This window comes from Niabella agricola (assembly GCF_021538615.1).
Lineage (GTDB): Bacteria > Bacteroidota > Bacteroidia > Chitinophagales > Chitinophagaceae > Niabella > Niabella agricola.
This window is the reverse complement of sequence record NZ_JAJHIZ010000003.1, coordinates 2,940,573-2,998,243: the sequence shown is the minus strand read 5'-3', so window position 1 is coordinate 2,998,243 and position 57,671 is coordinate 2,940,573. Positions and strand designations below refer to the sequence as shown.

General features: G+C 46.9%; 50 protein-coding genes and 1 tRNA gene (1 of these 51 only partly in view). 22 read left to right on the top strand and 29 right to left on the bottom strand.

The window, feature by feature from the left end; translation table 11 throughout:
- The 4 genes in view from LL912_RS17970 to LL912_RS17955 are tightly spaced (at most 34 nt apart) and all read right to left on the bottom strand, a layout consistent with a single transcriptional unit that may run on beyond the window.
- Positions 1 to 257 carry the 5' portion of a TlpA family protein disulfide reductase gene (locus LL912_RS17970; protein ID WP_235554986.1) on the bottom strand. 817 nt of this gene lie to the left of the window's left edge, so the window shows 257 of its 1,074 coding nt (coding positions 1-257); its start codon is at positions 255 to 257; its stop codon lies beyond the left edge, outside the window.
- Positions 258 to 291: 34 nt separating this feature from the next.
- The gene (locus LL912_RS17965; protein WP_235554985.1) at positions 292 to 2,004 is read right to left on the bottom strand and encodes a TlpA family protein disulfide reductase; all 1,713 of its coding nucleotides are present in this window, start codon (positions 2,002 to 2,004) and stop codon (positions 292 to 294) included.
- A gap of 9 nt (positions 2,005 to 2,013) precedes the next feature.
- Positions 2,014 to 2,769: a LytR/AlgR family response regulator transcription factor gene (locus tag LL912_RS17960; protein ID WP_235554984.1), complete on the bottom strand. Its 756-nt coding sequence runs from the start codon at positions 2,767 to 2,769 to the stop codon at positions 2,014 to 2,016.
- The gene (locus tag LL912_RS17955; protein ID WP_235554983.1) at positions 2,766 to 4,493 is read right to left on the bottom strand and encodes a sensor histidine kinase; all 1,728 of its coding nucleotides are present in this window, start codon (positions 4,491 to 4,493) and stop codon (positions 2,766 to 2,768) included. The genes LL912_RS17960 and LL912_RS17955 overlap by 4 nt, the downstream gene beginning before the upstream one ends.
- A gap of 188 nt (positions 4,494 to 4,681) precedes the next feature.
- Between LL912_RS17955 and LL912_RS17950 the strand changes: the two genes are divergently transcribed.
- The 6 genes from LL912_RS17950 to LL912_RS17925 all read left to right on the top strand — a co-directional run bounded on the left by LL912_RS17950 (position 4,682) and on the right by LL912_RS17925 (position 13,271).
- Positions 4,682 to 6,007, top strand: a complete 1,326-nt coding sequence (locus tag LL912_RS17950; RefSeq protein WP_235554982.1) for a Gfo/Idh/MocA family protein — start codon at positions 4,682 to 4,684, stop codon at positions 6,005 to 6,007.
- Between the two features lie 108 nt (positions 6,008 to 6,115).
- Entirely contained in the window at positions 6,116 to 6,580 is a 465-nt protein-coding gene (locus tag LL912_RS17945) for a hypothetical protein (RefSeq protein ID WP_235554981.1), read from the top strand.
- 23 nt (positions 6,581 to 6,603) lie between these two features.
- Positions 6,604 to 7,317, top strand: coding sequence for a hypothetical protein (locus tag LL912_RS17940; protein WP_235554980.1), 714 nt, complete (start codon positions 6,604 to 6,606; stop codon positions 7,315 to 7,317).
- Between the two features lie 217 nt (positions 7,318 to 7,534).
- Positions 7,535 to 8,920: a dGTP triphosphohydrolase gene (gene dgt / locus LL912_RS17935; protein WP_235554979.1), complete on the top strand. Its 1,386-nt coding sequence runs from the start codon at positions 7,535 to 7,537 to the stop codon at positions 8,918 to 8,920.
- Between the two features lie 927 nt (positions 8,921 to 9,847).
- Positions 9,848 to 11,887, top strand: coding sequence for an RCC1 domain-containing protein (locus LL912_RS17930; RefSeq protein WP_235554978.1), 2,040 nt, complete (start codon positions 9,848 to 9,850; stop codon positions 11,885 to 11,887).
- A gap of 460 nt (positions 11,888 to 12,347) precedes the next feature.
- Positions 12,348 to 13,271 (top strand): NAD(P)/FAD-dependent oxidoreductase, encoded by a 924-nt coding sequence (locus LL912_RS17925; protein ID WP_235554977.1) that lies wholly within the window; start codon positions 12,348 to 12,350, stop codon positions 13,269 to 13,271.
- A 37-nt stretch (positions 13,272 to 13,308) separates the two neighbouring features.
- Here the strand turns inward: LL912_RS17925 and LL912_RS17920 are convergent, their stop codons facing one another.
- The 5 genes from LL912_RS17920 to LL912_RS17900 form a co-directional block, all read right to left on the bottom strand.
- On the bottom strand, positions 13,309 to 13,713 hold the full coding sequence (locus LL912_RS17920; protein ID WP_235554976.1) for a hypothetical protein: 405 nt from the start codon (positions 13,711 to 13,713) through the stop codon (positions 13,309 to 13,311).
- 27 nt (positions 13,714 to 13,740) lie between these two features.
- Positions 13,741 to 14,562: a ferritin-like domain-containing protein gene (locus LL912_RS17915; protein ID WP_235554975.1), complete on the bottom strand. Its 822-nt coding sequence runs from the start codon at positions 14,560 to 14,562 to the stop codon at positions 13,741 to 13,743.
- Between the two features lie 26 nt (positions 14,563 to 14,588).
- Entirely contained in the window at positions 14,589 to 15,308 is a 720-nt protein-coding gene (locus tag LL912_RS17910; RefSeq protein WP_235554974.1) for a ferritin-like domain-containing protein, read from the bottom strand.
- 231 nt (positions 15,309 to 15,539) lie between these two features.
- Positions 15,540 to 16,337, bottom strand: coding sequence for an anti-sigma factor (locus LL912_RS17905; protein WP_235554973.1), 798 nt, complete (start codon positions 16,335 to 16,337; stop codon positions 15,540 to 15,542).
- Between the two features lie 3 nt (positions 16,338 to 16,340).
- Positions 16,341 to 16,880: an RNA polymerase sigma factor gene (locus LL912_RS17900; RefSeq protein WP_235554972.1), complete on the bottom strand. Its 540-nt coding sequence runs from the start codon at positions 16,878 to 16,880 to the stop codon at positions 16,341 to 16,343.
- Between the two features lie 428 nt (positions 16,881 to 17,308).
- On the opposite strand from LL912_RS17900, the gene LL912_RS17895 reads away from it, so the two are divergent.
- Positions 17,309 to 17,381: transfer RNA gene (locus LL912_RS17895), tRNA-Thr, on the top strand.
- A 35-nt stretch (positions 17,382 to 17,416) separates the two neighbouring features.
- Here the strand turns inward: LL912_RS17895 and LL912_RS17890 are convergent.
- Genes LL912_RS17890 through LL912_RS17880 form a run of 3 tightly spaced genes read right to left on the bottom strand, consistent with a single transcriptional unit; the run spans position 17,417 to position 22,912 of the window.
- Positions 17,417 to 20,632, bottom strand: coding sequence for an error-prone DNA polymerase (locus tag LL912_RS17890; RefSeq protein WP_235554971.1), 3,216 nt, complete (start codon positions 20,630 to 20,632; stop codon positions 17,417 to 17,419).
- A gap of 11 nt (positions 20,633 to 20,643) precedes the next feature.
- Positions 20,644 to 22,140 carry a Y-family DNA polymerase gene (locus LL912_RS17885; RefSeq protein WP_235554970.1) on the bottom strand — a complete coding sequence of 499 codons (1,497 nt, stop codon included), beginning with the start codon at positions 22,138 to 22,140 and terminating at the stop codon, positions 20,644 to 20,646.
- A 1-nt stretch (position 22,141) separates the two neighbouring features.
- Positions 22,142 to 22,912, bottom strand: coding sequence for an ImuA family protein (locus LL912_RS17880; protein ID WP_235554969.1), 771 nt, complete (start codon positions 22,910 to 22,912; stop codon positions 22,142 to 22,144).
- A gap of 119 nt (positions 22,913 to 23,031) precedes the next feature.
- Here LL912_RS17880 and LL912_RS17875 point away from each other — a divergent pair, with 119 nt between their 5' ends.
- On the top strand, positions 23,032 to 23,364 hold the full coding sequence (locus LL912_RS17875) for a hypothetical protein (RefSeq protein WP_235554968.1): 333 nt from the start codon (positions 23,032 to 23,034) through the stop codon (positions 23,362 to 23,364).
- Positions 23,365 to 23,386: 22 nt separating this feature from the next.
- On the opposite strand, the gene LL912_RS17870 is transcribed toward LL912_RS17875, so the two are convergent.
- A complete protein-coding gene (locus LL912_RS17870; protein WP_235554967.1) occupies positions 23,387 to 23,719 on the bottom strand; it encodes a winged helix-turn-helix transcriptional regulator in 333 nt (110 codons plus the stop codon).
- Between the two features lie 88 nt (positions 23,720 to 23,807).
- Between LL912_RS17870 and LL912_RS17865 the strand changes: the two genes are divergently transcribed.
- The gene (locus LL912_RS17865) at positions 23,808 to 24,545 is read left to right on the top strand and encodes an SDR family oxidoreductase (protein WP_235554966.1); all 738 of its coding nucleotides are present in this window, start codon (positions 23,808 to 23,810) and stop codon (positions 24,543 to 24,545) included.
- A 26-nt stretch (positions 24,546 to 24,571) separates the two neighbouring features.
- On the opposite strand, the gene LL912_RS17860 is transcribed toward LL912_RS17865, so the two are convergent.
- Positions 24,572 to 25,438: a pirin family protein gene (locus tag LL912_RS17860; RefSeq protein ID WP_235554965.1), complete on the bottom strand. Its 867-nt coding sequence runs from the start codon at positions 25,436 to 25,438 to the stop codon at positions 24,572 to 24,574.
- Between the two features lie 16 nt (positions 25,439 to 25,454).
- Positions 25,455 to 26,003, bottom strand: coding sequence for a YceI family protein (locus tag LL912_RS17855; RefSeq protein ID WP_235554964.1), 549 nt, complete (start codon positions 26,001 to 26,003; stop codon positions 25,455 to 25,457).
- A gap of 124 nt (positions 26,004 to 26,127) precedes the next feature.
- On the opposite strand from LL912_RS17855, the gene LL912_RS17850 reads away from it, so the two are divergent.
- The 5 genes from LL912_RS17850 (at position 26,128) to LL912_RS17830 (ending at position 32,829) form a co-directional block, all read left to right on the top strand.
- Positions 26,128 to 26,505, top strand: coding sequence for a winged helix-turn-helix transcriptional regulator (locus LL912_RS17850; RefSeq protein WP_235554963.1), 378 nt, complete (start codon positions 26,128 to 26,130; stop codon positions 26,503 to 26,505).
- A 333-nt stretch (positions 26,506 to 26,838) separates the two neighbouring features.
- Positions 26,839 to 28,011 (top strand): serine hydrolase domain-containing protein, encoded by a 1,173-nt coding sequence (locus LL912_RS17845; protein ID WP_235554962.1) that lies wholly within the window; start codon positions 26,839 to 26,841, stop codon positions 28,009 to 28,011.
- 557 nt (positions 28,012 to 28,568) lie between these two features.
- On the top strand, positions 28,569 to 31,409 hold the full coding sequence (locus LL912_RS17840) for a ligand-binding sensor domain-containing protein (RefSeq protein ID WP_235554961.1): 2,841 nt from the start codon (positions 28,569 to 28,571) through the stop codon (positions 31,407 to 31,409).
- A gap of 17 nt (positions 31,410 to 31,426) precedes the next feature.
- A complete protein-coding gene (locus tag LL912_RS17835) occupies positions 31,427 to 32,083 on the top strand; it encodes a response regulator (RefSeq protein ID WP_235554959.1) in 657 nt (218 codons plus the stop codon).
- 302 nt (positions 32,084 to 32,385) lie between these two features.
- Complete coding sequence (locus tag LL912_RS17830) at positions 32,386 to 32,829, top strand: hypothetical protein (protein ID WP_235554958.1); 444 nt, start codon at positions 32,386 to 32,388, stop codon at positions 32,827 to 32,829.
- A gap of 124 nt (positions 32,830 to 32,953) precedes the next feature.
- Here the strand turns inward: LL912_RS17830 and LL912_RS17825 are convergent, their stop codons facing one another.
- A complete protein-coding gene (locus tag LL912_RS17825; RefSeq protein ID WP_235554956.1) occupies positions 32,954 to 33,397 on the bottom strand; it encodes a GNAT family N-acetyltransferase in 444 nt (147 codons plus the stop codon).
- Between the two features lie 206 nt (positions 33,398 to 33,603).
- On the opposite strand from LL912_RS17825, the gene LL912_RS17820 reads away from it, so the two are divergent.
- From LL912_RS17820 to LL912_RS17790, 7 genes are all read left to right on the top strand, one after another.
- Positions 33,604 to 33,993 (top strand): hypothetical protein, encoded by a 390-nt coding sequence (locus LL912_RS17820; RefSeq protein WP_235554954.1) that lies wholly within the window; start codon positions 33,604 to 33,606, stop codon positions 33,991 to 33,993.
- A gap of 388 nt (positions 33,994 to 34,381) precedes the next feature.
- Positions 34,382 to 34,720, top strand: coding sequence for a hypothetical protein (locus LL912_RS17815; RefSeq protein ID WP_235554953.1), 339 nt, complete (start codon positions 34,382 to 34,384; stop codon positions 34,718 to 34,720).
- Positions 34,721 to 34,825: 105 nt separating this feature from the next.
- Positions 34,826 to 35,812: a GTP 3',8-cyclase MoaA gene (gene moaA / locus LL912_RS17810; protein ID WP_235554952.1), complete on the top strand. Its 987-nt coding sequence runs from the start codon at positions 34,826 to 34,828 to the stop codon at positions 35,810 to 35,812.
- On the top strand, positions 35,739 to 37,013 hold the full coding sequence (locus tag LL912_RS17805) for a molybdopterin molybdotransferase MoeA (RefSeq protein ID WP_235554951.1): 1,275 nt from the start codon (positions 35,739 to 35,741) through the stop codon (positions 37,011 to 37,013). Before moaA ends, LL912_RS17805 begins: the two co-directional genes overlap by 74 nt.
- A 10-nt stretch (positions 37,014 to 37,023) precedes the next feature.
- A complete protein-coding gene (moaC, locus tag LL912_RS17800) occupies positions 37,024 to 37,500 on the top strand; it encodes a cyclic pyranopterin monophosphate synthase MoaC (RefSeq protein ID WP_235554950.1) in 477 nt (158 codons plus the stop codon).
- Positions 37,481 to 38,092, top strand: a complete 612-nt coding sequence (locus tag LL912_RS17795) for an NTP transferase domain-containing protein (RefSeq protein WP_235554949.1) — start codon at positions 37,481 to 37,483, stop codon at positions 38,090 to 38,092. The genes moaC and LL912_RS17795 overlap by 20 nt, the downstream gene beginning before the upstream one ends.
- A 3-nt stretch (positions 38,093 to 38,095) precedes the next feature.
- Positions 38,096 to 39,148: a HesA/MoeB/ThiF family protein gene (locus LL912_RS17790; RefSeq protein ID WP_235554948.1), complete on the top strand. Its 1,053-nt coding sequence runs from the start codon at positions 38,096 to 38,098 to the stop codon at positions 39,146 to 39,148.
- Between the two features lie 18 nt (positions 39,149 to 39,166).
- Here LL912_RS17790 and LL912_RS17785 read toward each other — a convergent pair whose 3' ends face one another.
- From LL912_RS17785 to LL912_RS17755, 7 genes are all read right to left on the bottom strand, one after another.
- Positions 39,167 to 40,084, bottom strand: a complete 918-nt coding sequence (locus LL912_RS17785; protein WP_235554947.1) for a bestrophin family protein — start codon at positions 40,082 to 40,084, stop codon at positions 39,167 to 39,169.
- Between the two features lie 61 nt (positions 40,085 to 40,145).
- Positions 40,146 to 42,554, bottom strand: coding sequence for an FdhF/YdeP family oxidoreductase (locus LL912_RS17780; RefSeq protein ID WP_235554946.1), 2,409 nt, complete (start codon positions 42,552 to 42,554; stop codon positions 40,146 to 40,148).
- A gap of 11 nt (positions 42,555 to 42,565) precedes the next feature.
- Positions 42,566 to 42,919 carry a DUF7009 family protein gene (locus LL912_RS17775; protein ID WP_235554945.1) on the bottom strand — a complete coding sequence of 118 codons (354 nt, stop codon included), beginning with the start codon at positions 42,917 to 42,919 and terminating at the stop codon, positions 42,566 to 42,568.
- Positions 42,903 to 43,772: a formate dehydrogenase accessory sulfurtransferase FdhD gene (gene fdhD, locus LL912_RS17770; RefSeq protein WP_235554944.1), complete on the bottom strand. Its 870-nt coding sequence runs from the start codon at positions 43,770 to 43,772 to the stop codon at positions 42,903 to 42,905. The genes LL912_RS17775 and fdhD overlap by 17 nt, the downstream gene beginning before the upstream one ends.
- Positions 43,773 to 43,959: 187 nt before the next feature.
- On the bottom strand, positions 43,960 to 44,376 hold the full coding sequence (locus LL912_RS17765; protein WP_235554942.1) for a molybdenum cofactor biosynthesis protein MoaE: 417 nt from the start codon (positions 44,374 to 44,376) through the stop codon (positions 43,960 to 43,962).
- Between the two features lie 13 nt (positions 44,377 to 44,389).
- Positions 44,390 to 44,632: a MoaD/ThiS family protein gene (locus tag LL912_RS17760; RefSeq protein WP_235554941.1), complete on the bottom strand. Its 243-nt coding sequence runs from the start codon at positions 44,630 to 44,632 to the stop codon at positions 44,390 to 44,392.
- A gap of 31 nt (positions 44,633 to 44,663) precedes the next feature.
- Positions 44,664 to 45,413, bottom strand: a complete 750-nt coding sequence (locus LL912_RS17755) for a sulfite exporter TauE/SafE family protein (protein ID WP_235556530.1) — start codon at positions 45,411 to 45,413, stop codon at positions 44,664 to 44,666.
- Between the two features lie 462 nt (positions 45,414 to 45,875).
- Between LL912_RS17755 and LL912_RS17750 the strand changes: the two genes are divergently transcribed.
- Positions 45,876 to 47,324: a S41 family peptidase gene (locus tag LL912_RS17750; protein WP_235554940.1), complete on the top strand. Its 1,449-nt coding sequence runs from the start codon at positions 45,876 to 45,878 to the stop codon at positions 47,322 to 47,324.
- 220 nt (positions 47,325 to 47,544) lie between these two features.
- On the opposite strand, the gene LL912_RS17745 is transcribed toward LL912_RS17750, so the two are convergent.
- The 6 genes from LL912_RS17745 to LL912_RS17720 all read right to left on the bottom strand — a co-directional run bounded on the left by LL912_RS17745 (position 47,545) and on the right by LL912_RS17720 (position 56,983).
- Complete coding sequence (locus tag LL912_RS17745) at positions 47,545 to 48,633, bottom strand: metallophosphoesterase (protein WP_235554938.1); 1,089 nt, start codon at positions 48,631 to 48,633, stop codon at positions 47,545 to 47,547.
- Between the two features lie 19 nt (positions 48,634 to 48,652).
- Complete coding sequence (locus tag LL912_RS17740; protein ID WP_235554937.1) at positions 48,653 to 49,648, bottom strand: DUF6528 family protein; 996 nt, start codon at positions 49,646 to 49,648, stop codon at positions 48,653 to 48,655.
- Between the two features lie 49 nt (positions 49,649 to 49,697).
- Positions 49,698 to 51,485, bottom strand: a complete 1,788-nt coding sequence (locus LL912_RS17735) for a RagB/SusD family nutrient uptake outer membrane protein (RefSeq protein ID WP_235554936.1) — start codon at positions 51,483 to 51,485, stop codon at positions 49,698 to 49,700.
- A 25-nt stretch (positions 51,486 to 51,510) separates the two neighbouring features.
- Positions 51,511 to 54,915, bottom strand: coding sequence for a TonB-dependent receptor (locus LL912_RS17730; RefSeq protein WP_235554935.1), 3,405 nt, complete (start codon positions 54,913 to 54,915; stop codon positions 51,511 to 51,513).
- Between the two features lie 237 nt (positions 54,916 to 55,152).
- A complete protein-coding gene (locus tag LL912_RS17725) occupies positions 55,153 to 56,289 on the bottom strand; it encodes a FecR family protein (RefSeq protein WP_235554934.1) in 1,137 nt (378 codons plus the stop codon).
- 67 nt (positions 56,290 to 56,356) lie between these two features.
- Complete coding sequence (locus LL912_RS17720; RefSeq protein ID WP_235554932.1) at positions 56,357 to 56,983, bottom strand: RNA polymerase sigma factor; 627 nt, start codon at positions 56,981 to 56,983, stop codon at positions 56,357 to 56,359.
- Positions 56,984 to 57,671 lie beyond the last annotated feature (688 nt).

Below are 57,671 nucleotides of genomic sequence, written 5' to 3'. Positions count from 1 at the left end.
GTATATACGCCTGCTTCCAGCCAAATGGCACTGGCGCCCGAGCTATCCGTTGCAATCAGGGCCACATGGGGTTCGCGAACAGTGCCGCTTACTTCAAAACTGCCGTCCGGTTTAATCCACGCATCGGGAAGTCCTGATATTTTAATTGTTTTACTTTTACTGAGCAGGTTTACGCTGCCGCGAATAACGATCTTTTGGCCAGCAGCCACAGCTCCGGTGAAAAAGACCAGGGTCATTATCAGAATTCGTTTTTTCATCCAACAGTCATTTATTTTAAATGATCAACAAGCATCATTTTGATCCGGTGGTCGCAGCCAGTTGTGCGCGTTTCAGTTCACTCATAAAAGCGATCTTATCTGCACTTACCGCTCCTTTTTGATCAATCACCACATAAGTAGGATACCCTCCGTTTGCATTTAATTTTTTCCGGAACGCATTTTCCAATTCTTCATTTATAAAAATATGGGTTCCTTTCGGTTTTAGTGTCCCGATCCGGTTTTTCCAGGTTTCTTCGTCGGAGCCGGATGTGGTGCACAAATAAATATACGCCACCGGAAGATCCTTGCTTTCCTCATGCAATTTTTTACTATTGATAATATCCGCGATGCAGGGGCCGCACCAGGTAGCCCAGATATCGATCACCAGCGCCTTGCCATTAAATTTCGATCTCAGGTTACTGATAAAACGGTCGATATGGTCAATGCTGTCCAGCCTGTAGAGCCAGGCCCCGAAAGAAAGATTTGCAACCGGTTTTCCGATAAAATAGCTATCGGAACTCAGCGCTCCCTGCGATTGGAATACCTGCTGTACCTCTTTTTGACTGGCAACAGACACATTCAGTTCGTTCTGCACCACGTGCTTTGTCCACTCCGTCTTCATGGAATTAAGCAAGCGGGGAAAAGCAGTGCTGAAATAGTCTTTACCCAATTCCATTAACGATAGCTTTAAAATATCGGTTTGTGGCTGAATGCTGTTTTTTTCCACACGCTGAACGAATTGCTCAAAGCTGGCGGTCTGCACCTCATTCTTTAGCAGCTGGTACCGGCGCAGATATAACTTTTTAAGGATGGCCGTTTTGTTTTCCATCGCAGCCGCCTCGTATTTTTTTATCGAGTCCAAAACCGCTTTTTGTTCGGGGGTATACGCGCTGTATTTTAAATAAAGCAGGTCTTGTAAACCAGGTAATGCTTTATCTTCCGTAAAGGCATAGTTCCGCGACAGGCTTCTGTAGAAACCCGCGCCATCATTACTCATAAAATAAGGCTTATGCGCAATAATTTTCTGGTAAAAATCGGCCGTTGAACTATCGCGTCTTTTTAAACCTACGATCGCCCAGCAATAAAACCGGGAATCGGTTTCATTCCTTATTGCCCACTCATATTCCGGCTGATCTTTTATATAGGCATTATCCAGCTGTTTCATTGCCGTATAGATCGAATCGGCGGTTACCAGGAACGAGGGCTGGGAAATGACGCTGTTCGCCGCATCCAGGCAAACCTGAACCAGCCGTGAGGACAACTGATCATTCTGACCCTTTTTATACAGGACCCTCCGGCACAGCGCTTCGTTAAGCGCAGCATCCGTTCCTTTAAATATCATGCCTTTTCCGTATATATACATCTCTTTCTGCAGTTCATCAGCATCAATAACCACTTCGAGGTCCGTATTTATTAAAACGCCGGTGTACAGGTACCCCTCAACACTTAACCATACCTGTTGATAGGGCAGGTTTTCGTTCAGTTTTATAAGCGCCTTTCCGTCATTATCGAGCGCGGTATAATAAGTTGCCTGTGTAGCTGCACCCAAATGAACAGCAGTATACTTTACTTTAGTTCCGTTTAAGGGTTTAGCGGCATGAAGGATGCGGATCCTGAGTTCCGGAATCTTTCTCGACCGGAGATAATGATCCATCTGTTCATCTTCAATGGGCAGTGGCCGAATATTGTTTTGAGCAAATAATGATACAGATATAACCAATACCGCTAAAGTAGTTAAGGTTTTCATGAGCATTGTTTATTTAAGGTGAATCAGCATTCTTGTTATCGCTTCTTTTTTACTTCTGGATACCGGTATCTGCTCTCCATTCTCTAATACCAGGTAACCGCCTTCGTCCTTTATCCAGCTTTTTATATAGGCTTTATTTACTAGGTGCGATTGGTGGCAGCGCAGAAAGCCAAAGTCTGCCAACAGTTCTTCATATTCATAAATCGGTTTGGAGACCATTATTTTTTCATTGCCGGATAAATAAAAGCTGGTATACACATTCGAGGACTCGCAGCGAATGATTTCCTTCGGATGCACAAACCGGGTTTCTTTACCGGCCGGCAGTGCCAGTTTATGGGTAGTCCGCTCTTCCCGGTTGCGGATCAGTTGCAACAGGTTTTCCAGTTCTCGGTTCTGCATCTTTTCGCTGATGCGTTGTGCAGCCTTCTGTACAGCCGCTTTCAGCTCATCAATATTCAGCGGCTTTAACAAATAGTCCACCGCCGAAAACTTAATAGCCTGTATGCCATACTGATCAAAGGCTGTGATCAGGATGATTTCAAAAGAATGCGTGGAAAGTTCCTGCAACATCTCGAACCCGTTCTTGCCCGGCATCTGTATATCCAGGAACACAAGGTCCGGTTTCAGGCTTCTGATCAGCGCAGCGCCGTCGTCCGCATGCATGGCAATGCCTGCGATATGCACCTGCGGGCAATATTGGTGCAGCAGCCCTTCCAGGTTATCAATATTATTCCGTTCGTCGTCTATGATTACCGCTTCTATCATAACAGCCAGTTTTTAAAATAAATGGTTATGGTTGTTCCCTTTTTTCCGCAATCAAACAAAAGCCGTATCTGTTGCTGGTTCAGGGTTTCGTTCAGCAGGGCGATCCGGTCCCGGGTCAGTTTCAGGCCAAAGCCTTCGGTGGTTTTTGCCGGATCAAAACCCTTTCCGTTATCCGTTACCGTTACCACCAAATCATTATCGCTTTCTTTGAAATCAACCTGCAACAATCCTTTTTCCTGCAGGCTTGCAATGCCGTGCTTTACCGCGTTCTCTGCCAGTGGCTGCAGTAACAGTGCGGGTACTTCCACTGCGTTACGGTCAATCGCATCATCCACGTTGATATGATACGCAAATCCAAAACGCAGCTGCTCCAGGTTCAGGTATTTTTGCAGTATAGCCGTCTCATGAGCGATGCTGATCAGTTCACGGTCGCTTCCCTTTAATGATTCCCGCATCAGGATACTGAATTCCGACAGGTACTGGTGGGCCGCCGCTGTGTCGTTTTTTGTAATCAATCCCTGTATCGAATTCAGCGCGTTAAAGACAAAATGCGGATTGAATTGCGACCGGATGGATTTTAATTCCGTAGATACCTGTTGCTTTTGCAAGGCCGCCGATTTCAGTTTTCTATGCTGCATCCGGTTGATATAAAGGATGATCAGAAACGCAAGCAGTATCATGATTGCGGCTCCCATAATTATTTTAAACCAAAGGGTTTGATACCAGGCGGGCAAAATGGTGAAGGGATAGGAGGAAACGCTTTGCCGTTGCACACTGTAACGTGTTAACAGACGGTATTGGCCGGGCTCCAGCTCTTTTAACCAGATAAAGTTCAGGTCAAAATCATTCGGCCTCCACCCCGAACTATCCCTTCCCTTAACAAGGTTATATTCTACAATTTCCTTTGATTTCACCTTATCTGCCAGGTAAAAAATAAGGCTGGTTTCATTGTTTTGAAACGTGTCTTTTTTAATCAGAAGCCGGGCCTGCCGTGCTTCAGCGCCATCTTCGATATTGGTGCCCGGATCCATCTGCCACTGTATTTTAAATGCGGTTAAAAAGGCATTCATATTTTGTTGGGTAAATACTCCTACTACTTCAGGTGTACGTTTCAGCCAATAAGCAGCGAGCCCTACCAGTATGCTGGAGTCATTCCGCTTTCTTACCTGGAATAATAAGGAGGTCCCGATATGCTCTTTGAACTGGCCTAAATATGCAACTTCTTTTATTTTGGGTTCATCCGGCACCACCCAAATCAAATCTGCAGCACAAAAGACTTTGCATTGGGTCCAGGGAACTCTTTCGGTTGTTTTATTTTCCAGAATCCGGTATTCAAACAGGTGTGCATTCTCCCTGTTAATGCCGCTTACGGTAACAATGATTCCCACAGAATCAAAAATCGGAACAGGATAAGCCCCTGAATAGCCCCTGAACGTTTCGTAAACCTTTGAGCTGTCCAGTTTATTTGCTTTTAATAAGGGGATCTTGGTCTGGGCGAATAATCCCTGCAATAAAATATTTGTTGAATAATACCCGATAATCCGCAGGTCCGGCCGTCCTTCCTTTCGCGCACGTTCATCTTTATTCCAAGCGTTCCGAAACTCAGTCCTTGCCTGTCGCCAGTTAAATGTATCCCTGAAATAAGGATGCCGTATATCCGTATCTTGTGCAATTCCTGTTTTAAGCACCCAGAACAATAAAGTAAAAAGCAATCCTTTTTTCATTCGCCTGAAAATCTTACAACAAAACAACAGCATTTTCCATAGTTTTTCGAATCCCGTTTTGAAAACAGTTCGAACAAATTTGAATAAAGCAGGATGGGCGGTGTGTTTGGAAATTTTTTCTGGCAACAGCCAATTATTGCAATCGATTACATTTTTTTGTATATTTGATCCTAAACAAACCGTTTGCCATGCATTCAAGAAGAAAATTTATTGCCCACTCCTCGGCATTGGCCCTGGGGGGGCTGGCCCTGCAATCGTTCAATACAAAGAACTTCTCCCGCATCCGCACAGCCGCAGCCGACCAGATCCGGATCGGCGCCATCGGTATCAATGGGATGGGCTGGGCCAACACGCTTTCCATGCTTAAAAACCCGGGCGTAACACTGGCCGCACTCTGCGATGTAGATAAAAATGTGCTGGATAACCGCATGCGCGAACTTTCCAAAATGAAAATCGATACGTCCAACATTAAAACCTATAACGACTACCGCTCATTGCTGGACCGTAAGGATATTGATGCGGTGATCATCGGCACACCGGATCACTGGCATGCCCTCATCATGATCCATGCCGTGCAGGCAGGCAAGGATGTATACGTGGAAAAACCGGTAGGCAATTCCATTGCCGAATGCCGGGCCATGGTAGCAGCGCAGGAAAAATACAATAAAGTGGTACAGGCAGGGCAATGGCAGCGCAGCCAGCAGCATTTCCGGGATGCGGTGGACTTTATCCGCTCAGGGCAGCTCGGAAACATCCGCACCGTGAAAGTATGGTGCTACCAGGGCTGGATGAAACCCGGGCCTAAAGTAGCCGACAGTGCAGCTCCGGACGGCGTGGATTATAAACTTTGGCTGGGACCGGCTAAAGCACGTCCCTTTAACTCCAGCCGGTTTCATTTTAATTTCCGCTGGTTCTGGGATTATGCCGGCGGGCTCATGACCGATTGGGGAGTGCACCTGATGGACTATGCCATTTTCGGGATGGATGCATCTGTTCCAAAAACGGTTTCTGCCCTGGGTGGTGATTTTGCCTACCCTGATCTTTATCAGGAAACACCGGATACCCTGGCGGCGCTTTACCAGTTTGACAATTTTAACCTGATCTGGGATCATGCCATGGGTATCGACAACGGGCTGTATGGAAAGGACCATGGCATTGCTTTTATCGGCAATAATGCCACCCTGGAACTGGATCGCGGCGGATGGGAGGTGCTGGAAGAAAAACGCAGCAGTAAAAAAGTAAGTGTATTGCGAAAAGGTCCGTCTGATAACGGGTTAGACAAGCATACGCAGAACTTTATCAATGTAGTGCACTCGCGGAAACTGGCTGACCTCAATTGCCCGATCCAAACCGGCGCACATATTGCCACCGTTTGCCAGATGGGAAATATTGCTTTCCGCAGCCAGGAGAAAGTTACCTGGGATAAAGCTACCAATAAGTTTACCAACAGTAAGCTGAATGCGTCCTATTTTATGGCACCTTATCATAACGGCTACCAGCTACCCAAAATATAGCGGCAGCTTAACCCCGGTTATTTTTTAGCCACCACACAGGGCGGATCTGTATATTTTTTTGGACAGCTCCGCCCTTTTTTATTCCTTTGAAAGGAATAAACGACACCGATGCTATTCATCAGACACCTTGCTCCATTTTGCCTTGCTGTTTTTTTTGTGCTGAACACGCACCATGCCCAGGCCCGCCTTAAAATTCCGTTCGGCAACAGGGAAGTACTGCAAACAGCCGCCGATCTGCCGGATACAGACGCCTATCTTTTGCCAGACAATAAACATTACCTGGACCTGGGTGTGCTGCATGAAGAATACAATATTGCCTACATCCTTCCGCTATGGATCACCAAAGAGCCCCGGCTGGTGGGCTACGACAAACAGCGTGCTACTTTTTATGAACTTACAGGTGAGCAGCTCCGCGAAATCTTAACGGAAAACAAGCTGGAAGAACAAAAGCTGCTGCGGCTGGGCTTTTATACCCGTTATGGCGGAAAACTGGTGGCCCTTGTGATTCTTTCGCTGATCATTTATGGATTCCTGCCCTCAAAACCTAAAGACGTAACCCCTCAACGCGTTTGATCTATTCACTAAAACAAAATACAATGTCAACAATCATCTACGTGGTTATTTTCTTCGTTGTTTTCTATGCTGTGGCCATTTTCTGGTGGAGATCCCAACGCAACAAATCGAAGAACGCCTTTGCAAACCTGGATCTCTCCCGCGAAGCCCGCAGCGCCCCGCAATATCAGGAGGAACTCATGAACGGCGACTATGCCTTCCTGAAAAAGCAGATGAACACCGCACCCATTGATGCATTTACCACGGCCGCCAGCGAATACTCGGCAACCGACCGTGCAAAAGATTTGGGCAAAGATGCACTGAAAAGTCTGGCCACGCTGGGAACCGTAAAATTTACTACGGTAACAACGCCTAAATATCTTGCCTTAAGCGGAGATGAGTTACACCTGTTTGATACCAACAAGGACGGGGACATCGACAAACACCTGGTATTTGACCGGCAACGGCTGCAGCAATCCGCAATCTCTGAAATACCGCTATCGGGCAGCTCCTGGAAGCATATAAAATATGGAGATTATGCACTGCGATCCTACAAACTGGAACTGCATACCGATCAGCAACCGGTTCATCTTATATTATACAGCGGTCTTGTAAATGTAAGCCCCAATAACGCCGCATTCCTGTCTATGAATGCCAACAAACAGGTACAGGAGTTTGTGGTTGGTAATTATTTTTTAAACAAACTAGGCGAACGATATCCACATTTAAAAGTGCCTTCCTATCTCCCTGTTGCCTGACATAGCAGATTCCACATTCTTATTTAAAAGCATGGCTGGTAGTCATGCTTTTTTTTTGCCAGTGTTTTTTATTCTGCTGAAACACCCGCTTAATATATTTCCTGCAATGCAGGATATGCGGTACAGAATGAGACAGGGTGCCGCCATATACGCCTCTAAAAAGTGACCGCCTCGGCAGTTCAGGAGGATTACCGCAACAAGACTTAAATTTGCGATTATGGCAATGACGTGGAATAATTGTTTTTCCTCCAAAAGATATGGGATTGATAAGGCAACAAGAGATACCCGGAGCGATTTTGAGCGCGACTGGGATCGCATCATTTTTTCCAGTCCTTTCAGAAGACTGCAGAATAAAACGCAGGTGTTTCCGCTACCTGAGGAAATTTTTGTGCACAACCGGCTTACCCATTCACTGGAAGTAGCCAGCGTTGGCCGTTCATTGGGAGGACTGATCGGTGAAAAGATTGCTACCCTAGCGGATGTGGAAAAGGACGTGGATGCGGCTACTTTTTATATAAGTGATCTGAAATATGTGATTGCGGCCGCCTGCCTGGCACATGATATGGGCAACCCTGCTTTCGGACATTCGGGGGAGGAGGCCATTTCCAAATACTTTAAAAAAAGAGACCGGTCTAACCAACCCGATGATATCACCTTTAAACAGTTATTCAGCCCAGCCGAATGGAAGGACCTCATCACCTTTGAAGGCAATGCCAATGCGCTCCGTATTCTTACCATGAAGCAGAATGGCCGCATGAAAGGCGGTTTCCGGCTTACTTACAGTACCCTTGGCTCCATCATCAAATATCCCTGTGCGTCGCTGGCGTCCGTAAAAGGCATTCTTCACCGTAAAAAATACGGATATTTCAAAATTGATGAAGACGTGTTCCTCGAAATAGCACAGGAACTGAATATGATCCGTGATGCCGATGCCGGTCCGGAGATCGGGTATCAGCGTCATCCTTTTGTGTTTATTGTTGAAGCCGCAGATGATATTTGTTATAATATCATCGATTTTGAAGATGCCCATCGCTTAGGCATCCTGAGCTATGATGAAGTGCGGGATTCATTTTTATCCATTATTGCTGCAGACCCCAAGGCAAATATGGACTCGGTTAAAAGAGTAGCGGATGATCTGAGCGGCGATCCCAATGAATCCATTGCTTACCTGAGGGCAAAATCTATCGGGGCGCTGATTTATAAGTGCACCGGGGTATTCTGGGAAAACAGGGATGCGATCCTGGCCGGAACTTTTGAAAAAAGCCTGATCGACGCTATTCCCGAACTGGAACGGCCCCTGAAAAAAATTGCAACGATCTCCCGGCAAAAGATCTACAACGCCCGTAAGGTGGTGGAGCTGGAGATCGCCGGTTTTCGAATCATGTCCGGGCTGGTGGAAGATTTTGTAACGGCAGCATTAACACCGGCTCCACTCCGGGAAAAAGAGCATCAGAAAATACTGGAGCTGCTGCCCACGCAATACACTTTTGATGAAGCCGGAAGCCCCTATACTAAAGTGATGCACATCCTTGATTTTATTTCAGGCATGACGGATTTATATGCATTGAAGCTATACCGCAAACTAAGGGGTATTGAAATGTAATTTAGTGCTCGGAACAATGCAGTCAGGTTTGCTTATATACCTGCAAACCGCAAGACCAATACGAACGAACGGTAATACCGGCAAGCTTACGGCACGCTTTAAAACAAGATGTGGTATTTAATCACTAAATGCATTTGCGATCATTCATACATAAACGCCTGTAACCAGCGCCCTGTCTGCATTTCAGCAGTTTTTACCATAACGCATTCTATCACTCTGTTTAACAGCCGATAAAAAATCACCCAATAATTAATCGGACTTATCGAATAAACAACGGCACTCATCGAATTCTTCAGCACCGGAATTACAATCCCTTTATTTTCGCACCCGATTAACATCAAACAGAAAATTTTAGCCTAAGACTGTTATGATAAACTACAGTTACCGGAATAACACAATCATGATTGTTTCAAAAACAATATGACAATAACCCCGGAACATTGCTAAAATAAATGCTTTGACGCAGGGACCCTACATCAGGACGCTGGTGTTCCTTATCCCTTTTTGATTTGTTATGGATGTCTTGCGGACGACCAATGCAGGCCGGTTGTAGCCCATAGATATCTGTCTGGCGTATACCCTCCAAACAAGCTTTGGATCCGGTATGGATCACAGCGCAACTATGAACAGGACCCCTATGCGATCGCCGTATCGCAGTACCGTACCCGAGCACGTTTAAATGGGTTAAAGGCAGGCGCTTGAAAACTTTTATCGCCTTTAATCAAACATAAGGCATTATCTGCCCTGAAGCAGGAACAATGGTTCTTTGTTACAGGAACAGGTGATGTGGCAATGGCTTTGCGCATACGCCAAATGCTATTGCAAACAGTTCATACGGACTGGCATGTACAATGCTGCCTGCATTGCGACCTGTTTTGCCCGTCATCAACCGGTATATACATTTTAAAAATAAAACTGAACTTGAAAATGACACGAAGAAAAATTACAGCAACAACACTATTAACACTTTTATGTGTATTGCTTTCGGGCTTCTATGGCGCTGTTGCAAAAGCACAGTGTACGAATTGCGGCAATGCTTACCTAAACGTTACAGATATCAGCTCCATCGAGTATGATAATATGATAAGCCTGTTTCACAGCACAATGACCAAGCAGGCAAGCGGCAAAGTATTGGTTTGGGGCGAACGTACCAAGAGCAATGGATCCGGCAGCAACCTGGTTCCGGCCGAGCTGAACAGCGCCAACTATTCAGGGCTTACCGGTGACATCTTAAAGATCGCCGCAGGTAGCAACAGTCAGAACAATGCACAGTTTGCCGTATTAACCACTACCGGTCTCTTTATCTGGGGCGACGAAGGCATTCTGGTAAGCAGCTCCTTTAAAAGCGGAACCAATTTTGCAAAAGTAAACAGCGGTCTGCCTGCCGGTGTAAACCCAACCGATGTTAAAATGTTGTTTGGTACCTATCAGACCCTGGCGCTGCTTACTTGTTCGGGCAATGTATGGGTACTGTCGCAAAACAGCGACATGCGCGGTGCCGGTAACAATGCCAGTTCATCCACTACCTGGTACCAGGTAACCGAATCCGGAAGCGGAAATCCCGTACTCAGCAATGTCGTTGCTGTAAGAGGCGCTCCCGGTGGTTTAATGGCTCAAAAAAGCGATGGCACCGTATGGACCTGGGGAAGGGAAGTTTATCTGGGCAACGCAGGCGACTATAACAACCGCAATCGCGCTACAAAAATGACGTTAACCTATTCCGGCAATACCTTCACTCCCAAAATGATTGGGATGACCGGCACCACCGGTAGAAGCAGCCATTATATCCTGGGTACCGATGGTTATATTTACAGCCTGGGAGATAACAGCTACCGCCAACTGGGTGACCGCAGCACTAGTGAAAGGAAGTCCTGGGTACGTGTAAAATCAGGCAACAGCACAGACCTTGGCAACATTGCCTGGATCAGCCCCAATGAGCATGACAACTACGGTGTAAGCGCAGTAAATGCCATAACTCAAAACGGCGTGGTTTGGGCCTGGGGCAGTAACGAACGGAATATGCTGGGACTGGGCGATGCCAGCAGCAATTATAATCCCACAACGCCTCCCGGCGGGCTCACAGGATCCGACCTGATCGTAGCTGTTGAAACCGGCGGACACACTTCCATGGTAGTTAAAAAATGCAGCGGCCGTTATGGTTACGTAGGACACCGCGTACATGGTAGCATGGCGGATGGTTCTGATGCAAACGAAAACGAAACCACTTATAATTTTTCTGCAACGGCGGTAATGGATATCTGTGGGGCCAGTTCCGGAGCTACCACTTTGTTCCCACCCCAGGGCACCGTACATATCGGTGACCAAATCCAGCTGGATTATGCACCAGCCGGCGGAACCTTTACAGTAACAGGTCCTGCAACTATTACACAAACCGGCTTATTGACCATTACCGGGAAAAATACCGGTATTAAGGTAACCTATACCGCCAGCGGAGATTGCGGTACCACGTCTTCTGAAATCACGATCAAGGCTGAAGATATCTTTTTACCGGCTACATTTGATAAAGTAAGTGCGAGCATCCGGGGGAACCAGCTCCTGGTAAGTTTTACTACACTTACAGAGCAGAACAACAGTCATTTTGAAATTGAAGCCTCAAAAGACGGCAAAACATTTGTGAAAATAGGCGCGTTAAAGAGCACTGCCATCAATGGAAGCTCCAATATGCCGATCAATTACAACTTTGATATGAGCCAGAGCGCCGCTACCGGCCTGTTGGGTATGTCTGTTGCAGTACTGGCTTTTGCGGCACTGCTGGTAAACCGCAGAAACAAATGGATGCTGATGGTTGCTGTAATGTTGGGCACGGGCATCTTTGGCGCTACCTCCTGTAAAAAGCAGGAAGCAACACCCATCGATAATAATACCAAGCTGTTCATCCGCATCAAACAGGTAGATAAGGATGGTGGATACAGCTATAGTAAGGTGATACAAGCCGTACAGGAATAATATACCGTTTACCGCCGGCACACAATCAGCCGGCCGCACACCAGAATTCACTCCTGTTGGAAACAAGCCCCCCGTGTAAGAAATTACCGGGGGGCTTGCTTTTCAAAAAACGGCAACTTTCCTTGTAACCTGCGGAATACCTTGCGCACATTGCGGTTAAGCTTTTTTAATGCAACGAACGTTAAGGATCCGCAAAGGACCAAAAAATTTTCAATGACTACAGTTCCGTTGTGATCCTTTCGGCTTTGCACATTGCGGTTCAATTTTAACCACAAGCTATGACAACATGCATTGCGTTCTTCCGGCGCTATTTCATTGCTATTCCGCCTCCTGTCAATTCATTTTATGCAACACAGTTGCATAAATAAAAAATAAATCCTAGCTTTGCCTTTTTAGAACGGGGGGGAGGGCTCGTGCGTGGAAAAGGCCCGTTCTGCAATCAACCGTTTAAATTGATTTTATGACAACAACGAACTTCTTTGATGTAATAATCATCGGCGGTAGCTATGCAGGTCTTTCTGCGGCAATGGCACTGGGCCGGTCTTTAAAGAACGTACTGATGCTGGACAGCGGAACGCCCTGTAATGCTGCTACGCCACATTCGCACAATTTTCTTACCCAGGATGGCCGGAGGCCGGCTGAAATAGCAGCGCTGGCCCGGCAACAGGTAGCGCAATACGGTACGGTACAGTTTCGCTCCGATCCCGCAACCGGGGTAAACAGGCCCGGACCTCATTTCACGGTATCAACGCTATCGGGCCAGGTGTTTCACAGCCGGAAACTGATCTTCGCAACCGGGATCAAAGACCTGCTTCCTGCTATAAAAGGCTTTTCCGATTGCTGGGGCAAATCGGTGATTCATTGTCCTTATTGCCATGGTTACGAATTCCGAAATCATAAAACGGGCATCCTTGCCAACGGCCCCATTGCAATACATCTGGCAACCCTGGTTCGTAACCTTACCAGCGACTTAACCATATTTACAAATGGAGCGCCGCAATTTACAGCGGAAGAAGAACAGCGGTTGCAGCAACGGAATATTGCCGTTGTGCAAACGGAAATCAGGGAACTGCAACAGTCAGGCGGTCAACTGCAGCAGGTGATCCTTTCAGATGGCGCGGCCATACCCTTAAAAGCTTTATATGCCCGCGTACCTTTTGAACAGCAAACACCCTTGCCGGCAGCACTGGGCTGTTCCTTTACAGAACAGGGGCATATCCTGGTAGACGGCATGCAAAAGACCTCGGTACCCGGAATCTTTGCCTGCGGCGATGCGGTATCACCCATGCGTTCTGTAGCCAGTGCCGTGGCAGGAGGGAATCTTGCAGGAGCGATGGCCAACCATGAGCTTTCGCAGGAAGATTTTATAGCACCGGTATCATAAAAAAAGAGGCGGCCGCCTCTTTTTTTTATTTCCGTTTTTAGTCGTTCACCCACAATGTCCAGTGCTGGTCAAACTTGTACCATTTACCATCGGAGCCCTGCCATTTCCATTCGGGAACTGCTTCCCATTTTTTACCGTCCGTACTCCACACGAGTTTCCCCTTGTAGATCTTCAGCCATTTCCCGTCCTTGTCCATCCAGGCGCCACCTTCAACAGCCGCCCATTGCTTCCCATCCGTACTCCACCAGAGTTTGGTCATCTTATCGATCTTATACCAATAGGTTGTTCCGTCCTTTACGCCCGGCCAGGACTGGTTCATTACTTTTTTCCATTCGGCCTTTTTTGAGCTGTATGCCGAAGAAGCTGCATTACCTGCATTCAGATCGTTGATCAATGCGCTGTTTAGCAGAAAACAGGCAGCAATCAGTATTACTTTTTTCATATTTCTGTTTTTAAAGTTTATAATACCTTATTGTTTGATAAATGGTTGCACAATAGCGATCACCTGGTCGTAAGTCAGCGGTTCATCAAAGCTTTCAGATGCTGCACTGGCGCTTACAAAGCCGGTGAGATCAATGCCCGCCTGGGTAGTAAGCTCCTCCCCGTTATAGCTCTTCTGTACTGCGTCATCAGTGATTCCTCCCGGGTTCTTCCCGGTGATCCAGGGTTTGATGGTGGCATCGTTGGTGCGCGCACGCCGCATCTGGCGTATATGTGATGCGTGCCGGGCCTCCACTGAATGGATATTCAGTGCCGCCGTGAGTACGGTATTATTGCTCATGAGTACACCTGCCTGTCCCTTGTAGGCGCGCACCCCTGTATCTTCAAAGGTTTGGGCCACCGCCAGCAATACATCATAGTTCGTAAATACCGTTGCAAAATGTCCGCCCGCGGTAAAATCAAAGGTGGGTTTAGACACCGGTGTTGCACCCAGTTGCTTGATCACTGCTGTTAAAAAAGCTACGTGTTGGTTCTCATGGTCGCGGATGGTGGTCAATGCGCTTGTGGGTGCTCCGGCCGGTATGATCCCCGAAGCCACGGCCTTGGTATAGAATTCTGCTTCCAGGTATTCCAGGGTAAGGGCATACTGTAACACGCCGGTTATATCTGCGGGAGCAGACTGGCTGTAAGCCTTATTCAAAAGTCCACCCAGGGCCAGTGGCACCGCTGCCAGCGCAAGCCTTCCCCCGATGCCGGCAAAATTGCGGATCGCCTTCCGGCGGGAGTCTATCCGGCCGTAGATATCCGGATCTATCTTTTCCATGTTGCTGAATAGTTGATACAGGTTCATACGATTTTGTTTTAAAAAATGAACGATCAGGATTTAGGTAAATTGCCTCCCCATAGTTTGGAGGTAAGGAACGACTGTGCGATCATTAATACATCGGCCGGCGCCTTTGCCTGGTCCATACCACTGGCGTCGATAATGGTATTGTCTGCAAATGAACCGTTGCTGATAAGATCGCGGATATAGGCTGCGTGACGGGCTTCAACGGAAACGATCTTTCCTGCCAATAATAAATAATTTTTATCGGCAATGAGTGCTCCGGCGCCATTATAGGCCGACACGCCCAGGTCTTCAAATGCTTTTGCAGTTGCCAGCACGGAATCCCTTTTACTAAAATCGATGCCGGAGAAATTTACATTTAGCGCAGGAATGGCGGCTGTACCAAGCGCTTTTTTAAAGAACTCACGGTGCGCCACCTCGTGATCCCGGATATCTGTAAGTAGCGCCGTTTCAGCGGCCGTAATTCCGGAATACGGCGATTGAGCAACCTTTGTATAAAAAGCCGCTTCCAGCTGTTCCAATGCATAGGCATAGTTGAGGATGCCGGTATCTCCTTTTCCAAGATCAATGCTGCCCGGAGGTACTGTGCTACCCATACCATCATCGTCCTTGTTGCAGGAAACAATAGCGGCAAGACTCAAACTGCCGATACCCAGTGCGGAAAGGAATTTCTTCCTGCTCACGGTTTTGTTATATGCCGCTTCTTCTCCTGGAAGTGCCGGCTGTAAACGGATAGAATCATTTTTCATATCTGTATATTTTAGATGTTGTGTGGAACGGTTGAATACAGATATATACGCATACTTTTAGCAACCGGATTGCGCAATACAACAATTTTTTTCCGGTTGCTGAATGGACGAGAACGGGTACCATAAAAAAAGAGCCGTATTGCTACAGCTCCTTTTCTGAATATATGTTACTTGAATATAACGTTCATAGATACGTACCCGGAAAGCATTTGGTTTTATACTGCCACAATTTTATCCGGGAACCTTTCCCATTGCCTGTAGCTGGTCAAGGGACGGGGTGGGATTGCCGCCCGCTTTTTCCAATGTAATGGCAAAGGCCTGTGCATTGTCAACAGGTTTTAGCAAACAGAAGGTGGCACAATCACCGATAACGCCGGCATCTACCGGTGTTCCGTTTACCAGGGCCCAAAGCTGGTATTGCTTATCGCGGGGAGGCACGGGCAGGCCCTTTATCATCAGGTGCACTTCTTTATTGGTCTTATTCCATATCACCACGGCTTTAGTAGAGGCCGTTTCTTTAATACCGGTTAATGCTATTTTCAATGAGGCCGGATCGGAAAAAAGCTGCAAGCCGGTATTCAGCTCTTCTGCCTTTGTGCGGAGTGTGCCATTCTGTGTATACAGCTGGCTGCGCTCCATTGCAAGATCTTTGTTTTCCCGTTCCAGTATTTTAACCCGTTGGTAGGCGTAAATATTGTACCCCACGCTGGCAATGATCAGTACCGCTGCAGCCGCTGCCAGCGGTTTTGAAAACCGAATTACTTTTTTGTTGCCAGCCGTATCAGCGGCAATGGCTGGTTGCTGACCGAAAGGTAGCTTTTTAAACAGTTGTTCTTTAACTCCGCCGTCCACAGGTACTGCATTTTTCCGGGCGGCCACTTCAAGTTCCTGTTCAAAGTCAAGAATTGCGGCATTCAACTCAGGATATAGAGCACGCATGCGCTCCAGCGTAGCCCGCTCTTCCGGATCCGCGAGGCCCAGCACGTAGCTTTCGACAATACCACTCTTTATGTATTCCTGAATATCCACTTTTTATTTAATAAATTTTCTTAGCTCAATCAACGCCGCCCGCAGCCTTGTTTTTACCGTACCAACCGGCATACCGGTTTCGGTGGCAATATCTCCATGGCTCATACCTTCAAAATACGCCAATTCAATCACCTGGCGGTGCTCCTCCCGGAGGTTTTTTACCGCATTTCTTAAGCCGATGGTGTCCATATTCCATCCGGATGTAGCGGGAATGGTATGTGCCTCCCTTGAAAGCTCCCTGTTCTGCTGTATATTTTTCCAATTCCGGCTGCGCAGCATGTCAATTGCGGTATTCCGCGCCACAGCAGAAAGCCACGTAAACAGGCGGCCTTTGGAAGCATCATATGCCTGAACCTGGTTCCATATTTTCACAAAACATTCCTGCAATACGTCCAGAGCATGCTGCTCGTCTGGCACAAAGCTACAGATGATCCCGTTCAATGAAGCGGCATAATGATCGTACAGGTAACCGAACGCTTCGGCATCCCGTTTTTTTAAAAGCATCACCAGCTCATCCTCACGGTATGTTTGTTCCTTATTCAAGTATTACAGGCATCAGAAATACAATATACGGAATAAACAGAAGGCCGGATTTCCGATTTTGAAAAAAAAGTGGTTTTTTCAGGCAGGTGGTAATCCTGCGGGCACCATGGTTAACCAAAAACCTGCGCAGGAAGATTTTGGTGAACGTGTAAAATGAAGCACATTAAAACGGCGGCAGAGGCGTGTTATTTTTTTCATATATAAAAACTTGTGAGCCCAAACAGCTGTTCTTCATTCTTTAATTTTACATTTTTTATTCGTTATTTTACATTTCCGGGATACGGGGGAGAAAATATAGCATAAGAACTATTAAATACAGAACGAACAAGTGAAGCACTTTCGATAAGAAAGAAGATTTCAGGCAGTAACAGGAACATTTACTTCTAAATTTAATATTTTGCATCAGACATTTTACCCCCGAAGGACAAGCCATCCTAGCTCAGTTGGTAGAGCAGCTGTTTCGTAAATAGCAGGTCGTGGGTTCGAGCCCCATGGTTGGCTCATAAAAACAGGAACCGTCCAAGGCCATCATCTGTTCATTTAAAATTCCTTGACGGGAACAACTCGCCCTGTACTGCTTTTTGCCCGATATCTTTTTTCTTTCCGGAGGGATCGGTTTCGCCCATATAGGAGGTTACGGGTAGCCGGAGGTCTTCCGTGCCCGGCGCGGCCATGTCCTGCAGGAGAACATTCATGTTGTAACAATGGCGCACCACCACATGGATCACTTCGCCTTCTTTCTGTATTTTTCCCGAAACCATCAGCAGTTTCGATTGTAAGATCTCCCGCCGGTATCTTTCAAATACTTTATGAAACACCACCAGGTTGGCAATGCCGGTTTCATCCTCAATCGTAATAAAGCAAACCCCGGTTGCGGTTTGTGGCCGCTGGCGCACCAGTACCAGGCCGGCGACCCGGACAAAAGTGCCATCCGGCCATTGTTCCAACATATGGGCAGGTGCAATATTCCGTTGCTGAAGCCGGGGGCGCGCAAAACTTACGGGATGCGCTTTCAGCGACAGGGAGGTACTGTTATAATCCTGGAGCACATGAGCCGCGGCACTCAGCAGCGGTAATTGAACCTCAGGTTCGGTAGTGCTTTCCGAGGGCTGCCCTTCAAACACACCGGAGGGTTTATCGGCCAGCGCTGCCACTTCCCAAAGCGCCTGCCGGCGGTCCAGCCCCAGGGAACGGAACGCGTCCGCATCAGCAAGATATTCCAGTGCTGTTTGGGAGATCCCTGCGTCCGATAACTGTACAATATTGCGGTAAGGTTGTTTTCTTTTTTCGATCAAGACCTGGATTTCTTCTTCCTTTAATCCCTTTACCTGCCGGAAGCCCAGGCGAACCGGGCAATACGCCCCGTTTTTTTCTTCAAGGATATTGTCCCAGCAGGAATGGTTTACATCGGCCGGCAATACTTCCACGCCGTGTTTACGGGCATCGATCACGATTTGTGCCGGACGGTAAAACCCCATGGGCTGACTGTTAAGCAACGCACAGCAAAACACATCGGGGTAATGGTACTTGATCCAGGAGGAAATGTACACCAGCAGGGCAAAACTGGCAGCATGGCTTTCCGGAAAACCATAGCTTCCAAATCCTTCCAGTTGTTTAAATACCCGCTCGGAAAACCCTCTTTCATATCCCTTTGCCACCATACCCTCCACCAGTTTGGTCCGCCATTTTGTTACCTGTCCCGGAGCCTTAAACGTGGCCATACTGCGGCGCAACCCATCTGCTTCAGCAGGTGTAAAATCTGCCGCAACAATGGCGATCTCCATGGCCTGTTCCTGGAAAAGGGGTACTCCTTTTGTACGTTTCAGTATTCTTCTTAGTTCTTCGGAAGGATACGTTTCTTCCTCCTCTCCATTGCGCCGGCGCAGATAGGGGTGCACCATATCGCCCTGTATGGGGCCCGGCCGTACAATGGCTACTTCAATCACCAGGTCATAAAAATTTTGAGGCCGCAACCTGGGCAGCATCGACATCTGGGCCCGGCTTTCGATCTGGAATACCCCGATGGTATCGGCCCGGCTGATCATTTCATACACTTCTTTTTCGCGCTGTGGCACCGTAGCCAGCGTCAATGCGCGTCCATGGTGGTTTTTGATCAGGTCAAATCCTTTGCGAATGCAGGTAAGCATGCCCAGGGCCAGCACATCCACTTTTAAAAATCCCAGGGCCTCTATGTCTTCCTTATTCCATTCGATACAGGTACGGTCTTCCATCCGTGCATTCAGGATCGGGCAGAGATCGGATAATTTATTCTGTGTGATCACAAAACCTCCGGTGTGCTGTCCCAGCTGCCGGGGAAAGCCGATATATTGCCGGGTAAGTTCCAGTGTTTTTAACAAATGCGGATCATGGGCCATAAACCCCCCGCTGGATCGTCCTTTTCCTTCAGCCCACGTCTGCGTAAACTCATATTCCGATTTCGCCAGGTGATCTACCGCGTCAGCCGATAATCCCATCACCTTCGCCACATCCCGTACGGCGCCCTTCCAGTGCACCTGTGTTACCGTAGCCACAATACCGGCCCGGTCGCGGCCATATTTCTCATAAATATATTGCATTACCTCCTCACGCCGCTCATGTTCAAAATCCACATCAATATCGGGTGGTTCATCCCGGTCATCCGACATAAACCGGGCAAAAAGTAATTTAATTTCCATTGGGTTCACCGAGGTAATACCCAAACAATAACAAACCACAGAATTGGCTGCAGAGCCCCGGCCCTGGCATAAAATTTCCCTGCTGCGTGCAAAGCGCACCAGATCATAAACAGTCAGGAAATAGGACGCATAGTTCCTGCGTTCGATAAATGCCAGTTCTTCTTTAATATTTTTTTCTACCGTACACAGTTCTGCTTCCGTAAACTTTTCCTCCGCACCTTTCCATGCCAGGAATTCCAGCTCCTGCTGCGGCGTACGCCCTTCTGTGGTAAGCTCCTCCGGATATACGTAGTTCAGCATATTCAGCGAGAACCGGCAGGCTTCCGCAATTTCCTGTGTACGGGCAATGGCATCCGGGTACAAACGGAACAGGCGCAGCATTTCCTTCTCTTCTTTTAAATGCCGTTCTGCATTCTGACAAAGCCGGTAGCCTACATTTTGTATGGTACATTTTTCACGGATACAGGTCAGTACGTCCTGCAATTCCCGTCTTGCTGCTTCGTGATAGTGCACATCATTAGTGGCCACCATGGGAACATTACATGCTTCTGCCAGTTGTGCCAGCCGGAACAGCATCTTCGCATCATTACCCTGGTAGGTACACACCGCTCCCAGGTACAACTGCTGGCCCAGCTCCCTTTTGTACTCCTTTACTGCATCCTTAAACGCCTGGTCCAGGTCAAAGGCTGCATTTAATTCCGGCGGAGGTACCACAATAAACTTCATACCCCTGGCATACCGGTATATATCGGCTTTATACAAGATACATTTTCCCTTTTCAGTACGCAGATTTCCTTCGGTTAATAAGGTCGATAGCCGGCTGTAGGCTTCTTTGCCGGTTGGATAAGCCAGCAAACCCGGACCATCCGCCAGATCCAGGCGGCAGGCAGGTATGATTCGGAGGGAAGTGTTTTTTGCCGCAACATAAGCACGTACAACCCCGGCCAGGGTATTTCGGTCCGTTATGGCAAGCGCCGTGTATCCCAACCGGATGGCTTCCTGCACCAGTTCCTCGGGGTGTGATCCGCCCTGCAAAAATGTAAAATTGGTGGTTACCTGTAATTCTGTGTAGCGCATGGGCACTTTCTTTATGCAAAAAATCCGTGCAGAAACCATTGTGGCTTTTCTGCGCCGTAATGGCCCGACCGGAACAGCCAGTATCGCGCGCCTTCTGCATCTTCTACCACATAATAATCGCGTACCTGGTTCTGTTCCAGCCACCACTCCTGTTCAATGCGTTCCGGGCCGTCGGCTTTTGCTATGTTATGAACCTTTCCGCGATACCGGAAAAGCATGGGTGGATAATCCGGTACCGGAGCCGCCACAGTTACCGGTTCCGGCCTGGGCAGCAGGTAAACGGGCCGCGGCCGGTCGCTACGCCAGGAAGTTTCGGCTTTCTCAAACAACCCGCCCGGCGTAACGGAACGTTCGGGCCAGTAATGCTCGGCCGGCAGGTAGCGTTTTATAGCGGTATCTCCCATCCGGCCGGCAATCCGGTCCAGCAAGCCCGCCAGTTCCGTACCGGTATCGCCCCCTCCCAACGTGCTCCAGATAGCTTCCTGCCGCCCCGAAAGCGCTTCCACTGCCGGGGCTTCCAGCGTAAATACCTCTATGCCCATACCCGGAGCGATCATCGTGATCTTCGGTTCAAACAACTTCAGCAGATGAACAGCATTGCGTACCGGCCGGTTGGTTCCAATAAAAATTTGTTGCACCCCGCCATCCACCAGATCAATCTTAAAAACAGCAGAACGCAATCCGCGACCGGCTCTCTGAAGACGATCACAAAGCCGCTGCAGCAATGTTTCCAGGGCTATATCAATGGCAACCCGTGTATGTACCGGCTCTGTGCAATGCAGCTGCTCCCGGAAAACGGCCGCCGGCTGCAAGGGTTCCGGCACTTCCGGTAAATGCCCCAACGCCTGCCCGATACGGGTTAGCAACTCCGGTCCGAAGCGCCTACGCAGTACCGTTGCAGGCAGATTAATAAAACTTCCGATATGGGAAAACCCCAGCTTCTGCAGCCGTTCCAATACAGGCAATTCCAGACGTAAAGCAGCAGGCGGTAAAGATCTCAGCGCTGCGTCCTGTTGTCCCGGAGCTACAATGGAATGCGCTGATTCAAAACGGGCAATGGCCCAGGCACCACCCACCGTATCCGCAATGCCACTTCCCGTCTGGAATCCCGAGGCTTTTAATTTACGGAGAATGTTATCCAGGTAAGACTGCTCTCCGCCCCAAAGATGCGGGCAACCGCTGATATCCAGCAATATGCCATCCGGGAGATCCACTGCAACCACCGGTGTAAACCGAAGACACCATTCTGCCAACCGGGTCAGTAACTTTTCTTCTGCTCCGGGCTTGTAATGAAACAACTTCAACTCCGGAAGCAGGGCCTTTGCATCGGCCACCACCATTCCCTGTACGATCCCTTTTTTTATTGCCGGCAGACTGGCTGCTTTTACCATCAGCCGGCCCCGTTGTGGTATAGCAATAATAAAAGGTGTATCCTTCAGTTCCGGCCGGAGACGCAATGCCCTGTCGGCAAGAAGGGCCGGAAACCATATTGATAAATACCGGTGCATGTTATCCTGCTTTTTTTATAATCACTTCCTGCCGGATCTTTTTTTCCGGCAGCACGTAAAAACCCTGTGGGGTCCATTGCACCTTCCATGTACCCGGGCGGCCATTGCGGATTTTGCACAGTTCCACGTTCCAGCATGGAAAGCCTACACCCGGCAGGCCCTCCGGAGGAGCGCTGGCCACAGGTTTGATCCGCCAGCGGGAAACACATGCCAGGTTTCCTGCAACCCGGCCGGTGCGGTGGTGAATAAACCCGGTTACCCGACTTTTTTCCACTGCCAGCTGCAACCGGCGGGATGCCGTAAAACCCAGCTCCTGCACTTCTCCTACTACTGCAGCAAGGGTTTCGCATTTAAGCCCTTCTTCAATAGCCCAGAGCGCCATCTTAGGATCCGGAGCTTCCACAAAAAGGACCTGGTCTGGCGTAATGCCAAAAATGCTTAAGGCGGGAGGAAAAATGTTCCGGTGCCTGCTCACCCAAAGGCAGGAACGGCTGCGCATAAGTGTACCCAGTATGCCGGCGATAAAACCAGTGGTAGCAGCCGCATCTTCCGGACAGCTGCTCATCAATTCATGTACAGCTCCTACGGGGAATGCGTGATGTGGAAACGACTGGTTAATAATACCCAGCCCTGTATCCTGCAACTCCGCATCCAGTGGCGCCCGCAGGCCCTGGAGTAACAGCAGTTCTTCCTGCAGCTGCTGAAAAATGTGGGTATGAAACAGCGCCTGTGCCATATAAACGGGCTGCTGGCAGCCACTGCTAAGGTACAATTATTTACTAATATATTTAGTAAATAATTGCTAAATTTTTTGCCTGCCGGTAAAAACCTCTTGTGGGGTAACAAATAAGGGCTGGTGGTGATATACTGGTAACAACAAACTTAAAAACAATGAAAAAAACGCTTACACTTTGCATGTTCCTGGTTTGTGCCCAGGCCAGCTTTGCCCAGATAAACAGCTCCCGGGTCGCTATAAGCTCCGGCATGCCATCGCGGCTTTCAATGAATGTTACTGTTGCCCGGCAGCAACGGTCTATGCAGGCCGATTCAACTGCGCATAATCCTCTATATGAAGGAGCCGGCTCCCCCGGACAAAACCCGATGTTTGAGAACAGGTTTCAACCGGCAAATCCTGACCCCGGACCCATGCTAAAGAGGAAGGACTCTATGCCAGCAGAAAAACCCTATAACGGATTAAGGGATGTGGTAAAAACGCAGGTATAGCATGCCTGCGACCGCAGGTGCTTTACTGCTGTTGCAGGATGGTTTTCCGGTGCTGTCGTCCCCAGCGAATCATTTCCTGTATAATCGATCCGAAAGTACGGCAGTAGGTGGTAGGTTCATATTCCACCAGCACCGGGGTATCGGCATAAACGGTTCTTTTCACCAGGTTATTCATTTCCATTTCCTTGAGCTCCTTTGACAGCATCCGGGTGGTGATGCCGGGGATACTGCGTTCAATTTCCCGGAAACGCCGGTGGCCATTGCAAAGCGCATTGATTACCGGTATCCGCCACTTTCCTCCGATAAAATAAAGTGTGTCCTGTAATGCTCTTAATTCTTCTGCCTGGTTACGCATAAATGATATGTGTTATCTGGTATACTCTATGATACTGATTACAAAAGTATACCATTTACGCGATAGCTTTGCTGAAAATTACACTTACATGTTACAGCACAAAAAAGCACTCATAACAGGAGGCAACAGTGGCATCGGGTATGCCACAGCAAAAGAATTGATTGCCCTGGGAGCAACCGTGATGATTACCGGGCGGCGCAAAACGGCTGTTGAACAGGCATCCGTCGAAACAGGCGCCCTTCCGTTCGTGGCCGATCAGGCAAACTTAGATGATACGGACCGGCTGTACCAGGCGGTGGAACAACAACTTGGTAAACTGGATATTCTGTTCATCAATGCAGGCATCACCGGAATGCGTGCGCCGATCGAATCGGTAACAGAAGCCAGCTTTGACCAGGTAATGAATATTAATTTCAAAGGTGCCTATTTCACACTGAGCCGGTTTATTCCTTTGCTGAACGACGGGGCCTCCGTAGTGATCCTGTCTTCAATTGTAGCCGCCATGCACCAACCGCTGAGCTCGGTATACCAGGCCAGCAAAGCGGCGCTGAACTCCATTGCCCGAACTGCGGCCGCGGAGCTGGCACCCCGGAAGATCCGGGTGAATATGATCAGTCCCGGACCCACCAGAACCGAGGTCCTGAGTAAATCCGGCGAAGATCCGCAAACGGTACAAACCATGTTTAACCAGCTGGCAGCTACCATTCCATTGAAACGAACCGGTACTCCTGAAGAAGTGGCAAAGCTTGTTGCCTATCTATGTGGCACACCGGCCGCGTTTATCACCGGATCAGAATTTATTATAGATGGTGGTATGACCCTGTAGTAACAGGGTCTGGCCGCCGACCACTGTTACAGCAGTATCCGCTGTTCCGCCGGAACTGTTGCAATATGCGGCATCCGGCCGGCGCGGTACCGGTGGTACAGCTCCGGGATCGCATCCGCACTGTCGGCAATAAAGGGACCGTGCGCCACAATCTTTTCATGTAACGGCGCACCCGCATAAAGCACCAGTCGCGCATCCTCTCCCTTGGCGGTAACTTTTAACGTACTTGGTCCGTCCTTTTCAAACAGGTCCAGCCATCCTACCTGCTCCTTGCGAAGGAGTGCTGCATCTGCACCGGCGGTAATAGCGCCCTTCAGCATATATACAAATGTGTTGTATGAAGCAGGAAGATCCAGCAGGGCTGTTGTACCTGCTTCCAGCGCAATATCGGCAACGATCAGTGGTACATAATGGCGTACCGGTGCGGTCAGTCCGTTCAGCGAACCGCTGTACAATCTGATCCGTACGCCATTTTTATCCAGTACCGGTACGTGTGCCAGCGGCAGGTCTTGAACCCTGGGTAGGGCATTCCTGTTTTTGCCGGGAAGATTCATCCAGAGCTGCAGCAGCCTTAACCGCATGGGCCGGTCGATGGTTTCAGTATGCACCACACCACTGCCGGCCGTCATCAGCTGAAAATCACCGGGCTGCATTTTATAGGTTTCATCACCAATTTCACCCTCCAGGAGCAGCGATACCGTTTCAAAGCCGGCATGCGGATGCGGGCCGCCCGCAGGTTGAAAATCTTTCTTATCCAGTACATCATCCATCAGCATGATAAAGGGATCGGAGGCGGTAAAATTGGTCCCAACCAGTTGCCGGGCCATATGCCCGGCACCCAGGAAACCCGGACGGGCGTCCGGACTTTCAATCCTTATGAGCCTTCTTTCCATACGCTTAACGATTTCTTTATGCAGGAGTGCCCACCGCCTGTTTTACCAGTTCCAGTTCACTCTGAATCTTCACTTCTTCACCCAATGCAATACCACCGGTTTCCAGTACAGAGTTGAAATTAATACCCCACAGGCTGCGTTCAATTTTCCCTGTTACGAAAAAACCCGCCCGCTCATTGCCCCAGGGATCTTTTGTTGTACCATTGTATTCTACCTTTAGCTGTACGGGGTGGGTAATACCTTTTAAGGTGAGATTGCCCTCCAAATCAAAGGTATCGGAGTCTTTACGTGTAATGCCGGTGGATACAAACTCCAGCTCGGGGTATTTTTCCGCTTCAAAAAAATCTGCATTACGAAGATGCGCATCCCGCTGCTCATTATTCGTCGATACGGAATCCATACGGGCAGTAAGTTTTACCTGAGCCTTGCTAAAATCGTCGTCAGGTGCAGCTACTTCTGCCTGAAAATCCCGGAAAGAACCGGTTACGTTGCTGATCATTAAATGCCGGATTTTAAAACCTAATTCACTGTGTGTACTGTCTGATAACCATTTTGTTTGTGTCATAACATATTTTTTGTTTAAGAGCACAAAGTTATTTCAACATACTTTCAAAAAGTAAGCACTTAACTAAAGGTAAGCACTATACAAGACGTAAGTGGGTATCTTTGCAGTTCTAAAACAACAGATCATGGCGAAATCAAATCGTTGCGATGTTCTCCTGTCTGCAGAAGCATGCAAGGCCAACTTAATGGCTGTAGGAGATGCGCTGTATGCCATCGGTGGCAAATGGAAACTCCGGATTATTGTAGCTTTAAAAACCGGCAGCAAGCGTTTTAATGAACTGCAGCGGTCTATTGAAGGCATTTCTGCCAAAGCGCTTGCAGCGGAACTGAAAGACCTCGAATTGAACGGGTTTGTGCATCGCCGGGTATTTACCGGCACGCCCGTAATTGTTAGTTATGCGCTGACTGAATACGCCGGCACACTGGGCGATGTACTGGATGCGCTTTCAGCCTGGGGCATGATGCACCGGGAGACCATTAAGAAAGGTATGCGCAAAAAATAAGGCAACCATCCGGGCCACGGCCCCACCGGGCAATCTTATGAAAAATGTATCCGCTGACACAGCACGCGGGTTTTTAGCTGCCACCCTTCTTCAATTAACAGACCGGTCATTCTTTTATTGATTAGTCCGGCCTTTTTTGCTGCGGCATAACCTCTGAACCCGTTGTATGCGGGACAACCAGAGCAGGCCTCAACCGGTCATTTCTCCATCTGATTAAATTAGAGCCTGCATTTGTTAAACCAAATTACGTATTGGTCAATTACCGGTACCGATCACCCCGGTGGTCCGCTACTTTTGATTCGTAAATATTCAGCAACCCTCAACACAAAAAAAATGAAAACAACAAACGCAAGAAGAGCATGGAAGTTCATGCTTTATGCAGCCCTCGGTCTGGCCATCAGCGCCGGTATGATTTCTTGTCACAAAACAGATCTGCCCATTAAAATGCCCGGCATGGTTTTTAAAACCGAGCTTTTTAAAAAGAACCTGCAGGAACAACTGGCCGGCGCCCGGGGCTACCAGTTTCTCGTAATGCAACACGGGAAGGTAGCCGAAAAAGCAGCGTACGGCCTCGGAAGCACGCCCGCTGCCGGCGATATGCAGGCCAACGTGGATGCCTATGTGAATATTGCAAGCATTACCAAAACACTTACGGCAATTACCACCATCAAACTTCTTGAAAAACGGCATCTGGGCATTCACACAAAAATAGGGATGTGGCTTCCTAAATCCTGGGCCCAGCATGAAGACATCAAAAACCTCACGTTTAAAGACCTGCTTACGCATAGCTCGGGCATACGCGGAAGCAATACCAGTTGGGACACGCTTAAAAAGGTTGTAAGCAGCCCGATAACCGCACCGCAAAAACCGGCTAGCTATTCCAATATTAACTTTGCCCTTTTCCGTGCAATGCTGCCCAAGATCAATAACCCCGTAGCATTCGGAAACCAGGAACTGGCGCTTTCCGAGCAAGACTTCGACTCCTGGATGAGCAAAGAATACATTGCCCTGGTGCAGGAATACGTTTTTGACAAAGCAGGCCTCGGCATCCGTAATTGCAAACCCGTTGAAGGCAATACCCTCCAGATGCTGAATGAAGCACCCGCGCGGCTGGAAGGCCTTTCACACGTTGACTGGACGGAGTTTTGCGGCGGTGGCGGATTTGTATTGACCACAACCGACCTGGCACGTATCATTACCTTCCTGGCGCATACGGAAGCACTGCTTTCAAAGCAGCAAAAGCAGATGATGGACAGCGAACGCCTGGGATGGAATGGGGTGTTTGCCGTAACCGGCGGTATAGCCTATGGACACGGAGGCGCTCTGTATGCAGACCGGAATGGCGTGGATGGCCCCCAGAACGGCGACCTTGGTTTACAAACCCTTATTATCAAAATGCCGGCAGGTGTGGAACTGGCGCTAAGCGTTAATTCGGTTGGTGACGGCTGGCGCAATATGTATACCATCGCAAAAGACGCCTATAATGCCTCCTGGGTTGAAGAATAATAAAACAACATCGGTGGAACAACCTACTTTATGAAAATACATCCCGTTTAAAAATTGCACATTGCGCCAGCCTCCAGGTTGGCGCAATTTCTTTCAGGCCTTATCCAGCGCGGCTTTACTCACCAACCGTTCAAACAACCCGGGTACCTTTTCCGGATGGCGGCTATTTTACTGGCAGATGTGTTCAGCATCCGATATCCTTTTATGAATAATCCCCCTTTCCGGGGGATCTGTTTTTATTTAAACGGAGTTACTTTTGGATATGAAATAGAATTTGATAGCGGCAACGCTCGCAGCGCCCTATCCGCTTAAAAAATACAACCGAAAATTTTCTCATGTAGATTTTGTTATCTGCAACGCAGGTGGTTTTCACTACCTGCCCTTTTTGTGGTATAAATATATCTAAAAATTAACAATTAAGTACGGGCTTTGTGGTTTATATTTATAAGGAATGGGCTCAAATGATAAAACTGCAGCAGCGCATCTGTTTCATTCTTTTCTTTTGCCTTGTTTTTCAAATAACACGAGCGCAACGGCTTCCCATTGAAAATTTTAATGTGGACAAGGGGTTGAGCCAGTCGCAGGTTACCAGTATTACGCAGGACGTACGGCATTATTTATGGATCGGCACCATTGCCGGGCTAAACCGCTTTGACGGAGCCCGTTTTAAAACCTTTACCAAAAAGGACGGCATCCTTTCCAATGTGATTATGGCGTTGTATAGTGCTTCCAACGGTGATGTATGGATCAGTACCACCAAAGGTTTATCTCGGTACGACGGATACCGGTTCGGGAACCTTAAAATGCCGGTGCCAAAAACGAGCCATGATTTCAGCGTCATTACAGAAGATGCCAGCGGGAATATTTATGCATATGATTTTTGGAACGGTCTGTTTGTCGTAAAAGGTAACACCATCACAAAAGTACCGTTGCCCCCGGGCGCAAAAAGCCCTACCTGCTCATACCGTGATCAGAAAAAAAAACTTTGGGTATATTTTTACCAGCAGGGTTTCTATGAACTGTTAAACGGAACCTGGACAAAAAAGATCGAACTACCCGGTTTAATGCCCCGGGAGTTTGTACGGTCAATGACGGAAAGCAACGGAATTTACTATGCCATTACCAATAAAGGCACGTTGTTAAAGATACAAGGCGAACATATCATACAGCGCAAACAATACAATGGTTCTTTCAAATCCATCAACATAGACGAAGAACATAACCTTTGGATTGCGGCAGCACATGGCGCTTTACTGATCGATAGCGGTACGTTGTTAGTAAAGGAGGTGCTGAATGCCCAAAACGGGCTTTCGGATAATATGGTCAATATTATTTTTAAAGACAATAACGGTAATTGCTGGTTTGGCACCGATGGCGATGGCCTGTTTAAATATTCTGGCGGCCCGTTCATAAGATATGACAAAAACAACGGTCTTATTGGCAATGTAGTAATGGGCTTTGCAAAAGATAAAAACGGGCAGCTGTTTACCGGTACCCGGGAGGGGGCCCTGCTAAAATACAATGCCGCGAAAAAAACCTTCCAGCCGATCGATCCGCTACAGAAAGCGATCCGCGGTGTGAACTGCCTGGGGTCGGATCCCGGGGGAAATATTTATGTAGGCACCATGGAAAACCGGCTGTTAAAGATCAGTAACGGTCGTGTTTCCGAAATCCTGCTGGAAAAGGATTACCGGCCCGGCATTTTTACGATTAAGTCCTATGGCAATAAGGTATGTGTACATACGACTATGGGTAGCTACTGGGTGGAGGGGACCCGGGTGCAAAAAATCGTTGGAGCTATCGGAGCGGTAAATTCCATTGCGCTCGGCAACAATGAAATATTAGCGGGCGGCAGCAAAGGTTGCTTTATTTTTGCTTCTACGGGTGCAGCAAGGCCTTTGCGTATTCCGGAATTAGAAGATGTAAATATTGCCTGCTTTGAGCAGGTAGGTAACTATATTGTTATCGGAAGTTTTGACGAAGGCCTTTTCTTTTGGGACCAGGCTCATAACAGGGTGCGCGTCTTCAACCGGGAGAGCGGCCTTGCAGATAATAATGTTTTTGCGATCATGAAAGATTCCGGGGGGAATTTATGGGTGGGCACCAGTTCGGGGGTGCAGCAACTGCAACTGGATACTGCAACAGGTCATATCCGCATACGGTTGTTTAACATCGCCGATGGCTATGAGCCTTCAGAAACCAACCTCAACGCAATGATTGAGGGCGATGATCATTCTATATGGATCGGCACCACAAAAGGTGTGTATATCTATAACCCTGTTGCCGACCGGAAAAGAACGGTTGGCATACCCGTTACTGTAATCGAATCGGTGGATTACCCGGGATGCAGCAATACTAAAAAAGAGGACCTTTCGGTATGGGAACATTTACCAAAGTACCCTAAAATAGCTTTTGCCAACAACAGCATCTCGTTTAATTTTAAAGGCATTTATCTGCGGGATCCGGCTTCGCTTCTGTATACCTATAAACTGGAAGGTTATGATACTGCGTTTTCGCGGCCGCAGCGCGAAACCTCCCTGAATTACATGGGCCTTCCGCCGGGGCGATATGTTTTTAAGGTACGTGCCGTAACTCATGAAGGTGTTGTCTCCGCTAATACTGTTGCGTATCCATTTACGATCATTACTCCCTATTACAAAACCACCTGGTTCATGGGCCTGCTGGTATTGAGCCTGGTTGGCATCGGCTGGGCAACACAACTCATTTATACCAATCAGCAACGGAAGCGCCGCAAAGAAATCCGTAAAATCCAGGAGCAGGAGCAACAAAAGATACGGGAACAAACGGCGGCCGATTTCCATGACGAACTGGGGAATAAATTAACCAGGATATCCATACTTGCTGATGTACTGCAGCATAAAACCGATCCGGCAGACGAAGAAAAAAACAAGATCATCCGGCAGATAAAATCGAATGCCCTCGGGCTTTACACCGGCACCAGGGAAATCATCTGGTCGCTCTCCAAAGAAAGTAATAACCTCAACGAAGTACTTCTGACCATCCGGCAGACAGGCATGGAACTTTTTAGCGACACTGCCGTTCAGTTTGTGTTTACCGGCCTTCCGGATACCGATGCCGCCATAAAAATCCCCCCGGGTTATAACCGTCATATTATAATGATATTTAAAGAGCTGCTGAGTAACAGTATGCGACATGCCGGGGCCACCCGGGTCATGATCGTATGCCGGAAGCTGGATCCGGACAAAATCGGCATTTACTTTACAGATAACGGCATCGGGTTTAATAAAGATCAGACCAGGGGACACGGGTTAAACAATATTCAGCAAAGAGCTGAAAAGATCGGGGGCCACATGCAGCTCCGGTCTGCCAGGCACGAAGGAACCAGCTGCAGTTTAATTTTTAGTTTAAAACAATAAAAGAAGCATCGCAGTTTATGAGCATCGGCAACCCATTTACATCAGATACTCCCGCAGTTATTAATATATGTATCATCGAAGATGACGAGGTCATTCGCAAGGGATATGTGAGCCTCTTGCAGTCGGACGAAGAATTTTTTACATCCGGGGAATATGCATCTGCTGAAGAAGCGTTGAAGCACCTGGAGGAAGAGCAGCCGGATGTAATCCTTTTAGATATCCAACTACCGGGTATCAAAGGAGTGGATGCGCTTCCTGCTATAAAAAAAATCCTTCCCCATGTACAGGTCATTATGCTTACGGTTCATGAAACCGAGGACCTTATTTTTACAGCATTAAAAAACGGTGCGTCGGGCTATCTGACAAAAAATACACCCTTCAATAAAATAAAAGACCATATCAGGGAAGTAATGAAGGGTGGGGGTGTTATGAGCGCCGGTATCGCCATGCAGGTGATGCGCCATTTTCAAAAAAACATAAACTCCCCGTTAACAAAAAGGGAAACAGAAATCCTGGAGTGTATTTCCGATGGAAAGAGCCGCTCGAAGATTGCGGCACAGTTATTCATTGATCTTGAAACGGTAAAATCGCATATCAAAAATATTTATCACAAGCTGGATGTCAACTCCCGCGATGAAGCCATTAAGGTTGCCCGGAAAGACCGGTATATTTAAATCATCCGGCGACCCTTTTTCCCTAAATATTTTTTATTTCTACGAACTACCTGCCGGTACCGGCTTGCAGGCGGAATCGCTTATTAATATGCAGGGGCCTAAACCGCATATAGCAGCGGAAAGACAGAGCGTTGACAACATTCCGGTTAAATGCGGCTTTGGACGACAAGCAGCTTTTAACATTTTCTACACACCCCGGCGATAAAAATCACGTTTAAAGGGGGAGTACTTTTTTTTAAGATGGTAATATTTTTATGACAGAAAGCGAAAGAATACAACTTTTAAAAAATAAAAATACAGCCATGAAACAGTTTACTTTTTTTATGCTCCTCTGCTGCCTGGGAACCGGGGTCTTTGCGTCAAATCCGGTTGTTGGAGAACGACCACTGCAGTCCTTTCACTCCCTGTTCAAAAACGTACAAAACGTAGTTTGGGCTTCCGGTAAGGACTACTGTGATGTTTCTTTCCAGACAGAAGGAAAGCTGATGAAAGCCCGGTTTGACAATGCCGGTAACCTTATTCAAACCATCCGCTATTACAAGGAAGAGAACCTCCCGGTATTTGTGCGGCAGCGGATCCATAAGCAATACAGCGGTTGCGAAATCTACGGAGTAACCGAGTTGTCAACCAAAGACGCACTTACATACACGTTTTCGCTTCGCAACAACCGGCATTTATTTGTAGTGATATCAGACCTGAACGGCGATGTGATTTCCTCAAAAAAATACATCCGGAGCGAATCATAACGTTTGCACTTGCATTAAAAGCCTCGGGAAAGAAGCGGCCTCCGCCTTCCAGGAACGGGAGACTGCTTCTTCGCCTGACGCAACTGAATATACTGTAGCGCTTGTATTTGAAGCCCCGGAGGCGCTACCGCCTTTTTACAAGGCTCCATTTTGCAATGGTCATTTCAAACCGGATTTCTCCCTTTCCGTGCGTACCGCATTCCTCCCAACCAGCCTTGCGGTAAAAGGCTTCCGCTCTGGTACCCGGCGCGGTACCCAGCCAAACAGTTTGAGCCGTTTGCATAAAATACCAATCCAGCATTACATCGTGCAATTGTTTTCCAACACCCTTTTTTTCAAATTCTGGGAGCACAAATAAGGCCCATATATTATACTCCCTCAGGTCTGCAATGGAAAACCCAACCACCCGGCCACTCATTTCATAAACCCATCCCTTTCCTCTTTGTGTAATAAATTCCTCGCAATCCATATCCGTTACAAGACCCGGATCGGAAAGTGTATTTTCTTTCACGGCATTCCGAACCCGCTGTATTTGTGGTATATCGTTTATGCAGGCTTCCCTGATCATAATCATCAATGGTTTTATATCTCCGTTGAACGCTATTTTTATTGTAATGTATTCAAATAATTGTTAAGAACAATATCCTGCTTTATATCCGTCAACATAAATATCTCTTGCCCGGATAAAGTCGCCGGAAAAAGACCGGTGCCACAACCACTCCGCCAGGTTTGGCCATCCCGCAAATCCTTTTTAATTTTAGTAAAAACATTGTTGTGATGCCCGAAAAAAACCAGACCACCCGGATTACGGCGGCATTTTTGGACTATGAAAAGTTTAAGGCCGACATTACGCGAATGGAGAATGAGGTAGCGCAGTTAAGAGCAAACAGGGATCGGTTGCTGCAGCCTGCAGCCTCCGAACTTACCGATCTTGTTGCTCAGAAGATCGTTGATTACGATGAGCAGATCATCCGGGAAGAAAGCGCCATTAACCAATATGAGTTTGAAATGGAGAAGGTTGTCACCTTCCTTGAATCTGTCTTTGCCAGGATTGGGGTCGATAAAGCAATCCGTGTAGTAAGCCTGGGCCATGAAGCCTTCCATATTTACCGCAACGATAAGAACCTGTTTTCAAGGGAAAAAGAGCTAAAGGCGTTCTTGTAAAAACGGCACGTGATTGAAAAAGAACTAAACTAACACAGTGTAACACAATAACTTAAGACCAAAAAGAAGGACTGATGATTGCAGAACCAGGAACAAAAATTTGCTTCCTTTATTTTCTTATCGCTACTGCCGCTTAACTATGACTTCCGCTATATTGCATTTTTCATTTATCTCATTTTAATCCCCCCCAAAAATTATGTTGGGCTAACCATACAATGATCCCAGGGCCAGCGTATGTATGGCCCCGGTTAGTAACGCTGATCAGGAAAATAGTATTGAATATTATGCCGCAACAAGCCCGAAGGCTTCCCAATGGCTAATGTATATTAAATTGAGCCGGACACCGGCAGGTGAACCAAAACTGCCGGATAAAACAACAACATAAAAAATGAAACATTTCGCATGGCCGCTCGTATTTTTATTACTATTATGTGCTAACCCGTTGCCTTCGCCTCCCCGCGCGGCGAAAACGATTCCGGATCTGGCAATTATGAATCATAAAGGCATGCCAGGAGGCCTGCTGAAACATGCCAAAAGCGTCTTAATAAAAGATTTACCAGAAAAAGTAGCCCTAAACAGAAAAGACCCTAAATTATACAGCTCTTATTATTTTACCTTTGCAGCAAGTGATGGTTATAGAGTAGTTTACCCAGGGAACGAAATTTTTAATTCCCCGATCGGGAATAACTTATATATGGTTACATCCATACAAAATGAATTCCTGTAACAAATACGTAGCAGGATCCTGGTGGTAACCACTACAGATTTTAAACCGGCCGAAGATTTATAAATCTTAGTAAATAATAGTGAGCAGCGTTTTATAAAAGCAGTTATGATAACAGATAGTTACGGTCGTATTATTAATTATCTGCGGCTAGCCGTTACAGATCGTTGCAACCTGCGTTGTACGTATTGTATGCCTCAAGACGGGTTAGACTGGCTTCCGCGCAAGGAATTGATGACTTATGAAGAAATGCTGCGTATTTGTTCATTGTTCGTAAAAATGGGGGTGGAAAAGATACGCATTACGGGCGGTGAGCCTTTTATAAGGAAAGACCTGATGGTTTTCCTGGAGCACCTTTCGGCTACCAGCGGCTTAAAAGAACTTACCCTTACGACAAACGGGCTACTTACTGCGCCTCTGGTTCCGGAATTGAAACGCATCGGTATTCAATCCGTAAATCTCAGTCTCGACACGTTGGATGAACAGCGTTTCCGGAAAATAAGCCGCCGGGATGGACTGGGTCAGGTGATAAAAACACTGGAAACCCTTCTCGCATTTGGTATTGCCGTAAAAATAAACACTGTGGTAATGGAAGATCATAATATTGAAGACATCATTCCCCTGGTGCAGCTTACAAAAACACAGCCCGTCTCCGTTCGTTTTATTGAAGAAATGCCGTTTAACGGGGGCACACATACGATCTCCCTGAAATGGGATCACCAGCACATCCTGCAATTTATCCGGGAACATTTTCCGGATATTCAAAAAACTCCGGATACCCCACACGCCACTTCCTCCAATTACCATATTCCGGGATATGAAGGAAATATAGGCATTATTGCGGCTTACAGCCGTAGTTTTTGCGGCTCCTGTAACCGGATACGCATCACACCTACAGGAATTGTAAGAACCTGCCTGTACGACGCGGGCAAATTAAATGTGAAAGATCTGCTGCGTAAGGGAAGTACGGACGAGGATTTAGAAATTATGATCAGAGCGGTGCTGTTAAAAAAGCCTGCTGATGGCTGGGATGCACAGCGTTTGCTGTCCGGGCAAAAATCAGCACACCAGTCAATGGCAACAATTGGAGGATAGTATTATGGACCCTATAACCGTAGCGCAGGCAGATAAAATCATTCAATCGCAAATCGGGAATTACGGCACTGAAGAAGTGGGATATGATTCGGCATTGGGGCGAATACTCGCGGAGAATATAGTTTGCGACCGGGATTTGCCGCCGTTTAACAGGGCAACCGTTGATGGCATTACCATAGATTTCAATGCATATGCTGAAGGCGTACGCTCTTTTAAAATAAAAGCCGTACAGGCTGCAGGCGAACCTCCGGTTCCCATCTCAGCAAAGGACGAATGTATTGAAATAATGACCGGCGCGGCACTGGATCATAGTGTAAATACGGTGATCCGCTACGAAGATATCGATATTGTCAATGGTACTGCAACCATAAAAAATATAGAGATCATTAAGGGCCAGCAAATACACCTGCAGGGCAGGGACAAAAAAAGGGGCGACCAGATTGCTAATGCAGATTGCATTATTACACCCGCGTTACTGGGGCTTTTGGCCGCTGTAGGTAAAACAAACGTTCTGGTAAAGAAAGTTCCGCGTATAAAAATCATTACCACCGGCGATGAAATGATCGAAGCAGAAAAAGCACCTACGCCCTACCAGCTGCGGCGCTCCAACGGAATAGTAATCAAATCCGTACTGGAAAAGCATCATGTAACGGCTGATGTAGCGCACCTGGCTGATGATGCTGAACTGATAAAAAAAGAATTGGCCCGCTGCCTGAATGATTATGATGTACTGCTGATGAGCGGTGGCGTATCAATGGGAAAATTTGATTATGTTCCCCGGGTCTTAAACGCGTTGGGCGTGGAAGCATTATTTTACAAAGTACTGCAACGGCCGGGAAAGCCTTTCTGGTTTGGCTCCTACAAAAGACAAAAGCCGGTTTTTGCATTTCCGGGTAACCCTGTTTCCGTGTTTATGTGTCTGCATCGTTATTTTATTCCCTGGCTGAACGCTTCCCTGGGAATCACAGACCGGCCACAGTATGCAGTACTGCAAACCGACATTCGCTTTGCACCGGCCCTTCAATACTTTGTTCAGGTGCAGCTCCGGAGTAATACAGATGGGCGTCTGATGGCTACGGTGCATGATACCAATGGATCCGGGGACTTCAGCCACCTGACCGATACAGATGCGTTTATGGAATTACCGTTGGATCAACATGAATTCAAGCAGGGCACCTGCTATAGAATCTGGAACTACTAAAATACTCCCCATGCCTGGTTTTACACATTTAAATAACGAAGGTCAGCCTACTGTGGTAAATGTAAGCAAAAAGAACATCACGCACAGAAAGGCAACAGCGCAAGCAATTGTTGCATTACCCGAACCCGTTTTCCAGGAACTTCAAAAAGATGGTTTCACTACCAAAAAAGGCACGGTATTTCAAATAGCAATTATTGCGGGCATTATGGCAGCCAAGAAAACGGGCGAACTGATTCCCCTATGCCATCCGCTGGGGTTGGATCATTGCGATATTCACATTGAGGTGAACAATCAGCAGGAAATTGTGATTCATTGCACTGCTGCTGTTGAAGCAAAAACCGGTGTGGAAATGGAAGCCTTAACGGGTGCAACCGTAGCCGCGCTTACTATTTACGATATGTGCAAGGCGCTTAGCCACGATATTTTAATAAGAGGTATCCAACTAATGGAAAAAACCGGAGGTAAAAATGATTTTAAACGTGCATAAACTACCGGCATTAAATGGGCTGGTACTGGCGGGTGGAAAAAGCCGCAGAATGGGTACGGCTAAGGACCTGATACAATGGCATGGTAAAGAGCAGCGCTATTATACGGCCGACCTGCTGCACCATTGTTGTGACGAGGTTTTTATCTCCTGCCGGCAGGAACAGGAAAAAGAAATCAACACTGCCTATAAAGCTTTGCCGGACAGTTTTTTGAACATGGGACCACTGGGAGGCATCCTTTCCGCGTTTCGCTCTCAGCCGGATAAAGCCTGGCTGGTGGTGGCCTGTGACCTCCCGTTAGTCAACAAAAAGACACTGGAGCACTTAATTAAAAACAGAGCCGATACAAAAATTGCCACTGCTTACGAAAGTCCGGTTGATGGCTTACCCGAACCACTAATCACCATTTGGGAGCCGGCCAGTTATCCGGTATTGTTGAACTTCCTGGGACAGGGTATTACCTGTCCGAGAAAAGTATTAATACAAAACAAGGCTTTACTATTGAAGCCTTTGCAACCCGAAACGCTCATGAATGTGAATACTCCTGAAGAAGCCGTTACAGTAAAAGAAATGATAGACAATGGAAAGCAATAAGCCATGACACACGATCATTTTGAACGCTATCATTGTCAGATAGCCTTACCTGGTTTTGGTAAAAATGTACAACGGCTCCTGCAAAATGCCCGGGTATTGATTGTAGGCGCTGGCGGCCTGGGCTGTCCTGCAGCCCAATACCTTGCCGCAGCAGGCATTGGGACCATTGGCATCGCCGATGATGATGTGGTATCTGTAAGCAATCTGCACCGCCAGGTATTGTACACGCCTCAGGATGTAGGTTTACCTAAGGTGGAAATTGCATCAAAAAAATTACAGCAGCAAAACCCGGGTATTGTCGTCATTCCATACAATGTGCGTGTTACCTCAATGAACGTGATGGACCTTATTGCCGGCTTCGACCTGGTCATTGAAGGCGCCGACAATTTTGAAACAAAATATTTGCTGAACGATGCCTGCGTGCTTTCAGGAAAACCATTGGTATATGGCGCTATCTATCAATACGAGGGGCAGGTAAGTGTGTGGAACGTATTGCAGGAAGATGGAAGCCGGTCTCCCAATTACCGGGATGTTTTTCCCAATGCAGCAACAGCAGAAGTGCCTAATTGCGCGGAAGGCGGCGTTATCCCCACACTGGCCGGCATGGTAGGCTGCATGCAGGCGAATGAAGCCATTAAATTTTTTTCGGCAAAAGAAAAACTATTAACCGGAAAACTGTGGATCCTGAATGTGCAGGAGCATAGCTCCTATACGGTACGGCTTAAAAAGCAAACCGCCGTTCAAATTACTGGACTGCCACCAACTATTTCAACCATTGATTTTGACAGTGTGCAAAAAATGGCCGCGTACCAGTTCATTGATGTACGTTCTGAAACGGAACACCAGGATTTTAATATCGGGGGAAAAAACATCCCGTTGGAAATACTTGCCAACAATCCCGAAGTACTTTCCTCCTCCATGCCTGTTGTTTTTTATTGCGCCTCCGGAAGGCGTAGTGCGGCAGCTGCAAGGATCATTTTAAACCGGTTTCCACAGGCAACCGTGTATTCTTTAGAAGGCGGCTTGCAAGCGTTGAAAAAAACCTCATCCGTGTAACCGGCTCCGCTTCCAAAATCAATCTATAAATATATCCTGCTTTTTAGCGGTTGCAGCTGTATGCCTTCCTGCCAATTCCAACAATGTGGTTTCGATCATCTCACACATATTGCTAAGGGCCAGATCATTAGTGTCTGTACCAAAAGGCTCTTCTATTTCATCAGCGATGGCCTCAAAAGCCACAAAAGTATACGCAATAAAGACCACTATAAAGGGCGTGAACCAGCGAAGACTGTCCACCAAACCGAAGGGTAATAAAAAGCAATAAATATAAACAGTGCGATGGAGCAATACCCGGTAACTGTACGGAATAGGGGTGGAAGCAATTCTTTCACAGCCACCAATCACATCCGCAATTTTATCAATATTCGCATCAAAGCGCGCCTGCTGAATGGAATCTATATTATTTTCAAGCTTTGCTTTTTGTACCCACTCGCCCAACAACCTGGTTATTACGATGGGCTTATACTGCTCCTGTTCAACCAGTTTAAATTGCTTTTCGCTTAACCGTTTCCGGAGATCTTCCGTTGGATCGGTGCCTCTCAGCTGATGCTTTAAGGCATAGGTACAGGCGGTAAGCAACGCTACAAATGTGATAACGGAGGCATCTGCAATCTTTGTATTTACCAGCGTTAACGCCTGGCGAACCAGCGAGCGGGTGATGTTTAGCTGTGCGCCCCATAGTTTACGGCCCTCCCAAAAGCGCTCATAACTGGCATTATTGCGGAATCCCAGGAACAAAGCCAGCACAAATCCGAACAAAGTAAGCGGGGCGGGGTTCAGCGGCACTTTGTAGGAAAGAATATGCCCATGCAGGTATACAATTACAAATGAAAGTAAAAACAGCGCCAGCAGGCGGGGCAATACCTTAGGAAGCACGGAGCCCCGCCACACAAAGAGCATTCTGAACCAATGTTCTTTTTTTCTGATGATCATAAGAATTATTACACCTCGTTAAATTGAACGCGAAACATAAAAAAGTACAGGCTTACACCTGCTATCGTTGTAATTGGCCCCGATAAAGCATTTCGTCTACCTTTTTATATACCTCCGGGCTATGCTTCCTGATTTTTATTCTTACGTATTTTGATGCGGGCATATTGCTTTCTTTTACCACGTTGTTTACTGATATCAGCACATTTGTTTCCGGGAAATAGGTAACCGTATTTTTTTCAGGGATGGGATAGGCTACGATAATGAAGAGGGGCGCAACGCGTTCGATTCCATCATCATAATTAAACAGGTCTACCTTATCCCCATCCTTAAAGCCGGCATGGTCGATGTCTTTTTGATTCATAAATACTACGCGCCGCTCATTGTGGATCCCGCGGTAGCGGTCATCCAAACCATAAATGGTTGTGTTAAACTGATCATGAGTGCGGGTGGTAGCCATCATGTATTCATCATCCGCCAGGCGGTTATCAGGCAGTTCCGTAAGGGTAAATGGCGCCCGATAGTTGTATTGTTTTGCAAACCGTTGTTCATCACGGGCTGCGTTGGGTAAATAAAACCCGCCTTTTTCCCGTACGCGCCTGTTGTAATCTTTAAAACCCGGGATGCATTGTTCAATATCATCCCTTACGGCATCATAACTGTCATGATAACGCTGCCAGTTCACTACCGACCGACTGCCTAAAGTAGCCATTGCCATACGGCAAACAATCTGGGTTTCGTTAACAAGGTTGTCCGATACCGGTTCCAGTATGCCCTTTGAATGCTGTACCACACCCATTGAATTTTCTGTGGAAATCATTTGCACTTCCCCATTGACAATATCTTTATCGCTCCGGCCGTAAGTAGGTAAAATGAGCGCTTCCTTCCCGTGAACTAAATGTCCCCGGTTTAATTTTGTAGAAACGCAGACCAGTAAATGAAGTTTCCGGAGCGCATTAGCCGTATAAGTCGTATCAGGTGTTGCAGACAAAAAGTTTCCACCCATACAAAAAAGCACTTTTACCTTTTCTTCGTGCATGGCTTTAATGGCCCTTACGACATCATAGCCGTGCCGGCGCGGCACTTTAAATCCGTAAAATTTTTCAAGGCGGTCTAACTGTTCATCCGTTGGTTTCTCATCAATCAGCATCGTTCTGTTGCCCTGCACGTTACTATGGCCTCTTACCGGGCACACCCCGCCGCCGGGTATGCCGATGCAGCCTTTCAGCAGCAAAATATTCAGGATTTCCCGGATCATGCCCACCCCGTTGGGTTGCTGGGTAAGGCCCATACCCCAGCAAACTATAATACGTTTTTTAAAGGCCATCATCTGGGCCGCTTCGTAAATTGCCGCAGGTGTAAGTCCGGCTTCAGCAGCAAGAGCATCAAGCGTATATTTTTCAAACTGCTGGGTAAATGCATCAAAGCCGGTCGTTTTTTCCCGGATAAAATCATGGTCGAACACCGCTCCCGGAGATGTTTTTTCAAAATCAAGCAGCAGTAATTCGATGGCTTTTAAAAGGGCCATATCCCCATTGATCTTTACCGGCAAATACAGATCGGCAAGCTTCCCGCCATGACCTAAAACGCCGGATACCTCCTGGGGATTCCGGAAGCCCATTAATCCCGCTTCCGGCAAAGGATTGACCGCGATAATCTTCGCCCCGTTTTTCTTTCCTTTTGCAAGCGCGCTCATCATTCTCGGCGCGTTGGTTCCGGGGTTTTGGCCTATAATGATAATAATATCCGTATCATAAAAATCCTCCAGCTTTACCGTTCCTTTACCAATACCGATGGTGGGACGCAAGGCAGAGCCGGATGTTTCATGACACATATTGGAACAATCGGGCATATTGTTCGTGCCAAACGCTTTTGCAAAAAGCTGGTAAACAAAGGACGCTTCGTTACTGGTTCTGCCGGATGTGTAGAATGCCGCAGCATCCGGAGTGTTCAACGCATTCAGCTGTGTTGCAATTTTTTTAAACGCATCCTCCCAGCTTATCGGTTGATAGTGTGTTGCTCCTTCCGGCAGGTATAGGGGTTCCGTCAGCCGCCCCAGCTTACCGATCCGGTAATCATCCAGCTTTGCAAGATCCATTACTGAATTTTTTTTAAAAAAGTCCGCTGTAAGTCTTTTTGTTGTGGCCTCTTCCGCCAGGGCCTTCGCACCGTTTTCACAGTACTCCGCTACGGGCGAGCGCTCATCATCAGGATCAGGCCATGCACAACTGGGACAGTCAAATCCCTTGAACTGATTCATTTTCAGCAAGGCCACGTTTCCCCTGAAAAACGTTTTTTCTTCAATAAGGTCTTTCATGGCTGCCATTACAGCAGGTATCCCAGCCGCCCAGGTCTTTAAAGGGGTTAATTTAAGGTTTAATAATTTGTATGGATTCTCTGCATCCGGTTCCGACTTCAGCATCGTTTCTATTTCCTTTTTGTGCAGGGAGCCGATATTGTAATCTGCTTTCATAAAAACAGTTTTTACTGACAGTTTAAAGAAGGGTTTGGATAGTTGTCGCTTTGATCTTCTGTAGTATTGTCAATGCATACAAAATCCTTTTCAACAAGTAGTTTTACAGCTCCGGACTGCGCTTCATAACCTATTCTTTCCGTATTTACCAACTCATGAATCATAGCTTTGGGCAGCTTTAACACAATTTGGTTTTCGACAAATGCAGCATCCATTTCATTTTCATCGGTACGTTCTATGGAATAGCTAAACAAACCGGTTTTAAACTGGGTAACGCTTTTCACAAAGCCTTTCTGTCCCAAATCGGCAACTTCTGATTTGGTGAGGCGAAATCTTATGGAATTATCTTTAATCCTGATCTTCATTTAAATGAGCTATTTGTAAAAAACTGCTTTGATGATAAATATTGAACCGGTCTTTTTTCAGAAACCCTAAAAGTGTAATATCCGATTCACGGGCTAATGTTACTGCAAGGGTGGAAGGAGCGCCGATTGCTGCTACGATTGAAATTCCGGCCATGGCCGCTTTTTGAATCAATTCAAAACTTGCCCTGCCACTCAGCAGCAATATACCGTTTTGCAGGGGAAGCTGGTGATTCGTAAATGCGTAACCCACTAATTTATCCAGTGCGTTGTGGCGCCCCACATCTTCTCTTAAAAATAAGAGTTCGCCGTTAATAGAGAAGAGCCCCGAGGCATGAATACCTCCTGTAGCAGAGAATTCATCTTGTGTTGCCCTTAGTTTTTCGGGCAGCGAATAAAAAATATCGGGCGCAACGGTCACAAGGCCCCTGTTCAAATTCCGGAAAGGACGACTAACCGTGCTGATCGATTCAATGGAAGTTTTACCACAAACCCCGCAGCTGGATGTGGTATAAAAATTACGGTCCGATCGCGATAATTGGGGTACAACCTCCTCTTTTAATGTAACCAGTAGTACATTTTCATCCAGATAACCAACATGTTGAACCTGCTCTATTGATCCAATAATACCCTCGGTAAAAAGAAATCCCAGGGCAAGATCAACATCCTTCCCCGGCGTTCGCATGGTTACAGAAATGGTGGCCCGCTCCTGTTTTTTTTGAATGCTGTAGCTGATTTTTATTTCGAGCGGTTCTTCAACAGACAACGTGTCGATATAAGAACGGGTGATGCTGCCATCCACTTTTTTGACGGGCATTTTTTTTACAGACGCTGGTTCCAACCCGTTCATTTTCATATCTTATATTTTGGGGTGACATCCACCACTATAAAATTAAAAAAAAATACCTGATGGGATGACAGACAAATTCGAAAGAAAAAAGCGGCTGCCCGGTAGTTATTATTATTGATATCACTGTCACTATTTTCAATAGCAATAATTGTTTTTCGTAATAGCTTCGCAGATGACGTTACCCGAAATTCATTCAGGCATGCGCCGCAACCCATTCCTCCCCGTCTTCGAAAACTTCTTTTTTCCAAATCGGTACCTTTTGTTTCAGTGTATCAATAGCATACCGGCAGGCGTCAAACGCAGCTTCCCGATGGGGCGCATTGACCGCTATAATGACTGCAATATCGCCTACTCCCAACACTCCCGTACGATGGTGTATGCATACATTTTTTACAGCAAACAGCCGTATTGCATTTTCTGCAATTTTCTGCATCTCTTTTAATGCCATGGGTTCATAGCATTCGTATTCCAGACGTGTAACGGTTTTCTCCTTTGTTTTATTTCTTACGATTCCTGTAAACGTTACCAATCCTCCACAGGTGTCATCCGCGGTTGCGTCCATACAGGCTAAAACATTCAATGTTGTGCCAGAAATTTTTATTTCGATCATAATCCGTCAATTTTTAACCGCCGCTCACAGGGGGTATAATCGCAATTTCGTCTCCCTGATTCAGCACCTCGGTATCATTTGCATATTCCTCATTTTTTGCTACCAAGTACGACCGCAGTTTTTTTAGGTCAGGATAGGTCGATTCTAAGCGATGTTTGAAATCGGCCACCGTGATGGAATCTTCCAATTCTATGTTCAAAAATGGAGCTTTGAAAAACTCTTTTACAATTCCAAAAGCCAGTATTCGCATTTTCATTTTTAAAATTACAAAGAATACCGGTTTGTTACTATAAATGTTTCACCAACACTTCTATGCCTGCAAAAAAAACTAATAAGGCTGTTAGCCGTTTTATAATTAAGGGGTCAAACCTCACCGACATTCTTGATCCAGCCTGCCCGCCGATAAATACTGCAAGGCCTAATAAAATAATTCTTGTATGGTTCATATTACCTGGAAGCTGCGTTAGCTGGCCCGCAATTCCCGAAGCAGAATTCACCAGTATAAAAACGCTTGCTGCGGCAGCAATCTTTTTAGGCGCATCCCATTTCATTAAATTCAAAACCGGCGAAAGAAATATACCGCCGCCTATTCCTACCAGGCCAGACAGGAAACCAATTGCCCCACCCAATGCACTATTTTTTAGAATGGATTGATTCCCGGAGCGTTCCGTCACCGGAAGAGAACGGTCCCTCGTTTTTGTCCATAGCAAAATGGCTGCAACAACCAGGCTGCACCCCAGGATAATAAAATAAATGTTTTGGCTGATCCGCAAAATGGCTCCCAAATACGCCAACGGTATGCTTAAAACAACCAGTGGCACTATTTTTTTCCAGTCTACCTGGTGGCTTTTTATATAAATAAAAACCCCGCCACAAACAACAATGATATTACAAATAAGTGCAATAAGCCTCAGTTCTTTAAAAGGAAGGCCATATAGCGCCAGCACAGCCAGGTAACTTGAGCCGCCCCCAAATCCTACGGAGGCATAAATAAATGCAATGAAAGCGAAAAAAATCACCAATTCCCAATGTGGCATCATTTACAAATTATAGGCTAAAAATAGCCATAAAAAATAGCCCTATGAGGATATGTATCCATTTATATTTTTCAACCGGATTTCGCTTCATCCAACCAATTACCGGTTTACAGCCTGCCAGCGGTTCATTAAAATATGCAGCGAAGAAGAAATGGAAACAGGACCGGAGGCCGGATACAGCAGGAGCTCCGTTTTCAACCTTATAAGAAGACCGGACCGGTCCTTATGTTTCTGCAGGACCAGGCATATTGTTTTGGGAATTTTACTGCCGTTTCCTTTCGCCAAAAATTTCAAAGAATTGATGCTCTCCGATAACAGGCGCGGGTAAAGATATCAGATCACTCCGTTACAAATTCACAAAAAAAATAATCAATAAAAGAATGGCCAATCCTGTCTTTCCGGTAATCATTTTCTCTCGCCGCAAATATTCTTAGGCAAATCTATGTTCGTATATTTGGTAGTATGAGAACCTCCTGCTTTCTTTTGTTGCTGCTACTCAGCAACCTTAACTCCAGCGCTCAAAACTGCTCCTGTGTAACAACTTTTGATCGTGTTGTTTCCTACGTGGAAAGGAATTATGCCGGCTCAAAAGATAAAATTAATTCACAAACAAAGCGCTCATACATTTTCCACACCGCAACCTACCGGCGTATGGCGCGTCAGGTAAAGAAAGATGCCGGGTGCCTTTATGCCATTAACCAGTGGCTGGAATTTTTTAAAGATCATCATATTGCATTGTCTCCTGGTACAAATGCCGACTCGACATCCCTGCAGAAAGCTATTGCTTCAACAGAAACCATTGCACTTCCACCGCCTGCTATTGCGGCAATGCGTGCCCAAAAGGGTAATGCAGGGATCGAGGGTATTTATGCCAACGATAATTATGAGGTGGCCGTAGTGAAAAATGACAATGGATTCCGCTCGTATGCCGCCATTATTCTCAGTTCCAAAGTAAAGGAATGGCAACCGGGCCAGGTAAAATTTGAACTGGTTAAAAAAAGCGGCAATGAATTCGGCGCCATCTGGTATTACAAGGATCATCATCCTGAATTTGGCACCGTCCGTTTCGATGAGGAGAATGGCCTGTTAAAGGAGGGTTGGAATAAGCTGGGGTATAAGCCATCGCCGGTGGTCCACAAACCGCTGTTTGAAGAAGAGCTGACCGCTCCGGTCTATTTCAAAAAACTGGATGCTATCGCCTGTTACCTGCGTATTAAAAGTTTTGATATTGATCTGTACAAAATGATCGATTCGGTCGTGAACACGAATTTGCCTGTTATCACTTCCACCCCGCAGCTGATTATTGATCTGCGTTACAACGGCGGGGGCGGTGATCGCTCTTACAGAACGCTGCGTCCGCTGATCTACACCCAACCGGTAAAGACGACCGGCGTGGATCTTTGGGTAACGCCGGATAATATCGCCGCCAATGAACGGTTATTTGCTGCCAATGAAAATATTCCTAAAGATTATATTGCACAATACAGGGCTAAAGTAAAAGAGGTTCCACAGGGAAGCAGTGGTTACGTGAATGTGTATAACGACAGAACGGATACGCTAACCAACACACCCCATTTTCCCGAGAAAGTGGCGATCCTCATTAATAACCGTTGCGGCAGCACTACGGAACAGTTCCTGCTGGAAGCAAGACAAAGCAAAAAAGTGGTTCTCATGGGTGAACATACCCAGGGCGTACTGGACTATGCCAATATGCGCGACAAAGATTTTTCCTGTCCGGCTTTTACACTGGGTTACGCCACCACGCGTTCCCGGCGGCTGAACGAAGGCCAGGGCATCGACAACAAAGGTATTGAACCCCATATCCAGCTTGACTTCTCTGGTAGTTCCTGGTTAAACGAGGTCCGGGAGAAACTGCAACAGCAGGCGCTTTCAAACCCGGCTACCCGGTAGACAATCCTGTTTAGGCATCCGGAAAGCCCTTAAAATAAACAGGCGGCCAATACGACGTACTGCCTGCCCTACGGATACCGGTGGCAGCACCATTTATGATCGGGCATCCTTTTACTAATGCGTATTTGATCTTAGTACCCATCGCCCTATTGAAGAAACAAGACGCCTTTCCCAGCGATTAAGACCGCTTCTTGTTAATGCGCTACCTAACGCTTCGGCTTTAATAAATCATCTCATATTCATCGTAATCTGCGCTGCGCCATGCATGGGGCCGCATGGCTGGCGAAATAAAAAAATAAGGGGAGAAGGTCCGGACTTTAACCTTCCGTTGCTGCGGTATAAACTCTAATATCCGCAACCAGCCATCACCTCCATTGCCATGCCAGCCTCCTCCTTCGCGCTGTGCGTTAAACAACATCTGATGCACGGGTCTACCATCAGCGTTCCGGTCAACCCGGTAACCTACCTGATCACGATGCGCATCGCTATTGGCGATATGCCCTGAAAAGACAAACTGTACCTGCGGACTTCGAGAAACGAACTGCTCCCAGATCACTTTGCCGTAATTTGCATTTTTCAGTGGATATTTTTCCATATGCGTACGATTGCCGTCCGAATTAAGATAGCTGTGCGTGAGGACCACACCAATGTGATCCCTGTATTCAGGCACATGGGCCAGGCTGTCGGCCCACTTTAATACTTCAATGCGTGGGGCAAACTCCAGTGAAAAAATCAAAAATGGCCGGCCTGACGGATCATTCCAGGTATAGGCTGCATTTTCCAATGTCTTTTCCCCCTCTGCATTCGGAAACATGGCCGCAATCAGTTTTTCATTCAGCGGGTTCACCTGTGGAGGGAAATAACTGTTGAACTGGGAATACCTGTTTTCCGAACTTTTGGTTCCATAATCATGATTTCCGGTGCAAAGTATATACGGCACTTTGTTATTGAGCTTATAGAATGCGCCGGAAATGAACCGCCATTGCGCAAAGCTCGACTGATCACCGTTGATGCTATCCGGAACGACTATATTATTTTGCTCTACAAGATCTCCCGTGCATAATACCATCTGGATATTGAGCTTTTGTTTCTCATCAACAATCCAATCGATCATATTACTGAAAAGCGCCTGGTTACGGGCAAATTTGGTATAGGTCTGCGGGTCGGGCAACAGTACCCAGGTATAGGCCGCGCCATCGCTGAGCGCCGGAACCCGCAATTGGTCCAGGGACGCGGCCTGTGCAAAGGAATACCCGTTATAAAAAAGAAATAAAAAAATTAAAAGGTTGTTTTTTATATAAAACTTCATTTTCTATCGGATTTGATAATTATTGATAGGCGCTCCACCACACGCGCGCCTTGTAAAAGCAGGCGCCTTTGATCGTACGTGTGTAGGCCGGATAGTCGTACCGGACAGTATTTGTATTCCAGCCGTCGGTACATGTTGAAGCCATTGTCAGTACAACCTGACCTGAAGGTTGGTTGCCTATGGATTTAACTTCGCTGTTGTATGATCCGACCGGTGTGAATGTTTTTGTAGTTTTATTAAAGGTGTACACCCCTTTTGAAGTAGTGAGCCATAGCCGGTTTTTATCACCATAGAACGCAAAAAGATCATGTCCACCAGTTGTTGGCAGAGAAAACCGGCACCCCGCTTTTTCATTAATGACGGGTGCCGCTGCAGTGCCGCCAATCTCTAAACCTGTTAATACGTCGCTGCCCAATGCCCAGAGAATTTTTTCTGCCGGATCCCACAATACGCCATGTGCACTGGATAATGTAAAGTTGACGTACTTTACGGAAGCGGGGCCCTGCGAGGAGGTGTAGACCCGGACGCTGTTTCCATTGGACGCAGCTATCGCAACATTACCATCAGGTAATAACTCGATAGCATGCGGATTGTTTGCAGCAGGTCCCGGACGTCCGACATCGATCGCCCATAATTTTTTGTTGCCTGCAGGATACGGTACCAGGCCGCAGAATCCCCGCGAATCTGCTATAGCCACCACCTGTCCACCAAAAAATGTACTGCTGCGGAGTTTTACATCTGAAGGCGCACCCCAGCCTACATCGCCCGGGAAACCATTGGATGCATCCGGGAACCAGGACCAAACCCGTGCAGCACTATTGTTCCAATCGCTCACCTTTGAATCAAAAACCATTACCTGGCCGGCGCCCTGGTTCACAATAGCTACCGGCCAATCATTTGAAGCGCCCCTTTCGTCCGACGAAGCATTTGGAGCCGTTCTTTGCGAGCATGCGGCTAGCAGGGCGATGATGCCCAAGGGCCACTGCGGCAAGAAAAAAAGGCCTAAAATTTTCATATGTTGCATGCTTCGGAATCCTTGTTATGTATGCAAAAAAATAAGTATGCTACCATCCCGGATTCTGCTTTAACTTCGAATTAAGTGTTAGTTCATTGGTTGGGATCGGCAGCAGGTAATCGCGCCCCACATTAAAACGATAGCCATTGTTCATGACACTATAGGGCTTAAACGGATCGATATACCCATCTGCATTGACAGGCAGTGTTGCGAGGGCCGAATTAAATTGGGCGCTTGCTCCGGGGTAATTTTCCCACTGTTTCTTATACGCCCCCAACGGACGTTTCCCTACAATTTTTTCATCAGCAACCGCCCATCTGAAAAGATCGTCTACGCGGTACCATTCCGCAGCTAACTCCACCTTCCTTTCCCTGCGTATTTCATTCAATACCGGAGACAATGAAGGAAACTCCTGGTTTGGATCCGTTGCAATATTTGCCAATTGCAAAAGTCCGGCCGACATTCCCACCCGGAGGCGCAATGCGTTAATTGTTTTATCAATATCGCTTTGAGTAAGGGCACCTAATTCGGCCTTTGCCTCGGCATGAATCAATAATACTTCTGCAAAACGGAAATGCACATAGCCCTGGGTACTTTGTGCAGCATTGTTTTCTGCAAAATCGCCAGTATGTCCTTTGTATACCTGGTACCCTGTTGATGTATTATTTGCACCGTTGACTTCAATTGTCGGCGTCGTAAAATATTGCCCGGTTGCATACCATTTTACATGCTTGTTATCATCTACATTAATGGTTTGGTTCAATCGCGGGTCCCTGTTCTTAACAACGTCTTTCAATGTACGGTCTCCTGCATATAGCGGGCTCAGTGCAATGGGCTTGCCATCCAGGCACAGGTAGGACTCCACCATATCCTTGGATAACCCTATACCCGAACCATTGATGGAGTAGCGCGTCCAGGTATGTGTCACCTGGTCTGCAACAGAATACTTGCGCCAGAACAATACTTCCTTGCTGGAAGCATAATCTTTTTGGTTAAAGAGCAGCCAGTATCCATTTTCGACACCGATGTTATCTAAGCGGGGATACCCGTTTTTTTCACCCATCGCCATTAAATCTCCGGAGGCAGTGGCTGCAGCTGTCAAAAATTTCGTTCCGTCTGAACCATCCACCTTAAAAGGCGTATTTTTCAGGCCGTGATATTTTTCCCATGTTCCTTCGTATAACGCAACCCGTGCTTTAAGCGCTAACGCAACCTCCTTTGTAATGCGTCCGGTCCAGCTTCCTCCCGCTCTTTCTGGAAGATAACTTATGGCATTATCAAGATCCTGCAGGATCGAATCGACAACCTGGTTACGGGGCAGCCGCGCGGAAAAAAGTAATTCGGAACCTGTGCCAACCAATGTAGACGCCCAGGGTAAAGCACCAAATTTCCGCAATTTATCATAGTAGAAAATCGAACGAAAGAATAATGCCTCACCTACATACTGCTGTACATCTTTAAAAGGAGCAACTACTTTTTTATAGTTATCTATGAAATAATTGATATTCCGCAAGGGTGTCCAGTCGGAAATAGACCAGCCCCCGCCTGAAGACGGCACCGTGCCCTCGCCATTCATACGCCGGTTATAGTTGAAGGGAACATTGGCATCACTGCCATCACCCGCATCAATAGTATAAGGCCCGGTTCCCCATGCCCGGCGTGAAGGCAATAATCCATCGTCATTGTAAAAACTATTAACGTAGAGCCGAAGATCATTGACGGAAGTCCAATAGTCGGCATCGTTGATATTAACCAATGGCTTTCGCTCCAAAAAGCCATCCTTGCTGCAGCTCACCAGCATAAAAAGACCTAACAAAACATATATATATCGTTTCATATCTCGAGTTTGAATAAATGGATAACTAAAAAGTAATATTGACACCGCAAGACCATACCCGCTGGAAAGGATACACCCGGCCATCTGTTGCAGAAAATTCGGGGTCCATGGTCTTGATCAGCCTCGTAAAAGTGGCAAGATTCTCAACGTTTGCAAAAAACCGCAACCGGTCACAATCAATCCGCTTTAAAAAATGGGGCTGGAGTGCATAGCCCAGCTGTATATTCTTGATTCGCAGATATGCCGCATTCTGAACATAACGGGTTTGCGGTTGAGAGTTCTTCCGCGTTTCTCCGCTCATATAAAATTTAGGATAATATCCGTTTGGCGTTTCCGGTGTCCACCGGTCGTACTGCGCGGTAGTGAGCATGCCGGTATACATATCGCCGGTGATTCCCCAGAAATAAGCACCATCCCAAACATCTGCATTATAGAATACCGCATCGCGCTTAGCAACACCCTGCAAAAAAACCACCAGGTCGGCGTTTTTATACTGTGCCGTTAAATTCACGCCAAAAGAATAGCGGGGCGTCGTGTTGGCGATCACTTTGCGGTCGCCAGGATTGGCCAGGGTATTGTCGCCCCAGTTGATCACGCCGTCCCCGTTCAGATCGGCATAACGAATATCACCGGGTGACCATCTGCTAAAAAGCGCATTCTGCTTTGGTGCCTGGGCGATCTCTTCATTGGTTTTGAAAAAACCAACGGTCTGATATCCCCAGATATCTCCAAAGTTTTCTCCCACATACCAGGTCGTATTTAACCCGGTTGGGTTGGGATACCGGAGCACCTTACTCTGATAATCACCCAGCACAATTTCAACGCCGTATTTGAAATCATTAATCCTATCCTTCCAACCCAGGGTAAGATCGAACCCATGCGTAACCATCCCGGTATTATTAACCTGAGGCGCAGCTGTACCCAGGAATGCAGGGAATGCCTGCGCCGGACCAACAAAATCATCTGCGGTACGTCTGTACCAGCCAAATGTTACATTCAGCCTGTTGTCAAGAGCACTTAGGTCGATGCCCAGATCAAGCGTCTTAACAGTGACCCAGGTAAGGGATGGATCAATCAAAGGCGGCTGACCGATATAGGCCTCCCTTCCCCCCGAAAACAGAAAATTACTGGAGGTTGGGCTAACTGTAACCAGCGAGGGGTAAAACGGATAATAATTGTTGGTAAAACCCTGGTCTCCCAGCTGACCGTAGGAGGCCCTCAGTTTGAAGACGTTCAACACCTGCGCGAGGGGTTTCCATAACCGTTCGTTGGAAACCACCCAGGCACCGGAAATACCGGGGTAGAACTTAAATCTTCTGGCTGATAAGAAGCGGGAGGTTCCATCATACCGCCCGTTGAACTCGAGCAAATATTTTCCGCGGTAATTGTAATTAAGACGTCCAAAGCCCCCCCTGATGGCTAATTGCGAAGCATTGTCCGACAATGCCGGTGAAGCACCATAGGTAAGGGAAAGCGCTGGTTTGTCATTCGAATATAAATAGTTATTGGAACCATTCATTCCCTTGTTGTCATACAGTTCCTGGGTGAACCCAACCAATCCCCGGAAGGAATGCCCGTTCCACTCTTTTTCATAGGAACTGTACAGGTTGGCTGTATAATGCTGGTTTTTCTGATTCTGACGTTGAATTCCGTTGGGTGTAATAATCGATTGCTCCGCACCGCTGGGACGCTGAACATACACGGTCTTGATATCCCTTTCAAGATCAAAATAAGAAGCGTCAATCGTGTAATTTCCTGTTATATTCCAACCCTGCAACGGATTAAGCACCAGCTCACCGGTAACAACAGCCTTATCTGTGGTTGTGAAGGTATGTCCGCCCCGGGCGAGGCCGGCCATTCTGTTCTCTGATGCAAAGCTGCCATTGGGGGTATACAACGGCTCTGTTGGCCAGTTCCGTGCAGCCAGTGTTTGCATCCAATTTCCTTCGGCAGTAGGAGTGTTTGAGATTCCCCGCGATAATGCTGTTCTGAAGTTGAAGTTCATCCATGGGGTAATGACCGTGGAAAGATTGGCCCGCACATTATAACGATTGTATGAGTCATCGGTATAATTATACATTCCGTTTTGCTTGTTGTACCCAAGACCTACATAATACCTTGTTGAGTTCGTACCTCCGGAAACACCGATATTGTGTTGCTGGCTAAACTGGGAGCGGCGGAACAATATATCAAACCAATCGTTATTAGCATTTGCATTGCCCCACTCAAACCAGGCATCGGTACCCGTAGCCGGGTTGGCGATGGTTTCTGTTTTTATCTTTCCATCTAAATAGTCCTGGATGCGCTTTAAGGCGTCGTCACTAAAAGGACGGCTGGTTCCGGCATTATCTGCTGCTTCATTATACAAATTGGCGAAATCTATGGATCGCATATATTTCGGCAGGTTAATGGGTTGCGATAACAACAGGTTGTTATTGTAGGTAATGGTGGGCTTGGTTCCCGTTTTTCCCTGTTTGGTCGTAACAATAACAACACCATAGGGCGCGCTGGATCCGTAAATCGCCGCAGATGCCGCATCTTTTAAAACACTGATGCTTTCCACATCATTAATATTGATCGTATTGATATCTACGCCCGGAATACCATCAACAACAAATAACGGGGATTGCGAAACCGCGCCGCCGCTGGCAGAAAAACCCGTGTACCCCCGCACATTAAAAGAGGAATTAGCACCGGGAGCTCCGCCATTGGTAGAGCTGATATTTAAATTGGACACGGCTCCCTGCAATGCCTGCCCTATATTGGTTACTGCACGGTTTGCTAACCGCTCTCCGCCGATTTGCGATACAGCTCCGGTGAGATTTATTTTCTTCTGCGTGCCATAGCCTACAACAACCGCCTCCTCTAAGCTGGATACTTCTACTTTCATCACCACGTCCAGGCGCGTATCATCAGCAACCACAATCTCCTGCTTTTTGTATCCCACTGAACTGAAAATTAATACATCGCCGGGCGAGGCAGCAATCTGGTATTGACCGGAAGCATCGCTTACCGTAACACGGCTGGTTCCTTTAACAGTAACCGAAACGCCCTGAAGGGTGCTACCTGTGCTATCCCTGACCACTCCTGTAACCTGGCGCTGTTGGTACTGAACTTGTTGAACCTGTGGTTCCATCCGCTTTTTCAGGAGTATGTTCCTGTCTACGATTTTATAAGCAACCGGAAGGTTTTCCAGGCAGGTCTTCAATACTTTTTCTATAGGCGCATTTTGAAGCGACAGACTGACCTTCTGTCTTTTTATCCGCACATCATCATAGAGAAATACATAGCCCGATTGCTGCTCAATCATCCTGAATACTTTTTCCAGAGGGGCATTATTCACATTGATGGATACATTCTGCGCCCGGCTTGCAGCACTCACTTGGATAAACAGTAGAAAGAGAAGACCCACAATTATTTGAAACCTCATAATAAATTTCCGGTAAAAATGTTTGCCGCCCAACAACCGTCTCAACCAGGCAGTTGTCACATGATATATGAATTCCATTAACTTTGTATTGTTTGAGTTGATATTTAATTGGTACACGAATCTTTTTAGATCATCGCTCAACGCTTGCGTCTTCTGATGGCAGTCAGAAGGCGTTTTTTATTAAGCTCGGAGGCGGTCAGGTTTCTCGTTCCATAAGCTGATACATTTTGAGGTTAATTATTCAATAACAATACGTTTTGTACCGTCGATCATCTCTATTTTACAATTCAGATTATAAAATGAAAGGATTTCCAGCACCTTTGAAGCATTGGTGTTTCGATGGACTTCCCCGGACAAGTTTATGTTCGCAACTTTACCTTTGAATACAACTTCAACATTGTACCAGCGGGAGAGCTGTCTAGCAACAGCATGAATATCGGTTTGGTTGAAACTGAATTTCCCATTTTTCCAGGCAATGGCGTCTGATACATCGACCCTGGCCACCGATAACCGGTTTTTATGATCAAGCGTGGCCTGCTGCCCCGGTTCAAGGGTAACATTACTGCGGCCATCGGTTTCAACTATTTTGACGGAACCTTCTGCCAGGGTTGTTTTTATACTGGGATCATCATCATAACTGCTCACATTGAAATGCGTGCCCAACACTTCAACAACCTGGTTCCCGGAGCGTACTTTAAATGGTCTGCGTGCATCTTTGGCCACTTCAAAATAGGCTTCGCCCTGCAACTCAACTAAACGTTCGGGTGCTATTTTGCTGATTTTATAGGTAAGTTGTGAGGCTGCATTTAACCAAACTTTTGATCCGTCTGGCAGCGTAAGTTGGTATTGCCCGCCGCGCGGCGTTTTCAATGTATTAGAAACCATCTTTCCGGTATAGGCTCCGTCAGCAGCCACATAGGTCAGCTGCCCGTCTCCGTTCTTATAGATGGTGTTGCTTCCATCCTGAGCAATGGCTCCGTTAGACAAATCATCCAACGCGATCTCGGTTCCGTCTGCAAGTTGCAGCGTGGCTACATTTCTGCCAGGGGCAATATCGGCGGCACTTGAAGCAAGTTTCTCTGTCTTTTTAATTCCGTCAGACGATCTGTGGATCAGATATAAATAGGATCCCATTGCAACAGCAAACAGCACAGCAGCCGCTGCCGCATATCTATATAATTTCCTCTTTTTTCTTAACGGTGCTACCAGCCGGGCCCGCACTTCTGCAATATCTTCTTCCAGATCGGCGTCATCAATCTTCACTTTATTTGACTCCAACAGCTCAAACCATTGCTCAACCCGGGCGCGCTCCTCCGGATTGCAGGCACCTGACAGGTAGCGCCTCAACAGATTCCGGATGTTATTTTCTTCCATACTTGTCAAAATATTACCGTGTACTTAAGTATAGTACCGTTAATATACCGATGGGCGTAGTACCAATTCAAAAAAAATATGTACCCAGGTAAATACAGGCAGCCAGTACAAGGGTCCCCAGTTTAATGCGTAAGGATTTCAGCGCGTTATTGACATGTTTCTTAACCGTTGCTTCTGAAAGGCCCAGCTGCACGGCTATCTCCCGGTGAGAAAGGTGATGTTCCCTGCTCATCCGGAAAACTTCCTGCATCTTTTCGGGTAATGAAGTAATTTCGGTCTCGATCAACCGCTTCAATTCGTTTTCCCGGGCTAAATTGTCAGCAGTTTCATGTTTTATAGGTGTAGCAGATTTAAGCGACTCTAAATAGGTTGTTTGGACTTTCTTATGCAAAATGCGTTTTATGACCATATAGCGTAACGTAGCATATAAATAACCCGCCAGTGGCGTATTTAAAGTCAAAGCATATCGGTTCTTCCATAATGCGGCAAATACATCTTGTAGCAGGTCTTTGACATCATCCCTGCTGTCCAGCTTTTTACAGCCCTTTACATACAGGCTTCTGGCATACCTGTTATATATTTCCATATACGCCAGATGGTCGCCTTCCCTAAGAAGTCCGATCAGATCGCTATCGTTATATTGTTGATAATCTGCAGCTTTCACAAATAAGATGATTGGTCCGTCCTTCGCCATTTTGTGAATTATTGGACGTTTTAATACACTTTGGGATATTCATCGCTCTTCTTAACCTTTTCTACTCAAAATAGATAGTACGTTGACCCTGCACCAGGGCGTAAATAAATTCCAGTTTTTTGAATCGGTCCCGCAATTAATCGCGTGAATCCATCATGTATTCCAGTTTTTTTTACTTTTCCGCAAAGCTAATCTTCGTTTATGTAGCCCGTGATACAGCTGTATTAATAATCTATTAACTCTGCCAAATTTAATTCATTGTACAGATATCTGGTACAATGGTATTGCTTTACGTTAGCGCCAGCACAGACCAGGTCGTTTCATTTTTTTATTAAAGGGGACGCCAGAGGAGGACTCCTTGCCAGGCAAACAGATTCCGTTTTTTTAACTACTGATTGATGTTGAACCTTGCTTCGTTAATAACCGGTAGCCATTTTTTATAATGCGCCGGCAGGGAAGACGGTAAAATTATTTTAAGAGCGCCCCTGGAACTGGAAGAAGGAATCAGTTCGGAATTATATTTATGATCAGGGCGGCGATTATCTTTTAGGTTAGTTCACAAACCACTTACCGGTACGCTTTGATTGAACCTTGGCCGGAATATGAGCACCGACGTTCAACCCCTTTTTACAATATTATGCTGTTCCGGTTGGTGATGTATTTGTAAACGAAAATCCCGATGGCGTTG

What these genes read in the sequence shown, in the direction of transcription:
- LL912_RS17965 (WP_235554985.1), bottom strand. Translation starts at nt 2,004, where the DNA reads ATGAAAACCTTAACTACTTTAGCGGTATTGGTTATATCTGTATCATTA.
- LL912_RS17960 (WP_235554984.1), bottom strand. Translation starts at nt 2,769, where the DNA reads ATGATAGAAGCGGTAATCATAGACGACGAACGGAATAATATTGATAAC.
- LL912_RS17955 (WP_235554983.1), bottom strand. Translation starts at nt 4,493, where the DNA reads ATGAAAAAAGGATTGCTTTTTACTTTATTGTTCTGGGTGCTTAAAACA.
- LL912_RS17950 (WP_235554982.1), top strand. Translation starts at nt 4,682, where the DNA reads ATGCATTCAAGAAGAAAATTTATTGCCCACTCCTCGGCATTGGCCCTG.
- LL912_RS17945 (WP_235554981.1), top strand. Translation starts at nt 6,116, where the DNA reads ATGCTATTCATCAGACACCTTGCTCCATTTTGCCTTGCTGTTTTTTTT.
- LL912_RS17940 (WP_235554980.1), top strand. Translation starts at nt 6,604, where the DNA reads ATGTCAACAATCATCTACGTGGTTATTTTCTTCGTTGTTTTCTATGCT.
- dgt (WP_235554979.1), top strand. Translation starts at nt 7,535, where the DNA reads ATGGCAATGACGTGGAATAATTGTTTTTCCTCCAAAAGATATGGGATT.
- LL912_RS17930 (WP_235554978.1), top strand. Translation starts at nt 9,848, where the DNA reads ATGACACGAAGAAAAATTACAGCAACAACACTATTAACACTTTTATGT.
- LL912_RS17925 (WP_235554977.1), top strand. Translation starts at nt 12,348, where the DNA reads ATGACAACAACGAACTTCTTTGATGTAATAATCATCGGCGGTAGCTAT.
- LL912_RS17920 (WP_235554976.1), bottom strand. Translation starts at nt 13,713, where the DNA reads ATGAAAAAAGTAATACTGATTGCTGCCTGTTTTCTGCTAAACAGCGCA.
- LL912_RS17915 (WP_235554975.1), bottom strand. Translation starts at nt 14,562, where the DNA reads ATGAACCTGTATCAACTATTCAGCAACATGGAAAAGATAGATCCGGAT.
- LL912_RS17910 (WP_235554974.1), bottom strand. Translation starts at nt 15,308, where the DNA reads ATGAAAAATGATTCTATCCGTTTACAGCCGGCACTTCCAGGAGAAGAA.
- LL912_RS17890 (WP_235554971.1), bottom strand. Translation starts at nt 20,632, where the DNA reads ATGCGCTACACAGAATTACAGGTAACCACCAATTTTACATTTTTGCAG.
- LL912_RS17885 (WP_235554970.1), bottom strand. Translation starts at nt 22,140, where the DNA reads ATGCACCGGTATTTATCAATATGGTTTCCGGCCCTTCTTGCCGACAGG.
- LL912_RS17875 (WP_235554968.1), top strand. Translation starts at nt 23,032, where the DNA reads ATGAAAAAAACGCTTACACTTTGCATGTTCCTGGTTTGTGCCCAGGCC.
- LL912_RS17870 (WP_235554967.1), bottom strand. Translation starts at nt 23,719, where the DNA reads ATGCGTAACCAGGCAGAAGAATTAAGAGCATTACAGGACACACTTTAT.
- LL912_RS17865 (WP_235554966.1), top strand. Translation starts at nt 23,808, where the DNA reads ATGTTACAGCACAAAAAAGCACTCATAACAGGAGGCAACAGTGGCATC.
- LL912_RS17860 (WP_235554965.1), bottom strand. Translation starts at nt 25,438, where the DNA reads ATGGAAAGAAGGCTCATAAGGATTGAAAGTCCGGACGCCCGTCCGGGT.
- LL912_RS17855 (WP_235554964.1), bottom strand. Translation starts at nt 26,003, where the DNA reads ATGACACAAACAAAATGGTTATCAGACAGTACACACAGTGAATTAGGT.
- LL912_RS17850 (WP_235554963.1), top strand. Translation starts at nt 26,128, where the DNA reads ATGGCGAAATCAAATCGTTGCGATGTTCTCCTGTCTGCAGAAGCATGC.
- LL912_RS17845 (WP_235554962.1), top strand. Translation starts at nt 26,839, where the DNA reads ATGAAAACAACAAACGCAAGAAGAGCATGGAAGTTCATGCTTTATGCA.
- LL912_RS17835 (WP_235554959.1), top strand. Translation starts at nt 31,427, where the DNA reads ATGAGCATCGGCAACCCATTTACATCAGATACTCCCGCAGTTATTAAT.
- LL912_RS17830 (WP_235554958.1), top strand. Translation starts at nt 32,386, where the DNA reads ATGAAACAGTTTACTTTTTTTATGCTCCTCTGCTGCCTGGGAACCGGG.
- LL912_RS17825 (WP_235554956.1), bottom strand. Translation starts at nt 33,397, where the DNA reads ATGATCAGGGAAGCCTGCATAAACGATATACCACAAATACAGCGGGTT.
- LL912_RS17815 (WP_235554953.1), top strand. Translation starts at nt 34,382, where the DNA reads ATGAAACATTTCGCATGGCCGCTCGTATTTTTATTACTATTATGTGCT.
- moaA (WP_235554952.1), top strand. Translation starts at nt 34,826, where the DNA reads ATGATAACAGATAGTTACGGTCGTATTATTAATTATCTGCGGCTAGCC.
- LL912_RS17805 (WP_235554951.1), top strand. Translation starts at nt 35,739, where the DNA reads ATGGCTGGGATGCACAGCGTTTGCTGTCCGGGCAAAAATCAGCACACC.
- moaC (WP_235554950.1), top strand. Translation starts at nt 37,024, where the DNA reads ATGCCTGGTTTTACACATTTAAATAACGAAGGTCAGCCTACTGTGGTA.
- LL912_RS17795 (WP_235554949.1), top strand. Translation starts at nt 37,481, where the DNA reads ATGATTTTAAACGTGCATAAACTACCGGCATTAAATGGGCTGGTACTG.
- LL912_RS17790 (WP_235554948.1), top strand. Translation starts at nt 38,096, where the DNA reads ATGACACACGATCATTTTGAACGCTATCATTGTCAGATAGCCTTACCT.
- LL912_RS17785 (WP_235554947.1), bottom strand. Translation starts at nt 40,084, where the DNA reads ATGATCATCAGAAAAAAAGAACATTGGTTCAGAATGCTCTTTGTGTGG.
- LL912_RS17780 (WP_235554946.1), bottom strand. Translation starts at nt 42,554, where the DNA reads ATGAAAGCAGATTACAATATCGGCTCCCTGCACAAAAAGGAAATAGAA.
- LL912_RS17775 (WP_235554945.1), bottom strand. Translation starts at nt 42,919, where the DNA reads ATGAAGATCAGGATTAAAGATAATTCCATAAGATTTCGCCTCACCAAA.
- fdhD (WP_235554944.1), bottom strand. Translation starts at nt 43,772, where the DNA reads ATGAAAATGAACGGGTTGGAACCAGCGTCTGTAAAAAAAATGCCCGTC.
- LL912_RS17765 (WP_235554942.1), bottom strand. Translation starts at nt 44,376, where the DNA reads ATGATCGAAATAAAAATTTCTGGCACAACATTGAATGTTTTAGCCTGT.
- LL912_RS17760 (WP_235554941.1), bottom strand. Translation starts at nt 44,632, where the DNA reads ATGAAAATGCGAATACTGGCTTTTGGAATTGTAAAAGAGTTTTTCAAA.
- LL912_RS17755 (WP_235556530.1), bottom strand. Translation starts at nt 45,413, where the DNA reads ATGCCACATTGGGAATTGGTGATTTTTTTCGCTTTCATTGCATTTATT.
- LL912_RS17750 (WP_235554940.1), top strand. Translation starts at nt 45,876, where the DNA reads ATGAGAACCTCCTGCTTTCTTTTGTTGCTGCTACTCAGCAACCTTAAC.
- LL912_RS17745 (WP_235554938.1), bottom strand. Translation starts at nt 48,633, where the DNA reads ATGAAGTTTTATATAAAAAACAACCTTTTAATTTTTTTATTTCTTTTT.
- LL912_RS17740 (WP_235554937.1), bottom strand. Translation starts at nt 49,648, where the DNA reads ATGAAAATTTTAGGCCTTTTTTTCTTGCCGCAGTGGCCCTTGGGCATC.
- LL912_RS17735 (WP_235554936.1), bottom strand. Translation starts at nt 51,485, where the DNA reads ATGAAACGATATATATATGTTTTGTTAGGTCTTTTTATGCTGGTGAGC.
- LL912_RS17730 (WP_235554935.1), bottom strand. Translation starts at nt 54,915, where the DNA reads ATGAGGTTTCAAATAATTGTGGGTCTTCTCTTTCTACTGTTTATCCAA.
- LL912_RS17725 (WP_235554934.1), bottom strand. Translation starts at nt 56,289, where the DNA reads ATGGAAGAAAATAACATCCGGAATCTGTTGAGGCGCTACCTGTCAGGT.
- LL912_RS17720 (WP_235554932.1), bottom strand. Translation starts at nt 56,983, where the DNA reads ATGGCGAAGGACGGACCAATCATCTTATTTGTGAAAGCTGCAGATTAT.